The following is a 55,410-nucleotide window of genomic DNA, read 5'->3' on the forward strand; positions in this document are numbered from 1 at the left end:
GCCTCGAACCGGTTGACGACCTTCCCGAGCGGGTTCCACACCCGCCCGTCGGGCATCCGCACCCCGACCGACTGCCGGAACAGCTCCCGCTGTTCGTCCCCGAAGTCGACCCAACGCCCGCCCGCCCGGCGGACGATGACCTCACCGGTGTACGCCCCGAGCCCCCGCAGCACCGCGTCGATCTGCGCACGCTCGGGCGCGCTGCGCCGCAGTCCGTCGACGACGAGGTCCACGAGCCGGAGGCTGGCGACGGAATAGTCGAGCGGCAGCCGGTTGCGCACGGTGAGCTGCTCGACGAACTCGGCGGCGTACCCCCGCATGCCGCCCGCACCGGGCAGCTGCGACTCCCCGTCCCCCACGCGCTCAGCCATGTACCCACGCTCCTCGCAGCTCAGCCGGTCAACGCCTTCCACTGACCAAGCGACGGGAGCCTCAGGAACATCACGCGAACCACCCTGTGTTCGTTGTCACGACCCCAGATCCGAAATACCCGCGATCTCCGTACAACCTTCACCAGCGTTCGAGCGTCTGATGGCCCACCGTGCGGGCCCCGCGGGGTCAAAGCCGGGCGGCGGGGCGCTGTCGGGTCAGCCTCCCATTTGAGACTTGAGGTGCCCGATCACCTCGTTGAACTCCCTGGTCGGCGAGAAGTCGATGTACTCGCAGTCCTCGAGGGCCTCCGGCACGTGGCCGGGCGCCCAGTAGAAGGCCTGCCCCGCCTCGTAAATCTCTTCGCCGTCCTTGGTCCGCATCTTCAGCCGACCCTTGAACAGGTATCCCCAGTGCGGGCACTGACACAGGTCGTCGGGCAGGCCCTTGGCCAGCGGCCCCATGTCCGTACCCTTGGGAAACTTCGCGAAAGCGACGGTCATGTCGCCCCCGACCTCCTGCATACGCAGCTCTACTCCGCCGCCTTCGATCGCGACAGGTGCGTCATTCCGGGTCGTTGCCTGCATGAATCCTCCAGGGCGAGAGGGTTGCGGGGCTCGGACTATCCGCCTCCTCCCAGTCTGTCCCCGACCGCACGGCCGTGCGACACGGAGGAGACGCCGGGCGCCGGGCGGTCACACGCCCACCTCCCACACGACCTCCCCCTCCTGCCGACGCTCGGTGGGCGAGAGCCCGGCCGCCGCGGCGACGGCGGCGGACGCGTGGTGGTCAGGATGGATATGGGCGACGACGGTACGTACGGACGCACCCCGCGCAAGCCACGCCACCAGCGCGGACGCGGCCTCGGACGCGATGCCGCGCCCCTGCCACGGAGTCCCGACGACCCACGCGATCTCGGCGCTGGACGCACTGACGGTGGCCTGAACCGTGCCCACCAGACACCCCTCGCCCCGGAGCCGGACGACCCAGTTGCACCAGGAGACAGCAGCATCGGGCGCCCCGGCCACCCACCGCACGTACCTCTCCCGCAACTCCTGCGGCGACGCCGGAGCGCCGCCGGTGAAGGCGTGCAGTCCGGGGTCGGACAGTACGACGGCCATCTCCTCGGCGTACGCGACCCGCAGCGGCAGGAGGTCCAGCCGCGCAGTAGTGAAGCCCTCGGCCCTAATCGGTTTCATGCCACCCCCCTCCCACAGTCATGAACGGTCAATCGCAAGGCAGGTGCAGGGACCGGTCCGGCACAATGCCCGGATGATCGGCAATCGGATCACCCATCGCACGGCGGACGGCGTCCGCATACCCGGCACTTGGCGTCACGCCTTCATCCGCAACGGCGATCACTACTACCTCACCGACCTTTTCATCTACGCGGACGAACTCATCGACTGCTGGGGCCTGGTCACCCTCGATGAGTTCGAGCAGAAGCTGCGCAGCGGATGGGTGGCGACCGCCTTCCCGGACGGCGCCAAGGCGTCCGCCCACGACCTGGCCGCATGGAAGTTCAACGAGCCGCGAACCTGGCTCACGCCGGAGTTGCTGCTCGCGGAGGTGCGGGACACCATCGACCAGCTGAACGGCCGCCCCGACTCAACGGGCAGGTGTCTGGCCGCCGTAGACCGCTTCATGGCCGACCGGACCGAGGAGAACCGGGACGCCGCCCGCGCCTCTTATCTCGCCATCCCCAAGACCCAGCGCCGCTATGCGCTCAGCGACATGGACAGAAAGGACTGGCCGCTCCAGGTGCTGGTGGCCGGGCCGGCCGGCGAGAGGGAGAGCCGGCCCGAGGAGCCCGTCACGCAGGAGGAGTACGACTCGGCGGTCACCTACTTCGAGGAGCGGGCCCAGTGGATCGCCGAGCGGCCCTCGCGGGTCCCGGCGGACGGACCGACGAGCCCGCACGCGCCGGCGGTCAAGCTGCACCACTCGTATTCGACCAAGCGACTGGACGACCCGGGCACGACGGGCCTGCGCAACCACTACCTCGCGCCCATCGACGTCGACGGCGTCACCTACCCCTCCGTCGCGCACGCCTACTGGGCCCTGTCGGTCGCCGATCCCCAGGCACGGGCCGCGATCACGGCGGCCGACACCGACTACGCCGCCCGCGCGCTCGCCGCCGATGCCACCCGCCGCGAGGGTTGGGAACAAGCCCGCACCGCCGTCATGACCAGCCTCCTGCGTGCCAAGTACATCCAGCACCCCTCCCTGGCCGAGATCCTGCTGGCAACCGACGACGCAACCCTCATCTACGACGACGCCGACTCCGCCTTCTGGGGCGACAACGCCGGCCGCGGCCGCAACTGGACTGGCCGCCTCCTCGAACTCGTCCGCTCCGAGCTGCACGCACGGCGCGCCGGGATCGGGTAACCGGCCCAGCTTTGGTCAGCGTGGGACGCGGTAAGTGAAGACCTAGTTCCTTCTCACTGCCGCCTCCCCTCGTGATATCTTCTTTGGGAAACGTATATACACATCCTGGGGGCCACCATGTCCCGCACCGTGATCGATCTGGACGACGAAGCCCTGCAAGAGGCCGCACGGCACTTGGGCACCACCACCAAAAGGGACACCGTGAACGCGGCCCTGCGTGAAATCGCCGACCGGCGGCGTCGCGCAGCAGCAGTGGAGCGGATGCGTCAGATGGTCGCCGATGGCGAGATCGATTTCTCGGTCATCGAGCCTGTCGGCGAGCACATCGACGACGGAGGCGGTCGGTCCGCCGCGTGAGCGAGCTGTTCTTGATCGACACCAGTGCCCTCGTACGATTCTACCGGCGCCAGACCAGCGCGGCCTGGGATCAAATCGTCACCGCGGGGCTCGTAGGGCTCTGCGAGCCGGTTCGCCAGGAATATCTGCGGGCAGTCGGCGGCCGCGCGGCGTACTACGAAGCCGATGGGCTGCTCCGAGAGACGTTCCCCCACTACGCGGTGCGCGACACCGCCTGGGACGACTGCGCCGAGCTACAGCAGAGGCTTGCTGACAAGGGGTGGCATCAGTGCGCCAGCCCTGTCGACCTTCTGGTCGCCGTCACCGCTCAGCACCACAAGTTGACACTCCTCCACCAGGACGCCGACTTCGAGACGATTGCGCGCCTGACGGGGCAACCGGTGCGCCGCATCAGCGACTGACAGTTGTTGCCGGTCCAGCAGGGAGCGCAGGTCGCGACAACCAGCCGCCGCCCGCACCGCCGATGACGGACTACTACCTCGACTTGGGCGCCTTCTACGAGCGCGCGGCTTCAGCAGGCCACGCGGTGGTCAAGGTGGTCTGGTCCTGAAAGCCGGGCCCTCTGTCGGTCTGTGGACTCACCCATCAGCCCATGAGTACTCCCAGAACAACGAGTCAAAGTCTTCAACCTTGCCCAGAACCTCCAACCCCATGTCTCGCGGCAACACGCAGCCACGCGCCCAGGTGAAGTCGTCGGCCCCCATCCTGATCTCGACCTCCTCCGTGTCGTCGGAAATCTTGAGATTCCAGAATGACGCGGCACGCCCCATGGTCACGACGGAGAATGCGGGTTCGACTGCGACGATCAGGCACTCCTCTTCGCAGTCGTTCCATGTGAAGACGGCTGACACGCCGCCCGGGAGACTGCGATACGCCTCCCGCACCTCGTCGAGTCCTACGGATCTCGCGCTCCGTGCCGGATCCCAGATTTCGAGCTGAACTGTCACGGGCTTCACTGTCCGCGGCCTCCGCGTGCCGTTGAACAGCGTTCAGCGTGGCGGCCGACCGCAGCGGGAGCGCCGACCTCACCATGGGTCCGGATCACCCGAAACATCACCCTCACCAGAGCCAGCGTGCGAGGAACTCGGCCCAGATGAAACCCTGGTAGCCCTCGAAGGCGGGTGGGTCGATGTCCTTGAGTTCCGCCGCCAGCTCGCTCAGTTCGGCCAGGGCTTCGTCCTCCTGCTCGTCCGGGTCGTTGAGGATCGCAGACTGGCTCACGTGTCGGCCGTAGTGGTGCAGTGTCTGCAGCCAGAGGCCGATGGAGGAGTTTGCAAACCAAGCTTCCCCACCTGGCAGGACGTAATAGACCCGGCCGGTGTCCGGCTCGACGCCGAAGGTCCACTCCAAACCTGGTACGAGGTGGCCGTGGTGGTTCCGGGACAACCGATAGAGGACGGTTCCTGATGCGGTCTGGAGGGCGGGGTCCGGATCTGCCTGGAACGCGACGTACTCGATCAGTTGATCGACGACAGGGACGCCGATGTTCACGAGCAGGGCCTTTTGGCGCTGGGGTATGCGCCATCCGGCCAAGCTGGCGGGGTCAGCCCGGGTGACGTGTTCGGCTCCGGCCCATGCGGTCAGGTCTTCGTAGGTCAGCACTGGAGGTCTCCCCGAGCGTTTGATGCAGCGCGCCGGCCGCGGAGGAGGCGGGACCAGGATGAGGTACTCACTGGGGAGTTGAGTCCCACATCGCTAGAGACAGACCCAGCAGTACAGTCGCTGACCACGAACGGACGCCTTCTCCGCGAGGGCGGCGAGATCTTTCAAGAAGCCCGTGAGCCCATTCGGGTCCGCCTGCTTGCTGAAGACACCAGACGCAGACCAACTGCGGGCCACTTCGCTCAGCCGCTTCCGGTCGAGCCGTGCAAGCGAGTCACAGAATGAATCAGTCAGCGACACGCTGACGACCTCGCCGTCACCGGCCATCCCGACCAAATGGCCATGCCTAGGGTCAGCTTCGATCACGTCCGCGGTTCTCCCGGTAACGAGCGCTTCGGCCGGCAGCAGGTCGACCACCGGATCGATGCCCTTCACGACGAACGAGTCATAGCCCGTCCCCATCGGCCGTCCGTCCTCACGGAAGACAGCCCGAATGGCGTCTTCGTCATCAGCAGCGGCGTAGTAACCGAAGAGAGCTCCCATACACCGATCATGGCACTCCCCACTGACACCCAGCCGGGCAGACGGCGGCGCCAATCCGCAAATCACCAAACAGCGTCATCGACCACAGAAGTTGAGGAAGACCCCGCTACGGCCGCGTCGGCCTCCTGCCTCAACGAACTCGGCTACACAGCCGGCTGACGCATGGGCGTCTCAAAGCGCGATCGGCCGGTACTTCAGGGCCTCATCGACGATCGCCTCCGCAGACGCATCCTGGAGGTTGTCCGAGGGGCGAAAGATCAGACCCATGACCCGGGGATGCAACACATTTGCCTCCAGGAGCTGCAGGTAGTAGTCGCTCTCAGGGTCGGCCACAAGCAGTCTGCGGACGATCTCAACGAGCTCTTCCCTTGTGATGTCGGCAACCCGGGGGTGAGCCGGCCGAGCCGCCTCCCTGGCGAACTCTTCCAAGTCCCTGCTTCCCCAGTACTCGGCGAAGTCGAGAGCCACATAATCGTGGCCAGTCACCGCGTTGAAGACCTGGATTGCCTCGCCAGCTTCCTCAGAACTGTCGGCCACCAGGTCAGCGATCCGTTCGATTTCGCAGCTCATCTCCTCCAGCCGCTGCTGGCTCACGAGCGGGGGCAGCAGCTCCGGTCTCAGGTCCACAGCGCAAATTATGTCCGCTGGCACCGACTTGCCGCAGCAAAGCCCCTGCTTGCTGCCAGCTCTCAGGTTCACCCTGCGGGTGTTGACCACGCCCCACCGGCGGTGCACGCGGGTGAGTTCAGGTCCCGGCCCTTCGGGATGCCCACGGACATCACCGTGCAACGCCGGGCCTCGAAGTTGGGAGCGTCGGTCGAAGACTCGATGCGTACGCCGCTGGAACGATCGCGCTCGCCCAGAGACTGCCGGTGCGCCGAACACCACAAGGGCGGGCACCCGACGTGACAACGATGGCTGGGAACCTCACCGACGGCCGACTTGGAGCCAACGGGGCGTGCCCACTCAACTGCTCTCAGCGGTCACGGTGATAGCGCTTGGCCATCGCGGCGCTGTGACGCAGGAACTGCTCCTTGCCAACCGCCCTCACTCCGAAATCGCGGTACAACCGCTCCACGAGCCCATTCACCAGAAGGTCCGGATGCTCTCGTGTCAGACCGTCCAGCACTTTCTGGCCAAAACGAAGAACGGCCGCAAGAGCGGCTAACACAATGAGGCGGCCCACTACATGCAGGCGATGCAGCGGGTGAGGTCCTCCGAGAGGAAGACGGTGAACCGCCGTTGCGAGCCGGTGATCGTCGCCAAGTAGGTTCGGGCCGTTTCTGCTGCATGGAGTCTGTCGACGGCTTCGGCCAATCCGGACCGAGGGGTGACGCCGGTGTCGAGCATGACCTGGTACCGGTGGGACCAGATGTCCCATAGCTGGCGGGCAGAGGCTGTCTGGCTTCGGAAGAGCTCGAAGTTCGCGCCCGCCTGGAGTTCGGCCCGGGCTGCACGTGCAGAGGTGCTGTCGTCCCGATCGAGTGCGGATTCCAGGTCATCGCGGTTCATGCGGTCAGTCTGCCGGACCCGTCTCTGGGCGTGAGGCGGGTGCTGACAGGTCAGGGACAGCACCTGGCGGTGGGTGATCACGCAGCAGGCGACCTTGAGGAAAGCTGGTTCAAGAGCAGCTACATCGCCGGCGGGAGCGACAACTGCGTCGATGTCGCGATCGCCCCTGAGGCGGTCCTCGTCCGCGACTCCAAGGACACGGACCGCCCGCCGCTCGCGGTCTCCTGCGCGGCCTGGTCGGCTTTCACTCCACCCCAGCGCGCAGTCGCCCGCCGGTCTCTGACGCGCGCGGCGCTCAGCGCAGATCCGCAGGGAGCTCGATCTTCCCGTCGTAGGACCCCTGGTTCTCCTGCCGCACCTTCTGCTCGAACATGATGTCCTGGCCGCCGTACGGGACGAGGAAGCCGAAGTCGAATGAGTGGCTCTTGACGCGGTAGGTATTCGCGTCCAGGAGCAGTGTCTCCTCAAGCCCGGACAAGGTGAGTTGGGCGTCGTTCACCGGGATGCCGGCTTGGCGTAGCTGCTCGGCGGTGGAGCCGAACTCCCGCACCGCTTTCTTCACATAGGCCCGGTCCCGTACCGCGACCAGCTTTTGCGAGCCGCTGCCGACCCGGAGTTGGATCGTGCCGTCCGTCCGGGTCAGCGTGACGCCGTCACCGGCGGCCCGCGCGTATTCCCTGAACTCCTCGATGGCGGCGACGGGATCCTCAATCTTGTTCTTCATCTCAGGGCTGGAGGCAGCAGCCTTCTTCCAACTCTCGTTCCCCTCCTTGAGATGCGCCGTGCCGTCAACGACGTAGAGCTCTTCCGCCCTGGTGGTCCCCTTACTGCTGGTGGTGTCTCCCCGCGAGTGCAGCCCGTCCGGCTTGAGAGATCGCTTGACCGTGGCCTGGTAGGAAGCGGCGCTGCGCTGCCCCTGCAACTTCAGCGCCTCCTCCCCCTTCACCGAAAACGTCCAAGCCCCCTCCTTCGCCATCGCCTCTTCCGCGAGATCGAGGAAGTCCTCCGGGGATTCGGGCGGCTCGGGGGCGGCAGCGGGCTCCGGCGGCTGCTTGGCGCCAGGGCTCTTCGACTCGACCGCCGCAGCCGGTTCCTCCTCGCTGGCGCAGCCGGCCAGCGAGAGCGACAGAGGGAGGAGCAGCGCAGCACACCGGAAACGGACTCTCATATACCTGTTCCTTCGTCACGACCGTCGGGCCATACCGGGGTGCGCGTCAACGCCAACGACGGAAAGGGCCCCAGACGCAAATGAGCGACAAACGGCGAGCGGGCCACCACGGCGGGGCGGACTGTACAACACAGTCCGCCCTGCAATCACGACGACGGACATTCCATCCAAAACTTCTTGAATTACACACCCGTTGCACTGCAGCCCGAGGTCCGGCCTCAGGAACTCTCCAGCACCTGCAGGATTGCGACGGCATCAGCAGTGCGATCTGCCAGCTCTCCGGCTCGCCTGACTTCCCCCGCTCAGCCCGGACCCACCCACGATCTGAGCGCAGCCCGAAGTCACGGAATCATCGACGCCCCCGCAGCTGCTGGGCTGAAATGCTGTGCGAACAAGGCATACCGAGGTGCCGACCGCCACGTGGACAGTTCGGCATCCCACTCCGCTCTCTGCTCAGCCGTCACAACCAGCGTCATGCCCGGTCAACGACACTGCGCGGCCCCGTCACATGATCTCCGGCTGTAGTACGAGCCGTACGCCGAATCCCCGTTCGCCGACCGCCGACCGCGTCGTGCCATCGGGTTCAGCATGCCTCGTCCTGCCATACGACGAACTCTCTGAGAGCCTTCCTGGAGAGGAAGTCCACCATCGGCAGCTCCGCCAAGGAACTCAGCCAGGAGTCGAGCAAACAATCTCCGCCAGGAAACCACCATTCCGTGTGACTTCCCACGTTCTCGAGCTCCTCATCCAATGAATACCTGAGCTCGAACTGCACTTGGAGGTAACACTCGTGCTCCCCGCAGGGGTCCACTACCTCAAGCTGCCTAACCAAGCCGAATGAAAAGGTGGGCTCGGACAGCCAGTTCACCTTTCCGTACTGAAAGAGATACCCATCCGCATCAGGATCGCCTGGAACCTCGAATTCAACCGAAAACCTGCGGACAACTTCAAAGAACGCCGACTTCGGAGAATCAAGCGCCCCTACACCTGAGCACGCCTCACGCGCAATATCCACCGCCGCGCGGGCAAGTTGCCTATGCTTCCGCACTTGGGTGCACCCACCGCCACCCCGATAATCGACCCGTGGGACCATTCTTTTTGGAAAAGCTCCATACACGCGCACCGCCCCCTCAAGCTCCTGCGGCGTCGTCGAAGCTCCACCAATAAAGGCGTGCAGTACGGGTAAGCGCGGCAGGCATTTCGCAAATGCCCGCCGCGCCTCTATTCCCGAGCCGGTAAATCTCGAGAATTACTCCTCGTCGAACTATTCTTGAGCGTGCCGACCAGATAGCGACCTATCCCAATAGGTCAACTGCTCCTCGGAATAGATCGCCACTGTGGAGTTCCCTGAATCGTTGACCTTCTCCGAGAACCAGAGACGGTCATCGACCCGCTCAACCCGAATCTCGTCACCTAGGCTTACGCCGGTGGCCAGAAATGGGTCGCAGGGGCCGGAAGAGCCCGACCGAGGCAACGTCTTGCAGTGCTCGTGTGTCGGCGGCGGCTGCACGAACCCATTTTCCATTCACCCCGATCAGGCCCGCTCGGCGTTCATGTCAGTCAGCTTCTGGAAGGTGGGATTATTCCGGAAGGCGGGGTATTTAACGGCAAGGAATTCCAGACCGTCGGTCACGAAGCGGGAGACAGCAGCCAGGAATTCCCCTTTCCCGCAGCGCCCCGGGGCGGGAGCCCAGGACCGCAGGATCTTGAGCTCCGGACCGTCGGGGACAATGTTGATAAGAACGTCGGATTCGGTGAAACTGATCCGTCCGGAATCTCCTTCCCGGACAGCGCACGCCGAGAGTACGAGACAGTACATGAAATCGACCAGTGGCACCTGGAAGAATTCCGCTTCGAATCCCTCGGGATCGAGGGTTACTTTCGTCTCGAAGAGGGAATAGCGCAGGTTCATCTCGCTGGTGGAGTCCAGCTTTTCGATCTGCTTCTCAGTAGGCTCATGCATGGAGTCACGGTCGAACGCGAGGAGAGGCATCGGCTCCCAATCTTTCTGCATTACTCAAGGAACGCACCGCCTGCGCCGAAGGATAATATCGATCGGCACAGGCGGCGCAACCGTATCACGAAGAGGTGATTACGGAATGGGGTGTGCGGTCCGCAGGCTGCCGTCCGGGTTAAGGATTACCTTGATCCCGTACGCGGTATTGCCCGAAAGGCCGGCGGCCTGCATGTCGCTCAGAATGCCGACACCGTCGGATCCGGCATTGATCCGGCCTTCGTAGACCCAACCGTCACGGCCGTCCGTGTTTTTCTTTGCCGGGTTGTTCTTCACAACCTCCTGAATCCAGGACTTCACCTTCTTCCCCTTTCCGTAGAATGCACCCTTATCCTCGGCGTTGTATAGCTTGCCGTCAGTGCGGTGACGGTCGAGCACGTGCTGCCAGCCGTCGTAGTCGTCCGTCTTCCAGGTGACGTCCGGGTTGTTGGCCCCGACGTCCGCGGACTTGCCGGCCGAGGAACCCCCGCCACCACCCCCGCCGGTGCTCTCCATGCGGGCGATGCTGTCGCCCAGGCCCGTGGCTCCGTGAACGGCGAACACCGCGCCAGCCGTGATGAGCCCGGCACCCGTGGCCAGGCCACCCGCGCTGAGGATGCAGACGGTGCCGACGGAGGGAATGGCTCCCACCGCGCACAGACCGATGGAGCCAGCCGCCAACGTGACGCCGCCGGCCATGCTGCCGACTCCGCCAGCCATTTCGAGCGTACTGAGTGCGGCGTCCTGCAGAGCATCGGAGTTGTGGTCCGCCCACTCCGCGGTCGCGTCGAGCGCGTCCCCACCTGCGTCGAGCACGTCTGAGCACACATCGCACCAGTCGTGACCGTCCAGCTCGATGCGGCTGGTCGGGTTTCCGCTGGTGAAAGCGTAGCGGTTGCCGGTGTACGGGTCGCTGGCGAGGTTCATGTCGGCGAGGGCGCCGTTGTACATGTCCCGGGTGGTGAAGCGGTTAAGACCCGGGTCGTACTCGCGGAAGCCCATGTCGTACGTGCCGGAGGCCGAGTCCCAACGCTTGGCGTTGAAGCGGTACGGGTTGTATGCCTCCTTCGCCGGATCAGCCGCATCGGGCTTGTCGATGCCGGTGAATTCCTCCGTGTCGTCCTTTCCGTAGGCGGTGTAGCCATAGGTTGCCTTGGTGTCACCGGTCTCGGAAGTCAGGGTCTCGACGTCGGTGTGACCGTTGTAGCCGTAGTAGCTGTACTCCGTCGTCCCGTCACTGTTGTGCTTGATCTGCGAGAGCCGCTCGCCCCACGGGCTGTACTGGTACGACTTGGTCAGCTGGCCCGCGACTTCCTCGCCCAGGACCTCACTGGTGAGGCCGAGGTAGTTGAAGTCGGTGGTCTTGCCGTCCGCAGTCTTCGACGTGGTGCGGTCCAGCGGGTCGAAGACGTACTTCGTGGTCTTCGTGGCGCCGGTGTCGTCAAGTCTGGTGTTCTCGACCACGTGGTCGAAGCCGTCATAGACGTTGCGATCGATGACCTCGCCCGCGGATGTGACCGACTCCTGACGGCCGAAGGGGTCGTAGTTGTACTTGGCCGTGACCCCAGAGGCGGCGGCGGACAGCAGACGGTTGCGGTCGTAGTTGAAGGTGGTCGAGCTGCCCTTGACCGTCTGGGAGACGACATTGGCGTTGTCGTCGTGGACGTACGTCTCGGTGCCCGCGCCGTTGCCGGTCTTGACCGACTTGGCCAGACGGTCCGCCGGGTCGTAGGTGTAGGCCGTGGTGGAGTCGAGGTACGCCGAGTGGTTGTCGGCATTCATCTTCCTCGCCACGTCCTGCGCCTTGTTGCCGTTGGCGTCGTACGTGTAGGCGTGCTCGGAGACGAGGGTGGCGTTCGCCTTCTTCTCCACCTGGGTCTTGAGCGCACCATCGAGGAAGTACGTGTAGTCGACGGTGTTCTTGTTGGGCTTCGTCTCTCGGAGCTTGAACCCTCGGTCGGTGTAGGTGTAGGAGCTGAGCTTGGGTGCAGCGTCGGTGGCCGACTTGCCTACCGAGACGGACTTGACCATGTCCCGCACGTCGTAGGCGTACTTGCTGAACTGGTCAGGATGGGTGAGCGTCTCCGGCTTGCCGTTGGCGTCGTAGACGTAGGAGGTTGCCTTCTTCTCCTGGCCGGCGAGCGCCTCCGTAACCTTCTGGACCTGGTTGAGCCCGGTGTAGGCGATCGTGTAGGCGTCGACCTTGGCGCCCGACGAGGTGTCGTCGATCGAAGTGAGGTTGCCGTTGACGTCGTAGACGTACGAGAAAGTGCGCTTCTCGGTATCCGTCTCCCCCGCCGTGTCACGGACCAGCTTGACACCGTCCGCGACCACCGCGCCCGCACCGTTCTGCTCCAGCTTCAGTTTGGCTGCGTTGCCCTGCTTGAAGCTGTACGTGCCGAGGCTCACCCAGGTGCCGGTGGCAGCGTTCTGGTCGATCGTCTTGTCGGCCGTGCCTGTGGCGTGCGTGACGGTGTACTTGGCCGTGGTCGCTGCCCCGCTCACCTTCGGGAACTTGGCGTACGCCGTGTAGCTGCCTTCCTTGGGGATGTTGAGTGTCCAGGTAAAGGCATCCGTACCGGTACCGGCGGCATGGACCTGATGGTCATAGCCCTGCTGACCGGTCAGGTTGTCCTTCGACCAGGTCCCTGTCCAGGTGGTGTGCTGGGTGTCGGAGTTGTCGACCAGTGCGACGCTCTTGCCCACCGGAACGCCGTCATCTGTCTTGGACTTGAGTTTTCCGTCCGGGTAGAACGACCAGCCCATGGTCCGGTCGGACGATCCGCCTGCCGATGTGATCGTGCGGGCAGTCTGCTTGCCCAGGTCGTCGTAGTTGTACGAGGTGACGATGTCCCACGGGTCGGTGGACGCCTTGGCCCAGCCGTTGTCGAAGTAGGAGTACGTCGTGTCGTTGCGGACCGTCTGGCCCTCCGAGGGCGGCAGCGAGGTCTTGGAAACGCGTCCGACAGCGTCGTACGCCGTCTCCGACCAGACCTTCTTGTTGTAACGGGCGTCCGCAGGGTCATACGGCTGGAACTGCTTTGACGGACGGTTCAGCACATCGAACGTCGTCTCCGAGACGAAGTCGTCGGCACTGGCCGTGTCCACACCGCGAGGAGAGACGACCTTGGTGGCATTACCGACCTGGTCGTACTCGTACTTCGTCGTCCGGTATGTGATCGGACTGGTGCCCGAGTGCGGGACCTTGACTTCCCTCTTGAGGCCGCGCTCGTCGTAGTTGATCAATGTCTCGTTGTTCTCGGCGTCCTTGGCGCCGACGACGAGCGAGTCCTTGTCGTAGGTACGTGAGGTCGACTTCCCGGCCGCATCCGTCTCCGACGTGACCCGGTGGTTCAGGTCGTAGGCGGTCTTGGTGGTGAAGTCGGCGGTGTCAGCGGTCGCGTTCTTCTTCGGGTCGACGACCATGGTGACGTTGCCGACGTTGTCGTACGTGTACGAGATTTTATCGTTGGCGGCGTTGACGATGTCGGTGAGCTGGTAGATCGCGTCGTACGAGTGGCTTGTCCGGTAGTCGCTCGCGTCCACCGTGGTCAGGGTGCCCTTCGGCTCCGTGACCGTCTTGACGTTACCGACCTTGTCGTACTCGTAGGCGGTCTTCCGCTCCGCCGAGGTGGCGGTGTCCTTTGGGTCCGTTGCGGAAGTGACCTGATCGGCCGCGTCGTACACCGCACTGTAGGAAGCGCCGTTGGTGGCCGTCGACTTGGTGATGTTGTCGTTGGCGTCGTACTCCGGAGCAGGCTTGGTGATCACGTCACCGGCGTCCTGGTCCTTGGGCACAGTGCTGATGAGCGGACGGCCGAACGTGTCGTAGGTCTGCGTGGTCTTCTTACCCAGCGCATCCGTGACCTGGGTTACCTGACCGCGCTCGTCGTATACGTACGAGGACGTCTTCTGCAGCGCGTCGGTCATCTTCGCGGGATAGCCGGTGGGACCGAACTCGCTGTTGACCGACGAGTTGCCATTGGCGTCGGTCGCCTTGGTCTGCTGCCCGTAGGAGTCGTACTCGTACTTGGTGGTGTAGTCGTCGACTGCGGTGGTGGAGACCCCCTTGGGATCGGTGACCGCCGTCAGATTGCCGAAGGTGTCGTAAGCAAACTGGTGGGTGCGGCCTTGGGGGGACGTCTTCCTGAAGATGTCGGCCGAGTAGCCGTCCAGACGGGTCTGGTACTCGTACTTGGCCGCGTTGGCCGGGTAGACGCCCGGTGCGCAGTCCGTGGCCGGCGGCACGCCTGCCTTATTGTTCTCGGCGTCGCGTTGCCAGAGCGGGTAGCCGGTCTTCTGGTCGTAGCAGTAGGCGGTCTTGGCGCCGTTGTCCTCTTCGAGGTAGGTGACGTTGTTGTCCGCGTCCCACGCCAGCTTGGTGTTCTGAGACTTTGCGTTGATGGTCTGTACCGGGCGGCCGAAGTCGTCCGTTGTGTACGCCGTGGTGCGCTGTTCGGCGTCGGTGACCTTGGTGTCAGTGAACTTGGTGTTGGTGGCGTTCGGGGCGTAGGTGAAGCCCGTGGTGCCCTTCAGACGATCGGTGATCGTCTGGGTCCACCAGTGGTACTTCGGGTCGTCGCCTTCCTTCGGGAAGTAGTACGCCAGGTCGGTCGAGTTGCCCCGGGGGTCGGTGGCCTTGACCAGCTTGACGTTCTTGTTCCCCTGGACGGCGTCGTAGGTGAACTTGAAGACCTTGGGCTGCGAGGACGACTCACCGTCGGTGAACTGTCCGAGCAGGCCCTCCTCGGTGTAGTAGAACGAGATCTTGCGGCCCGAGATGTCCGTCATGGACTTCACGTGGTCGTAGATCTTGTGGTTGGTCAGCTGCTTGGTGCCCGAGACCTTGGCGCCGGTGGCGTCGATGTACTCGTAGGTCGCGTCACCCTTGTTGTAGTAGTCGAGCGTCAGCGACTGGCGGCCGGACGGGTCGGTGATGTACGCGAGGAACTTGACCGGCTTGCCGTGGGCCTTGCGCTCTTCGTAGGTGTACGTCTGCGTGTTGCCGTCGTTGTCGACAGCCGACGTCATGTAGCCGTCGCAGCCGAACAGGAACCGGGTGCCGTCCGGACGAGTCATCGTCCAGGCGTCCGGGATCGGGTCCTTCGCCGGTGTGCAGTCCAGGTTCGCCTTCGGGGCGATCTTGTAGTGAACCCCCGCCGGGGCCTTCCACGTGCCGTCCGCCTGCTTGCGGAAGGTGTGCGTCGTGCCGTCGCCATCCGGAAGCTTGATCTCGGTCGGGTTCGACTTCGGGTGGAAGTCGAGCGGCGCGCCGAGCCGGGTCGGCCCGGAGACCTGCGCGGACCAGCCGTGGCCGAGGAGGCTGTCGGAGGTGTCCAGCGTGTTGTACGCGAGACGGGCGAAGGTGTTGACGCCGCGGCCCGGGTTGTTGATGGCGTTGTACTGCCAGACGGTGTTACCGGACGCGGTGTTGTTCATCAGCGACGAACCCGCGCCGGTGTTCTTGCCCGCGTACGAGTAGAACTTCTCCAGGCCCAGCTGGTTGGAGGTCGGGTCCTCCACCGTGACGTTCTGCTTGAGCGACGGGATGCCGCCGGTGCCGGACGACAGCCAGGTGCCGTCCGAGATCTTGCGTACGTCCCAGCCCAGCACGTAGTCGTTGCGTTTGTTGCCCGAGTCGGAGTTGATCGGGGTCTTGACCTGCGCCTTGATCGTCGCGGACTGGCCGGGCGCGAGGGTCGGGATCGCTGTCGATACCTGGTTGCCGCCGTTGGTGACGTCCGTGCCGTCGGGCAGCTTCCAGGTGTACGACATCTGCCGCTCACCGGTGGCCCAGGTGGAGGCCGTGGTGTTGGTGACCGTCATGTCCACCGTGTAGGTGGAGTTCGGGGTCATGCGGGCCGGCGTCTGCGGCGCGTAGTACGTGTCCTCGGTCGTCGAGTCGACGTAGATGACCTGCATGTACGGGCGCAGCTGCGGGTCGGAGGCCTCCGAGGACAGGAACAGGGTGCGTTCCTGGGGGCCGGTGGTCGACTCGTCCTTGAGCTTGACCAGAACGCCCTTGTTGTTGGCGGGCGTCTTGACCCAGGACTGCATAAGGCTGGTGGCGCCCCACCAGTGGCGGCCGACCTCGTCGGTGATCTGCGGGACGGTGTCCGCGACCGTGGCCGAGTAGTCGCCGCCTGCCGTGGTCCACGGGGTCGTGGCGTGGGCGTTGTTCCAGGTGGCGGCGGTTTCGGTGAAGTCGCGTGTGAGGGCGTGGAGTTCGTAGATCGCACCGTTGCTGGTGCTGGTGGTCTCCGCTCCCCACATGTACATCTTGTTCTCCAGCACCGTCGCGGTGGTGGGGATGTCGCTGGTGGGGAACTTGACGACGGCGCGGGTCTTTCCGTACGTCGAGGAGTTGTTGCCGACACTCAGCCAGGTCTGGCCGATGTCGAAGGATTTGATCTTGTCCTGGTTGGTGGTCGGCTGGGCGGAGGACAGCGTGGTGTCGTACTGCCCGCCGGCCGCCGGGGCCTGGATGATCTTCATCGTCCGGCCGGCCTTGGGGATGCCCACCACCCGGGTCGGGGACCCGAGTACCTCACCGGTCTTGGTCTTGACCGCGAGCTGGTAGAAGTACGACTTGCCGATCTCCGCAGAGCTGGAGTCGGGGGTCGGCACCGCCGTGGTGTCCGTGTACGTCGTCGCCGTGGACGCGATCGGGGCGATCAGCGTGGCGGCGGACGGCGTGAAGACCTGCTGCGTGGAGCGGTGCAGCTGGTACTCGGCGATGTCGTTGCTCGTGCTGCCGGTGTTGTTGGTGTACTTCGGCCAGGACAGCTCCGGGCCCGTTGAGTGCACCACGGTCGGCGAGTTCAGCGACGTGCCGACCTTGCCGTAGGTGACGGTCAGCCGCGGAATGGTCGACGTCTCGCCGCCGTAGTCGCCGTCACCGGCCTCGTAGCGCGGACCACCGGTCAGCGCGGTCGCCTCATCGGCGGCCTTGACGACGAAGCCGTGGTTGGTGGCGGTGCCGGACACCCACTTCTGGACCGTGTCGGCGACCCGGAAGTTGTGCCACTGGTTGTACTCGCCCTTGTCCTTCTTGATCACAGCGGCGTTGACCAGGCGGACCGCATCCGCGACGTTCTTCTTAGTCCACTCGCCGGTGTCACCGAGCACGATCTTGCCGGCGTTGCCCTTGGCGAAGTCGAGCTGGCTGGTGCCCAGTTGCTTCCACGCCGCAGTACCGGTCTGGTCGATCGTGTGCGTCGACGTGCCCTCACCGGAGGTGACCGTGTAAGGGGCGACCGTCGTCGCGTCGATCAGGCCCTGCGTACGGACCTCGACCTTGTAGTCGGCCGTGTCCGCGATACGCGGCTGCCAGGTGTAGGACTCACCGGTGGCGCTGTTCTTGTTGTACGCGTAGTCGTCGTTGACGGCGGCGCCGCCGGTCGTCGAGCCCTTGGGCCACTCACCGACCGCGGCCGTGCCGGTGCTGCCGTCGTCGAGCAGGACCGTACTGGCGGACTGCTCGCCCACGAGCGCGTTGGTGTTGGACCACGTCGCCGTCGCCTCGTCCCAGGCGCCCGTGGCCCGGTGAACCGCCATGTCCACGTTGTTGGCGTTCGTGGTGTGGGCCTGGTCGAAGTACAGGCCCAGCTGGGCGGCGTCGACCTTCACACCCGACGGGATCTCGTCCAGCGGAAACTTGATCAGCGACCGGGAGGTGCCCGTGTCGGTCAGGCCCGCGGACAGCTTCCAGGTCGAGTTGAAGTTCACCGACGGCTGATCCGACAGGACCATCACGTCCTGCGACGCCGACGGTGACGGCGGGATGGTGATCGTCGGGTCGATCACGACCGGGTACTGGCGCTCCTTGGCCGCGAGCCACTTGGCGTCCGGCGTGACCTTGAGCTTCCAGCTCTTGCCGTCACCCGAGCGGGTCAGCTTCTGGGTGACCTTGGTGGAATACGTACCACCGGTCGGCGACAGCTTGTCCTTCTTGGCGTCCGTCATGTACGGAGCCGGAATCACCAGGACAGGAGTGTTCGGCGCCTCGCCGAACAGAGCGATCGAGCCGTCCTTGCGCGCCTTCGGCGTCAGGCCCTCGGTGTTCAAGGTGAAGGTGAAAGACACCGGCTTGGACGGCGCCGCGTCCAGGATGATGTTTTCCTTGACCTTGCCGCGGCCCACCTTGTATTCGATGTCGGCACCGGCGACCGCGTCCTTGTAGGAGACGGTGTCGCCCTTTGAGGTGGGGGCGAGATCCTTCTTGCCGCCCTCCAGGCCCAGGCTGACCGAGCGGCCGTCCGGTGCCTCGAAGCGCATCAGCTTCTTCGGATCCGAACCGAACCAGCTCCGGCCCGAGTTGGCGGTGTTGGCGAAGTCGAAGTCCTTCGCGTCCGTCGCCCGGACGGAGGTATCGATCGGCTTCCAGGACTTGCCGGCCTTGTACGAAACCGGAACGGCCGACAGCTCCGCCTCCACCCGCCCGTCCGACATCTCCCAGAACCGGGCCTGCGCGGTGCGCTGCCCCGTCAGCTCCCTGACACGCTCTGCCTTCGGAAGGTTCTTGCCCTTCGGCAGCTTCTCCCGGCTCGGTATCTCGTACTTCCCGCCGACGGGCGGTTCGGCGAGTCTTCTTTCCGAATCGCCGTCGTCCGAAAACCAGCCCTTTACGGTGTCGACAACACCCTTGCCGTCGTCGTCCCCGGATGCCGGCGCGGCATAAGCCACTTGCGGTAGCGCAGTTCCTGCGACCGCCGACACCACAAGGCAGGAGATGAATCTCCCCAACCTTATATTCACAATTACCTTCCTGGGGCGGCCCGAAAAACGGGGACGCCAATTACGCCGGTCCCGTATTGCAGGACCGGCTTCGGGGGTGAACTCTCATCACCCCTGGCCAGGAGCACGGTGATGTCTAGTCATGTTGACTGCGTCACGTCAACCCGACGAACAATTCGGACACGTCCGCTTCTTCCGCATGCTCGCGCGCGCCGGATCGTCTGGTGTATAACCGGCCGGTTCCGAATTTTCCCCGCCGATCGAAAGATGGACTTCCCATGTCGCCAGCGACGGAAATTGTCGAAAAATCAGAGGTTTCGACGGATGAGCCAAAGGGAATGGACTGGCGCGCAATTTCCGTCGCCCTGACGCTTCTTGTCGCCTGCGGCGGACTCGTCGGTTACGGCATTCTCGACACGCCGGACAAGCCGAAGCCCCGCGCCGTCCCCACCACCGAGGTGACCTACGAGGTCACCGGCCAGGGCACCGCCGACATCTCCTACCTCGCCCGCAACGAGGCCGGGGACGCCACCGTTGTGTCCGGTGTGAAGCTGCCGTGGAAGAAGTCCGTACAGGTGCCGGTCGGCAAGGCGCCCAGCGTCTACATCACCCTCGACGAGAAGGGCGGCGAGGCCAGCTGCACCCTCGCCATTCGTGGCAAGCATGTCCAACGCGCGATGGCCATGGGTAAATTCGGCCGCGCCACCTGCACCGGCGCGCTGCCCAAGGGCGACGGGAGCCTCGGCTGATGCGCGCCACCGTCTCCCGCACCGCCGTGCTGCTCGCCGCGACCTCCCTCGTCGCCGGCTCACTCGGCCTCGTCGGCCCCGCCGCGTTCGCGGACGCGCCGGCCACCACCCCCGCGAAGTCCGGCACCCTGCACACCCTCGCCGTCCCGGTCGGCAGCGACCCGGCGGTCCGCGCGCTCGCGCCGCGCACCACCCCCCCGTTCAGCCTCCTCGGCCTCACCTGGGACGACCCGTACGCCCAGCTCGGCGGTACGGCCGAGGTCCGCACCCGGGACAGCCGCACCGGCACCTGGTCCGGCTGGCGCGCGCTGGACACGGATGTACGTACGCCGGAGAGCGGGCCGGAGCACGCCAAGCCCGGCCTGCGCGCCGGGACTCAGCCCCTGTGGACCGGCCCCTCGGACGGCGTACAGCTGCGCGCGTCCGGGAAGCGCGAGCTGCCGGACGGGCTGCGCGTCGAACTGGTCGACCCCGAGGGCGCCGCCACAGCGACCACCCGTACCGCTACCGCCTCTGCCACCCCCACCGCCGCCGCGCAGCCGCCCGTCACCTCGCGGGCCGGCTGGGGCGCCGACGAGTCGATCGTCGGCGGCCCGCCGACGTACACGACCGACACCAAGGCCCTCTTCGTTCACCACACCACGGGGACGAACAACTACACCTGCGCCGAGTCCGCTTCGCTCATCCGGGGCATCTTCACGTACCACGTGAAGAGCCAGGGCTGGAACGACATCGGCTACCACTTCCTCGTCGACAAGTGCGGCACCGTCTTCGAGGGCCGCGCGGGCGGCATCGACAAGCCCGTCCAGGGCGCGCACACCTACGGCTTCAACACCGACACCAGCAGCATCTCGGTCCTCGGTGACTACAACACCGCCACCGCCACACCCGCCGTCCGCGAGTCCGTCGCGAAGGTCGCCGCCTGGAAGCTCGGCCTGTACGGGCACAACCCCACCAGCACCGTGACCCTGACCGCCGGCGCCGACAACGGCAAGTACACCGCGGGGCAGAAGGTCGTCATGGACCGGATCTCCGGTCACCGCGACGGCTACCCGACCGAGTGCCCCGGCAGCAACCTCTACGCCGACCTTCCCGCCATCCGCACGGCCGCCTCCGCCGCGAACACGCCCGCCGCGCAGGGCGACTTCAACCGCGAAGGGCACGCCGACCTCGCCGTCGGCCTCCCCCGCGCGAGCGCCGGGACGCTGAGCGGCGCGGGCCAGGTGACCGTCGTCCCCGGCGGGGGCAGCGGCCCCCAGACGGCGTACAAGATCGTGGTCAACCAGGAGACGACCGGCGTGCCCGGCGGCTCGGAGACCGGTGACGCGTTCGGCGGGGCCACGGCGTACGGGGACGTGGACCGCGACGGTTTCGCGGACCTCGTCGTCGCCGCGCCGGGCGAGGAGATCACGGCCGGGGCCACCGACGAAGGCGTACTGACCGTGCTGCGCGGCACCGCGAACGGGTTCGTCTCCCAGCCGTCGATGCTGAGCGTCGCGCCCGGCGCGCGGCAGAGCGGCGACCGCTTCGGCGAGGCGCTCGCCACCGGCGACTTCGACCACGACGGCGGCTCCGACATCCTCGCCGTCGCACCCGGCAGCGGCCGGGCCTGGGCCGTCGACGGCGCCGACCGCACCTTCTCCGCGCCTCTCGCGCTCGCCTCCGGCTCCGTCCTGGACGCCGACGTCGCCACCGGCGACTTCAACCACGACGGTTACGACGACGCCGCCCTCACCTTCCGTACGCCCGAAGGGGCGACGCCCCTGGTCGTGGTGTCCGGGTCCGCGACCGGCCTGCGCACCGACGCGCCCGCCGTCCTGCACGGCGCCGGCGGCCGGTCGCTGGCCTCCGGCGACCTCAACGGTGACGGTTACGCCGACCTGGCCGTCGGCCGCCCCGGCGCACCGAACGGCGGCCAGATCGCCACCTTCCACGGCTCCGCCACCGGCCTCACCAGCACCGGGGCGGCCGTTCTCGACCAGGCCACCGAAGGCGTCCCCGGTGATCCGGCCGACGGCGACGCGCTCGGCACCTCGGTCGCGGCCGCGGACACCGACGCGGACGGGTACGCCGACGTACTGGCCGGCATCCCCGGCAAGGACGTCACCGCGGCGGCCACCGACGCGGGCGCGGTACTGCGCGTACCCGGCTCCGCGGGCGGGCTGAACGCAGCAGGCTCGGCAGCGTACGACACGGACCAGCCCGGCATGCCGGGCGCCGCCGAGGCGGGCGACCGCCTGGGCTCGACGGTGGCCCTCGCCGACCTCACCGGCGACGGCTACACCGACCTCGGCATCGGAGCCGACGGCGAGAACACCGGCGACGGCACCGTGCTCGCGCTCAGCACCGGCGCGGCCGGCCCAGTACCGACGAGCGGCCTCTACGCCGGCCCCGTGACGCTCGGCGCGTCCGCGGGCTCCCGCGTCGGCGAGGTAGTGGCCCCGTAGCGGAGCCGACACGGCGGGGGCGGGGCGGGCGGCAGGTCATCGCTGTCGTCCCGCCCCGCCCCGCCGCAGTGATCTGCGCCACAACCCCCTCGACCAGCGTGACGTTTGCGCGGCACGGCTCGCTGGGTAAAACAGGCGCCCTCCGCGCGAGGCGCGCCGCAAATGAACTCTCATGAGGGGTAAGGGATTTGAGCCCGCGCAAGTCGCATGCCTACAGACCGCTGAGTATGAAACGCCGAGCATGGCTGACCGTCGGCGCGGTCGTACTCGGCGGTGCAGGGGCGGTAACCGTCGCCATCGCCAATCCCGACGCAGACCCGGCGCAGGACGGACTGAAGCCGCGCAAGGCCGAGGTGCACTCCCTCACCTTCAAGGGGACCGGCGCCGAGAAGCGCGAGCTGCCGCGCACCGGTACCGACCCCTTCTCGCTGGTCGGCGTCACGTGGGCCGACCCGGACGCGGAGATCGACGGCGAAGCGGAGGTGCGTACGCGCAACCGCGAGACCGGCGAGTGGGGCAAGTGGCTGGAGGTGCACCTCGACCAGCACCTGGCCGAGAAGCGCGACGCCAAGGCCAAGCTGCCGGGCATGTCGGAGCCGCTGTGGGTCGGGCCCTCCGACGCCGTCGAGGCACGCATCGTGCGCGCCGACGGCACCGCGACCGCCGGTCTGCCCAAGGGTCTCGAACTGACCCTGGTTGACCCGGGCGTAACGGCCAAGGAGGCCAAGGCACCGGGCGCGGACGCGCAGAGCGCGGCATTCAGCGCGGCATTCGCTGCCGAGGAGACCGCGACCCCGACGCCGACCGAAACGGCAACGGAGACGGCGACGGCGACGGCGACGGCCACCACGGTCCCGACGACGGAGCCGGAGCCCACCGACACCGCGACCGAGTCAGCCACGCCGACCGACACCGCGACGGCCACGCCGACGGACACGGGTACCCCCACGGGCACGCCGACCGACACCGCCACGCCGACGCCGACCCCGACCGTCCCGACCGCGCCGCCGTCCACCGTGACCCGGCCGCCGATGACCCTGCGCGCAGGGTGGGGCCCGGACAAGTCGCTCGCCACGAACTACAGCGACCCCGAGTACATCGACAAGGTCCAGGCCGTCTTCATTCACCACACGGTCGACTCGAACAACTACAGCTGCGCCGAGTCCCCCGCCATGATCCGGGCGATCTACGCGTACCACGTGACCCCCCGCTCCGGCTACGACGGCTGGAAGGACATCGGCTACAACTTCCTCGTCGACAAGTGCGGCCAGATCTTCGAGGGCCGTGAGGGCGGCGCCGACCTGCCCGTCCTCGGCGCCCACACGTACGGCTTCAACTCCTACTCCACCGGCATCGCGCTGCTCGGCAACTTCGAGACGGGCAAGCCCACCCAGGCCGCCCTCGACTCGGCCGCGCGCGTCGCCGCCTGGAAGCTCGGCCAGTACGGCGTCAGCCCGACCGGCACGGTCACGCTGGAAGCGGCCGCCGACACCGGCAAGTACAACAAGGGCCAGATGGCCACGCTGAACACCATCTCCGGTCACCGCGACGGCTTCGCCACCGCGTGCCCCGGCGCCAACCTGTACAGCAAGCTGCCGGCGATCCGTAAGTTCGCGTCCGGCGCGGGCCGCAACTCCGCGCTCCCGACGACCGACTTCAACCGGGACGGCATCACCGACCTCGCCGTCGGTACGCCGAAGGTCGCGAGCGGCGACGGCACCATCACCGTGCTGCCCGGCTCCACGGACGGCCCGGTCGCCGACGCCGAGTCCCGCCGCACCCTGAACCAGAACAGCCCCGGCGTCCCCGGCAGCTCCGAGGGCGACGACCGCTTCGGTTCCTCGTCAGCGTACGGCGACGTGAACGGCGACGGCTTCGCCGACCTGGTTGTCGGCGCGCCCGGCGAGAACGGCACGTCCACACAGACCAACATCGGTTCGGTCACCGTCATGTACGGCCCCGGGCTCACCTCCGGCACGTCGTACTGGACGGCCGAGGCCACCCGTACCGCGGGCGAAGCCCTCGGCGCCACCGTCGCCACCGGCGACTTCAACGCCGACGGCAAGTCCGACGTCTTCTCCGTCGCACCGGGCAAGCCGGGCCGCTGGTGGGCCTGGGACTCCAAGACCGGGGCCGCGAAGAACGGTTACCTCAACACGGCGGCGTACACCGGCTCCGTCTCCTACGCCTCCGCCGCGAGCGGCGACTTCAACCGCGACGGCTACGCCGACGTGGCGGTCTCCTACCGCGACCCGGCGGGCGCCGGACGCCTGCTGTGGCTCAAGGGCTCGTCGTCCGGTCTCCAGCGTGTCGGCATCCTGACCGCCAAGGGCGGCCGTTCGCTGGCCTCCGGCGACATCAACGGTGACGGCTACACCGACCTCGCGGTCGGCCAGCCGTCCGCCACCGAGTCGGGTCACACCGCCAAGGGCGGTGCGGTCAGCGCCGTGTTCGGTTCGTCGACCGGCCTCACCTCCACCGGCGTCAAGACCGTCCACCAGGACACGACGAGCGTCCCGGGCGGCGGCGAGACCGGTGACGACCTCGGTGCGTCGGTCTCCATCGGCGACGTCAACCTCGACGGGTACGGCGACATCCTCGCCGGTCTGCCGGGCGAGGACCTGACCCGCAGCGGCGTCTCGTACGCCAACGCCGGCCAGACCCTCCTGCTGCTCGGTACGTCCACCGGGCCAACCGGCACCGGCTCCGTCGCCTACTCCCAGGACACCTCGGGTGTCCCGGGCGCGGCCGAGGCCAACGACCGCTTCGGCTCGGCGGTCTCGCTGACCGACCTGTCCGGGTACACCCGGGCGGACCTGGCGATCGGTGCGGACGGCGAGGACACGAACAACGGCACCGTCCTCCAGCTCGACAACAGCAGCACGTCGGGCGTCGTCACCTCTTCCGGCATCTACTACGGCCGCACGTCGCTCGGCGCCCCGGCGGGCGTCAACATCGGCAAGGTTCTCAACCCGTAACACCGGCCCCACACGCACACCCCCGGGGCCCCTCCGACCAGGAGGGGCCCCGGTCCTTTTGTCCCCCTCCTTACCTTCTACCGAAGGCAGTCATGAAGACCCTCGCTTCACGCCGTCTCGCACCGGCCGTCACCGCCGCCGCCCTGCTGGCCGCTCTCGCGACCGGCTGTGCGGGCTCGGACCCGGCGTCGCCCGCCAAGGACGCCAAGGACTCCAACCCGACAGCGGAGCAGCCCGCCGACCAGCCCGCCGGCGCGGTCCTGACGGCGGCCCAGCTGAAGGCAGCGCTCGTCACCCCGGCTGACGCCAAGGGCTTCGAGGGCGTGGACAACACCCCCACCCCCGTCCGCCCCAAGTCCGACAAGCCGGAGTGCAGCCCCCTCGCCGACGCGACGGCCTCCGGAACGGCCCGTACCCCCGAGGCCAAGGCCTGGTCCAGCCGCAACTACAGCTCCGGCGCCACGCCCGGCCTGTCCACCACCACCAGCCTCTTCTCGTACGAGGGCGAGGGCGCCCAGCAGACGCTCGACAGCCTGCGCAAGGCGGTCACCGACTGCGCGGGCGGCTTCTCCACCAGCGGCAACAACGGCGGCGCCACGGTCAAGTACGTCTCGGTGAAGCCGGGAGAGAGCGCGAAGGCCGCCGACGACTCGGTGTCCTGGGTGATGACGGGCGAGGCCGGTGGCACGCAGGTCCCGATGCACCTCACGGCGGTGCGCGAGGACAACACGGTGGCGCTCTTCTTCACGATCCACCTCACCGACCCGTCGAAGTCGAAGCTCCCGCAGGACCTCTTCACCAGCCAGACCGCCAAGCTGACGGAGCACGCGGGCAAGGGCGCGAGTTGAGCTTCTACTTCCACCTGCGTTCGGTGCCTCCGGCAGATCTGACCAACGATAGGGACCGGCTGCAGGCACTGTTCGAGGACGACTGGGACGTCATCCGCGCGCGCTGCCGGGCCGGGACCGAGGCCGTACTGGACAAGGACTATCTCGACTTCGAGCGCCTGTACGTGGGTACGTCACCGCCGGACCGTCCGGGCCCGCCCGGCCCCGAGGCGCTCCCCGTACTCGGCGGGCGGCCGGTCTACTACCCCGGCCACAAGCTGCCGCCGTTCCTCGTCATGACCCCGCCGCAGGTGGCGGAGGCGGCCGCGTACTTGGCCACGGTGTCGTTCGACGCGCTGTGGCAGGCCGGACACGAGGAACTGACGGCGCGGTACGGGCAGCCCTATGACCCCTCGGAGGTCCGGGACCACTTCGCCGGCCATCACGCCGAGCTGCGCGCCTTCTACGCGCGCGCCGCCGCCGCCGAGGGCCACGCGGTCGTGAAGTGGCTCGTTGTGTGAGGTGTCAGCCGCTGCTGCGGGCCCGGCGCGAAGCCGCGGCCCGCAGCACGCGCTTGCCCTCGTTGGAGAGCTGGAGGGCGTGGTTCAGGCCGCCGCCCGAGTCCTCGGACAGCATTTCGAGGAGCTGGCACTGGCGGCGCAGTTCGCCGGCCGTGAGCGGGCTGATGCCGTCGGTCTCGCCGTTGCGGTACGCCTTCACCCGCGCCTCGTCGCCGCCCGGCGCCACCCCGTCCAGCCGCAGATGGACCTCCAGCACCGCCGCCGAGCAGTCCTCGGCCCACTCACGCAGCGCGGCCTTGTCGTAAGCGGTGGGGACGGCGGCGGCCATGCGGATGGCGAAGCCGGCCAGTTCGCCGGGGGCCGCCCCGGCGACCCGCTCCACCACGGCGGCGACCCTGCGCAGCCGGCCGAGCCACGCCTCGCCTTCCTCGACCGCGGCCCACAGCGGTCTGAGGGCCTCGTCCGTGTCGAGGCCGATACGCCCGGCACCGTCGACGTACTCCAGCAGGGGCAGGCAGCGGTCCAGGCAGGCCACCGCGCTCGCCGCCAGGGCCCGTTCGTCGGCGCGGCCGATCAGTTCCACCAGGGTCACGGTGCCTCCCTCGGCACTGCAGGGCCCGCTCGGTGCGGACCTTCTCCTTCCGTCTGCGTACCGCGCCGCGTTTACGTCACAGTGCGCTCACCACCCGGTCACCGACGATCACAGCCCGAGCCGGTCCAGGAAGCGCGCGAAGAGCTCCTCGGCCACCGGATCCGCCTCTTCGCGCAGTACGTCGAGCAGTGCGCCCGGGGCCACCGTCCGCCCGGTCGCGGCCGCCCACTCCGCCGCTTTCGCCGCGGCTTTCTCCGGCGACAGGAACAGGTCCTCCAGGACCAGCCCGTCGACGCTCAGGTAGCCCGCCATCGCCTCGCGCCCCAGGCAGCCGAACCAGGACCCGGCCGCCGTCGCGGTGGTGGCGGCCTCCAGGACCACGCAGTCGCTGTCCATGACGAACGCGAACAGCGCGGGCATCCCCGTCTCTCCGCACACGCCGCGGGCGAGCGCCCCCATGTCACCGACCTGCGGCTCACTGGGCCGCACCCACACCTGCCACCCGTCCCCACGCGTCTCGTGGAGCGTCAGCCCTTCCCGTACGTCCGCGAGCGCGGCCAGCTCAACGAGCGGCCGCCCGCTCCTGCCGACCACGAAGTATCCCCAGAACCCCATGCCCCGCTCCCCCCACGGCTCCCAACAGTGCTGTCACATTCTGCCCACGACAGGGCGCTCTGTGGCCGGGTCGGTCGAATCGGCCGGCCCGGTCGTGGCCTTCAGGTGCTGCATGCGCGTCAGCGCGCGCACGAAGAAGACGGCCAGCACGGCAGCCGCGATGTCGAGCAGATCGCCGGCGACCATCAGGTCGAGGGCGTCGCGGATCTCGTCCGGCGCTTCGGCCTTCTTGTAACTGTTGGCGGCGAACCTGTCGAACAGCGCCGACACCACCCATGCCGTCCACCACGCGTTCAGGACGGTGTGGGGCTCCTCCTTGGCCGCCTCCAGGCTGTACGGGTCTCGCCTGCTCGCCGACCACACGTCCACGGCGATCCCTCGCGGAATCCAGAGATTGGCGAACGGGATGAACCAGGCCCCGATCGCCCAGCCGCTCCCCCTGCGCGGGACATCCGGCGCGAAGACACCGGCATTCCTGCGCACCCGGAAGAACCAGACGATGAACACCGTGGCCGTCGCGAGCAGTGCGAAGACGTACAAGAATGTCGAGGCGGCCATCAGAGCGTCGGAGAGCTCGGCTTCCTCGGTAGTCAGGCCGGAGAGGTCTCCCGACGTCAGGGCGCTCATCTGACCACGGAGACGGAACGAGGCGAAGAGCGAGAAGCAGTCGGCCGCGATGACGGCGCCCAGCAGCGCCATCACGGCGTACGAGAGTCCGACCGGCGAGCGGAGCACCGCGGTCGGCCCGGACAGCGGCACCACGGGCGCGCGCGGCGGCGGCGCCGAGTTGGCGGCGGCGATCACGCAGCCGTCGCAGAGCCCTTCACCGGTAGTGGCCTTTTCCGTACCGCAGTTCGCGCACAGCATGACTGGGCAGCCCCCCAAGAGCGCCGGTACGCCCCTCCCCAGAGGCGTGAAGAATGTGCGGACGCCGGGCGGCGGCTGCATGCGGAAGATACGCCGCCGCCGACCGGGCCGTCCATCACGAATCCACAGCTCAGGCCGTACGTACTCAGCCCGTGCGCTCCGCCAGCGCCTTGAAGCCCTCCCAGCTCAACTTGGGCGTGCTCGGGTCCCAGACCTTCTGGGCGAGGGCGCGCAGCGGGAGGTGGATGCCGCGCGCGACTTGCTCCTGGGTCTGGGCGTTCGGGAGGTCGCCCCAGATGGCGAGGCGGCCGCCCTGGATCTGGTCCGCGTAGCGCGACGGCACCGGGTCGGTGCCGCGCACGACCAACGGCGTCCAGGACTCGTAGATCCGGCGGCCCGTCGGATAGGTGAAGGTGTTGGGCTCGCCGAGTACGTAGTAGAGGTACTCGTCGTTGGCGTTGACCATCGTGCGGCCCTCGCTCAGATACTCCGCCGGCTGCCGCGCGCCCAGTTCCTTGCCGGTCCAGTACTCGACCTCGCGGTCCTGGTCGGCCTTGACGACGCCGCCCGCGTGCAGCCCGTCGTTCCACGACTTGAGGTGCTTGCCGTACGGGCGAAGGGTCGCGGCGCGGTCGTTCAGCCAGCCGGTGGCCAGGTCCTGGATCTTGGCGTTCGGGCCGTACTTGCGGACGGCCTCGCGGGCGAGCCCCGGGTACGACGCCTCCGGGTTCCGCTTCATGAGCGCCTGGTACTCGTCGCCGCCCAGGTGCCAGTACCGGCCGGGGAAGACATCGGCGTACTCGCGGAGCAGATCGTCGACGATCCGGGCCGAGTCGGGGTTGGCGATGTCGATGGCGCCGGGTGTCGGCACACCGTTGACGTCACGCAGCTGGAGGTCCGGGTGCGCGCGCATCACCGAGCCGAGGTGGCCCGGCGAGTCGATCTCCGGGATCACGGCGATGTGGCGGCTCGCGGCCAGCTTCACGATCCGCCGGACCTCGGCCTTGGTGAGGTGCTGCTCGGACACGATCTCGGGGTGGCTGTCGGACGAGATCCGGAAGCCCTGGTCGTCGGAGAAGTGCAGGACGAGCTGGTTGAGCTTGAGGTCGCCCATCTCGCGGACGGTGTCCTCGATCCACCGCGCGCTGTAGTGCTTGCGCGCGGTGTCGAGCATCAGGCCGCGTTGCGGCTTGGCGGGCTTGTCGCGAACGACGCCCTCGGACAGGCGGCCGTCGGCGCGCAGGGCCTGCTTGACGGTGCGGGTCCCGTAGAAGACGCCGGCCTCGTCGGCTCCGGTGACCCGCACACGTCCGTCACGGACCGTGACGGTGTACGACTCGGGCGCACCGCCCGGCGCCAGCGCCAGCTCGATGTCGCCCGCGCGGCCGGACCCGGCGGCCGAGTAGCCGCGCTTCAGTTCCTGGGCCAGGAGCTTGCCCTCGTCGCCGAGCGCCTTGCTGTTGTCCGGCGCCACGACGACACGCGTGGACGGCTGGGGCTTCCAGCCGGGGCCGGTCGCGGCCTCGTACTTCTGCACGGACGGGACGGCGCTGGGCGCCTTGGTCGGTCCTGCCTTCACCGCCGGCTCCACCGGTGGCTTGGACGGCGCTGCGGGCTTCGACGGTGCTGCTGATGCTGCCGGCGCTGCTGGTGCCGCCGACTTCTTCGGCTGTGCTGCCGGTTCTGCGGGTGCCGACGACGCCGACGGTCCAGAGGTTGCGGCGGTGGCGATGAGCGGGACGATCAGGGAGACGGCGGCTACGGCCAGCGGCCCCCGGAATTGCGACATCATTGGGCGAACGATGCCCAATCAGCCCCCCAATCGTCCAGTAATCCTCCAGTATGTGTGTCCGAACTCTCCCGTTCGAGTGAGATTCGCGCATCCGTCGGACAGCGTCCTCCTGGCGTCGATAGCGTTGCTACTCATCCACCCCACCCTTCTCGCCGGCCCCATTCCGAGGAGCTCACGCTGTCCAGCGAATCGCCGGGACGTACGGCCCTGCCCCAGCAGAGCCGCAGGCCGGCGCCCCCTTTCGGCCTCGACCGCTTCAACGCCGCGCCGGCCGACGCCGCCGAGTCCGCCCTGCTCGCCTGCTGCCGCAGCCTGCGCTGGGCGCGGCGCATCGCCGAGACCCGCCCGTACCCCGACCTCGACGCGCTGCTCGCCGCGGCCGACGAGGCGGCGTACGACCTGAGCCGCGACGAGATCGCCGACGCGCTGAGCGGCGAAACCCCAGCGGGCCCGGGCGAGGGCGCCCCGGCCGCCGCGTACACGGCGCTGCGCGCGGCCCACGCGGCGTACGAGAGCAGCTTCGGCCACGCCTTCGTGATCTGCCTGGACGGCTTTGGCCCCGAGGAGCGTCTCGACCAGGTCCTGGCGGGCATCCGGTCACGACTGGGCAACGAACCGGACGAGGAGCGGGTGGTCGCCGCCGACGAGCTGCGCAGGCTGGCCAGGGGACGGCTCGCCCATCTCATTTCTGATCCGCAGATTGCGGGCGCTTTTACGACAAACACCGATCTAGCAGGCCACACCGGCTGCCCGGACCGGCCCGATAGCCCGTCCGTGCCCGTTTGAGTGCCACTTTGATCACACGTGTGGACCCCGCGCGAACGAACCGACAAGTCGTCGCTACGATGGCCGGGGCCGGTGGACCGTACCCGGCCGGGCCAGACCGACACTGAAGCCGGCATGGCCCCTATCCCCGCTCCCGGAGGGTTTTTCCGTGCCGGCTGGAACGCTGTATCGCGGCCGGGAAGGTATGTGGTCCTGGGTGGCTCATCGAGTCACCGGCGTCCTCATTTTCTTCTTCCTGTTCGTACACGTCCTCGACACCGCTCTCGTCCGCGTCTCTCCCGAGGCGTATGACGATGTCGTGGCCACCTACAAGACCCCTCTCGTAGCGCTGCTCGAGTACGGCCTTGTCGCCGCCATCCTGTTCCACGCGCTGAACGGCCTTCGGGTCGTCGCCGTGGACTTCTGGTCCAAGGGCCCCCGGTACCAGAAGCAGATGCTCTGGACCGTCATGGGCATCTGGATCGTGCTGATGGCAGGCGCCCTCTACCCCGTGCTCGGCCATGCCGTACGCGAAGTCTTCGGGAGCTGACGCAGAGATGTCTGAGACCACCACTCCCGCAGTCGGTCCCGTCGAGGGCGAAAGCCTCTACGACGTGGACAACCCGGCTCCCGTCATCGAAGCGCCCCGCGTTCGTACCAAGAAGACGCCCAAGGCCACCCGTACGAACTTCGAGCTGTACGGCTGGCTGTTCATGCGGCTGTCCGGCATCGTGCTCGTCGTCCTGGTCCTCGGCCACCTGCTGATCCAGCTCGTGCTGGACGGCGGCGTGTCCAAGATCGGCTTCGCCTTCGTGGCCGGCCGCTGGGCCTCGCCGTTCTGGCAGACCTGGGACCTGCTCATGCTGTGGCTGGCGATGCTGCACGGCGCCAACGGCCTGCGTACCGTCATCAACGACTACGCGGAGCGGCCGAACACCCGCTTCTGGCTGAAGAACCTGCTGTACACCGCCACGGTGTTCACCGTCCTTCTGGGCACGCTGGTGATCTTCACCTTCGACCCGAACATCCGCTAGGCGCGGGGCTGAGGCAACCACCATGAAGATTCACAAGTACGACACCGTCATCGTCGGCGCCGGTGGCGCGGGCATGCGCGCGGCCATCGAGTCGACGAAGCGCAGCCGCACCGCCGTGCTGACGAAGCTCTACCCCACCCGGTCCCACACGGGCGCGGCGCAGGGCGGCATGGCCGCCGCGCTGGCGAACGTGGAGGAGGACAACTGGGAGTGGCACACCTTCGACACGATCAAGGGCGGCGACTACCTGGTCGACCAGGACGCCGCCGAGATCCTGGCGAAGGAGGCCATCGACTCCGTTCTCGACCTGGAGAAGATGGGCCTGCCGTTCAACCGCACCCCGGACGGCACCATCGACCAGCGCCGCTTCGGCGGTCACAGCCGTAACCACGGTGAGGCCCCGGTCCGCCGGTCCTGCTACGCCTCGGACCGCACCGGCCACATGATCCTCCAGACGCTGTACCAGAACTGCGTCAAGGAGGGTGTGGAGTTCTTCAACGAGTTCTACGTCCTGGACCTGCTGATGCAGGAGGTCGACGGGGTCCGCAAGTCCGCGGGCGTCGTCGCCTACGAACTGGCCACCGGCGAGATCCACGTCTTCCAGGCGAAGGCCGTCATCTTCGCCTCCGGCGGCACCGGCAAGTTCTTCAAGGTGACGTCGAACGCGCACACCCTGACCGGTGACGGCCAGGCCGCGGCGTACCGCCGTGGGCTGCCGCTGGAGGACATGGAGTTCTTCCAGTTCCACCCGACGGGCATCTGGCGCATGGGCATCCTGCTGACGGAGGGCGCCCGTGGTGAGGGCGGCATCCTCCGCAACAAGGACGGCGAGCGCTTCATGGAGAAGTACGCGCCGGTCATGAAGGACCTCGCGTCCCGTGACGTCGTCTCGCGCTCCATCTACACCGAGATCCGCGAAGGCCGTGGCTGCGGTCCCGAGGGCGACCACGTCTTCCTCGACCTGACACACCTGCCGCCGGAGCAGCTCGACGCGAAGCTCCCGGACATCACGGAGTTCGCGCGTACGTACCTGGGCATCGAGCCGTACACGGACCCGATCCCGATCCAGCCGACCGCGCACTACGCCATGGGCGGCATCCCCACGAACGTCAGGGGTGAGGTCCTCGCGGACAACACCACGGTCGTTCCGGGTCTGTACGCCGCCGGTGAGGTCGCCTGCGTGTCCGTGCACGGCGCGAACCGTCTGGGTACGAACTCGCTGCTCGACATCAACGTCTTCGGCAAGCGCGCCGGTATCGCGGCGGCGGAGTACTCGGCGGCGCACGACTACGTCGAGCTCCCCGAGGACCCGGCGTCGCTCGTCGTCTCGCAGGTCGAGCGCCTGCGCAGCAACACCGGCACCGAGCGGGTCCACGACATCCGCCGGGAGCTCCAGGAGACGATGGACGCCAACGTGATGGTGTTCCGTACCGAGCAGACGATCAAGACGGCGGTCGAGAAGATCGGCGAGCTGCGCGAGCGTTACCTCAACGTCTCGATCCAGGACAAGGGCAAGCGGTTCAACACCGACCTGCTGGAGGCCATCGAGCTGGGCAACCTCCTTGATCTGGCCGAGGTCATGGCCGTGTCCGCCCTGGCGCGCAAGGAGTCCCGCGGCGGTCACTACCGCGAGGACTTCCCGAACCGCGACGACGTCAACTTCATGCGCCACACCATGGCGTACCGCGAGGTCGGCGACGACGGCACCGAGTCGATCCGTCTCGACTACAAGCCGGTCGTCCAGACCCGCTACCAGCCGATGGAGCGTAAGTACTGATGGCTACCCCGACTCTGGACAAGGTCGAGGACGCGAAGCCCGCGTCCGTCCCGTCCCCGTACATCACGGTCACGTTCCGGATCCGCCGCTTCAACCCGGAGATCTCCGCCGAGGCCGAGTGGCAGGACTTCCCGATCGAGATCGACCCGAAGGAGCGTGTGCTCGACGGTCTCCACAAGATCAAGTGGGAGACCGACGGCACGCTGACCTTCCGTCGCTCGTGCGCGCACGGCATCTGCGGCTCCGACGCGATGCGGATCAACGGCAAGAACAGGCTCGCCTGCAAGACGCTGATCAAGGACATCAACCCGGAGAAGCCGATCACGATCGAGGCCATAAAGGGCCTCACGGTCCTCAAGGACCTCGTGGTCGACATGGACCCGTTCTTCCAGGCGTACCGCGACGTCATGCCCTTCCTCATCACGAAGGGCAACGAGCCGACGCGTGAGCGTCTGCAGTCCGCCGAGGACCGCGAGCGCTTCGACGACACCACCAAGTGCATCCTGTGCGCCGCGTGCACGTCCTCGTGCCCGGTGTTCTGGAACGACGGCCAGTACTTCGGCCCGGCGGCGATCGTCAACGCGCACCGCTTCATCTTCGACTCGCGTGACGAGGGCGGCGAGCAGCGGCTGGAGATCCTGAACGACAAGGACGGCGTGTGGCGTTGCCGCACGACGTTCAACTGCACGGACGCCTGCCCGCGCGGTATCGAGGTCACGAAGGCCATCCAGGAAGTGAAGCGCGCGCTGATCACGCGTCGCTTCTAATCCTTTCGGGTGAAGCTGTACGAAGGCCCCGGCCTCCGGTGAGAACCGGAGGCCGGGGCCTTCGGCGTGCTCGCCGTGCTCGCCGTGCTCAGGCCGACTGAAAGCGCCCCCTCACCCCAGTCCGTTATGCCAGGATCAGGGGCATTGCAGGCGGGCGGCCGACGGGAGTACCGGGAATCATGAGCGATCAGAATCCGAACCCGTACGCGGCGGACGGCGATCCGAACGGGGCCTACCAGTGGGGGCCGGTCCCCGGCTACGGCTACCCGCAGCAGCCGATGCCCTACGTCGGCCCGCCGGCGGGTTTCGCGCCCGCGCCCCTCCTGTCGATCGGCGACATCACCGTCATGACCGACTGCATCGTGACCCCGTCCGGCACGATGCCGCTCAAGGGCGCGGTGTGGACGGTCACCGACATGTCCCGGACGGAGGAGAGGATGCCGACGGCCGCGGTCGTGCTGGCCATCGTCTTCTTCGTCTTCTGTCTGCTCGGTCTGCTGTTCCTCCTGATGAAGGAGAAGGTGACGACCGGCTACATCCAGGTCACGGTGACCAGCGGCGGCCGGCACCACTCCACGGTCGTCCCGGCCCTCGGCCCCCACACCTTCCACATGGTCATGGGCCAGGTCAACTACGCCCGGTCGCTGAGCGCCTGAGACGGATCCTGCGGGGTCACCGGCCGCTCAAAGAATGTCTCCAGCGAGACCGTCGCCCGGGTGCCGCTGACGCCCTCGATCTCGTACAAGCGCCGTAGTACGTCCTGAAGTTGCTCAGTCGTCGACGTACGCACCTTGACGAGTACGGACGCGCTGCCGGCGATGACGTGCGCCTCCTGGATCTCCGGGATCGCGGCGAAGGCGGCGGCCGAATCCCCCATCCAGGCCGACGACTCGACGTGGACGAAGGCCAGTACGCCGCGCCCGAGCGCCGCCGGGTCGACGTCCACCGTCGTACGGCGGATCACGCCGCGCTCGCGGAGTTTGCGTACGCGCTCATGGGCGGCGCCCGCCGAGAGGCCGACGGCCTTGCCGAGGGCCGCGTACGACTGGGTGGCGTCCTGCTGGAGCAGGGCGACGAGTTCACGGTCTATGGAATCCACACTTGCCACCGTATCCCATCCTGCGATAATCATTCAGGGCCGAATGATGTTCAGCCATGCAGCAGAAGGGCTTGATCTTGTCCTCCACCGGCCGTACCTCCATTTACGAGATCCTGGACGAGCGCTTCCGCACCGGACGGTGTGCCAACGGAGACGAGCGGCTGGAAAAGCTGTACGACGACTGCCGCTGGGCCGAGGGGCCGCTCTATCTGCCCGCCTGGCGGCAGACCATCTGGAGCGACATCCCCAACGACCGCATGCTGCGGTGGGACGAGACGACCGGCGCCGTCAGCGTCTTCCGCTCCCCCGCCGGACACAGCAACGGCAACACCCTCGACCGCGAGGGCCGGCTGATCAGCTGCGAGCAGGGCAACCGCCGCGTCAGCCGTACCGAGCACGACGGCCGGATCACCGTCATCGCCGACCGCTTCGAGGGCAAGCGGCTCAACAGCCCGAACGACGCGGCGGTGCACTCCGACGGCTCGATCTATTTCTCCGACCCGGACTTCGGGATCACCAGCGACTACGAGGGCTTCCGCGCGGAGAGCGAGATCGGCTCCCGCAACGTCTACCGGGTCGACCCGTCCTCCGGTGAGGTCCGGCTCGTCACCGACAGCACCGAGGCGCCGAACGGCCTCGTCTTCTCCCCCGACGAGCGGCAGTTGTACGTCTCCGACACGCGGGGCGGCTGTATCCGTGTTTTCGATGTATTCGACGTCCGGGAGGACGGCACCCTTTCCGACGGCAAGGTCTTCGCCGAGGCACGGAACGGGGCGCGCTTCGACAACATCCGATTCGACGACGAGGGCCGGCTGTGGGTGGCGGCGATGGACGACGGCATCCACTGCTACGACCCGGACGGCACGCTCATCGGCCGCATCCTCGTCCCCGAGACCGTCTCGAACATCTCCTTCGGCGGCCCGAAGAACAACCGGGCTTTCATCACGGCCACGACGACGCTGTACTCGGTCGTGATGTCCGTGACGGGTGCGCCCCGGATCCGCCGTACGCCCTGACGGCCTCAGCCCTGGGCGGGGATGTCCAGGGCCGTCCCGTACAGGCGGGAGACCTTGATCTGGATCACGACGCGACGGTCGGGCGCCTTCTCGCCCGGCGGGTCGACTATCTCCGCCTCCCCCTCGGCCACGGCGAACGACCAGACGTCCGGGCCGCTGACGTGCAGTGAGGTGTGCGGGTCGCGGCGCAGCTGGCGGACCTTGAGGCGGTCGGCGGTGGAGGAGACGCGCAGTACGCGCTCTTCGGGATTCCAGTCGTAGAGCACGGTCGACAGGTGCGGGTGACCGGTGCTTCTGACGCTCGCGAGTACGCCGAACTGCTGCCGCCGCATGAGCTGGGAGAGTTCTTCGTCGGTGAGCACTCGGGGCGCCGGGCCGTCGTTCTTCGTGGTGGAGTTCGCGTTCATGGGGAGCTGCCTTTCGAATGGCGGTGGTCGGTCAGACCGTGACGGGGTGGGTGGCGGTGGGGGTGTTGTCGGCCTGCTCGGGGGCCGGCCGCTGCTCGGGGCGGCGGCGCAGCATCGTGAAGGCGACGACGAAAGCGGTGACAAGGAGCCCGGCGCCCACCGCGAAGGCGAGGTGGTAGCCGCCGGTCAGGGCCTCGGCCTGGGTCTTGCCGTCCGCCGCGAGGCTTTCGGTGCGGGAGGCCGCCAGGGTGGAGAGGACCGCGACGCCCACGGCCATGCCGATCTGCTGGGTGGTGTTGAACAATCCGGAGGCGAGCCCGGCGTCCTCGTCGCTCGCGCCGGACATGCCGAGCGTGGTCAGCGCCGGGAGGGCGAGGCCGAAGCCGGCGGCGAGCAGCATCACCGGGAGCAGGTCGACGGCGTAGTTGGCGTGTACGGGGACGCGGGCGAGGAGGCCCAGTACGCCGATGAGGAGTACGAGGCCCGCCAGCAGGACGTTGCGCTCGCCGAAGCGTGCGTTGAGGCGAGCGGAGACGCCGAGCGAGACCGCACCGATAACGGCGGCCGCCGGGAGCATCGCGAGGCCGGTCTCGGCGGCGCCGTAACCGAGCACCTTCTGGAGGTAGAGGGCGACCAGGATCTGGAAGGAGAAGAGCGCGGCGACCATCAGGATCTGGACCAGGTTGGCGCCGGAGACGCTGCGCGAACGGAAGACGCCCAGCGGTATGAGCGGGTTCTTCGCGGTGGCCTGACGAACGAGGAACGCGGCGACAAGGACGACGGTGAGGGCGCCGAAGCCGAGGGTGCGGGCCGAGGTCCAGCCGTACTCCTCGACCTTGACGACGGTGTAGATGCCCAGCATCAGACCCGCTGTGACGAGTACGGCGCCGAGGATGTCCGCGCCCGCCTTGAGGCCGAGGCCTCGGTCGCCGGGGAGGACGGGGACGGCGATCGCGAGGGCGGCGAGGCCGATCGGCAGGTTGATGAAGAAGATCCAGTGCCAGTTGAGCGCGTCGGTGAGTACGCCGCCGAGCACCTGGCCGATCGACGCGCCTGCCGCGCCGGTGAAGCTGAAGACGGCGATCGCCTTGGCGCGCTCCTTGGGCTCGGTGAACAGCGTCACGAGGATGCCGAGGCTTACGGCTGAGGCCATCGCGCTGCCGATGCCCTGGAGGAAGCGGGCGGCGATGAGTACGGCGGGGGAAGTGGCCACGCCGGCCAGGAGTGAGGCGGCGGTGAAGACCGCGGTGCCTGCCAGGAACATGCGCTTGCGGCCGATCAGGTCGCCGAGCCGTCCGGCGAGCAGGAGCAGGCTGCCGAACGCGATCAGGTAGGCGTTGACGACCCAACTGAGTCCGGCGGGGGTGAAGTCCAGGTCCTGCTGGATGGCGGGCATCGCCACGGTCACGATGGAGCCGTCGAGGATGATCATCAGCATCCCGGTGGCGATGACGCCGAGGGCGAGCCGGCGTGAGCGAGGGGTGGCGGCGGATGCGTCAAACATGCGGTCTCTCCTGTCAGTTGGGGCGACAGGAGAGACGTTAGCAGATAGTTTTGTTGCAGACGATTTTTTTCGGACCTACTTTTGGGTCCTACTTTTTCGGCTGACGCGCCCGGCGTGCGGGACGCGGGTTCTCGGCGGGGGCCGACAGGCCGTCGCCGACCAGGAAGTTCAGGGCGCGCAGGAGGGTCTCCCGGTCCTCGTCGGGGAGCGGAGCGAGGGCTTCCCTGTGCACCCGGTCGACGATCTTCTTGCTCTGCGCGGCCATGCGAGCCCCCTCCTCGGTGACCGCGATGATCCGGGCGCGCCGGTCCGTAGCGGAGGGACGGCGCTCGGCGAGGCCGGCCTTCTCCAGGGCGTCCACCGTCACGACCATCGTGGTCTTGTCCATGTCGCCGATCTCGGCGAGCTGGATCTGGGTGCGCTCCTCCTCCAGGGCGTGGACGAGTACGCAGTGCATCCGCGCCGTCAGGCCGATCTCGGCGAGTGCGGCCGACATCTGGGTGCGCAGGACGTGGCTGGTGTGGTCGAGGAGGAAGGACAGGTCCGGTTCGGTGCGGGCGGGCGTCATGGCAGTCATGCCACCAGCGTAGCAATTCGATCCGTGACGGATTATCCAGAAGCAGAGCTTCCCGGACTGCCGCTTGAACATGTTCAAAAAGAGGTCTAAGTTCATTCCTGCCAGCCTTTTGAACACGTTCAAGAAGGGGTGGGGAATGGACCTCACTGTTGTCGCCTACGCCATCTACCTGCTGATCAGCGTCGCGCTCACCATCTGGGTCGCGCGGACGCTGAGCCGCAACGGACGCATCTTCATCGCGAGCGTCCTGCACGGGGACGAGAAGCTCGCCGACGCGGTCAACCACCTCCTGGTGGTCGGCTTCTACCTCGTCAACCTCGGCTTCGTAGCCCTCTACCTCAAGGCGGCGGACGCCGTCGAGGACGCCCGCGGGCTCTTCGAGGCGCTCTCGGTGAAGCTCGGTGTCGTCCTGCTGGTCCTCGGCATCATGCACCTCGGCAACGTCTGGGTCCTCAACAAGATCCGGCGGCGCTCGATCATGGAGCGCGAGCAGCTCCCGCCGGTTCCGCCGCAGGGCTGGACCGCCGCTCCCACCGGAGCGTGAACGCGATGAGCGGACTCCCGGTCAAGCGCCTGACGGTCCTGTACGACGCCCAGTGCTCCCTCTGTGTCCACCTGCGGAGCTGGCTGCTGCGCCAACGGCAGCTCGTACCGCTGGACCTGGTCCCGGCCGGCTCGGTCGAGGCGCAGCGCAGGTACCCACGCCTCGACCACGCCCGCACCATGCGGGAGATCACCGTCATCGGAGACCAGGGCCAGGTCTACGCCGGCCCCGCCGCCTGGGTGGTCTGCCTCTGGGCCCTGGCCGAGTACCGGCCCAAGGCCCACTGGCTCGCCACCCCGGCGGGCTCCCCCTTCGTACGGGTGACGATGCTCGCGGCAGCCAAGTACCGGGACGTAACGGCGACCGGAGCGGCAGCCGTCGCAGCGCCCTGCGACGACCGGTGTTCCGTACCCGGTTAGGCTCGGACACCGTGACAGAAGACAAGGCCCCCAAGAGCGAGCAGACCCGCACGCTCATCCTCGAAACCGCCCTCCAGCTCTTCCAGGACCGTGGTTACGACAAGACGACCATGCGGGCCATCGCGAAGGAGGCGGGCGTCTCCGTAGGGAACGCGTACTACTACTTCGGCTCCAAGGAACACCTGGTCCAGGGCTTCTACGACCGGATCGCCGCCGAACACCAGGCGGCGGTCCGGCCCGTACTGGACAAGGAGACCGACCTGGAGGCGCGGATGGCCGGGGTGCTGAAGGCCTGGCTGGACATCGCCGCGCCGTACCACGAGTTCGCCGCCCAGTTCTTCAAGAACGCGGCGGATCCCGAGAGCCCGCTGAGCCCCTTCTCGCCCGAGTCGGAGCACGCCCGCGAGGCGGCCATCGCCGTCCACCGGGAGGTCCTGGCCGGCTCGAAGGCCAAGGTCGCCGAGGAACTGCGGGACGTCCTCCCCGAGTTGATGTGGCTTTCCCAGATGGGACTCGTCCTGTACTGGGTCTTCGACCGTTCCGAGGACCGGGAGCGCAGCCGCCGCCTCGCCGAACGCGGCGCCCGCCTCACCGCGCGCGGGGTCGCGCTCGCCCGCTTCCGGGTGCTGCGTCCGCTCGTACGCGAAGTGCACGAACTGTTTACGGACTTCCTGCCCGGGATGGCCCAGGCGACGGCAGGCCGCAAGGCGGACTGAGGCCGCCGCCGTCTGCCCTCCCCTACAGCCAGTCCAGTGCCCAGAGGCGCCACACGCCCGTGCCGTCCGACAGGTACTGCCCGCCGGAGATGTCCTTGCCGCTCAGTACGTAGTCCTTCTTCTGCCACAGCGGCACCAGCGGCACGTCGTCCGCCACGATCAGCTGGAGCTTCTGGAAATCCTCCGCCGTACGGCCGCGGTCGCTGAACTGCTGGGTGTCCAGGATCAGTCTGTCGATCTCGGGGTTCGCGTAGCCGTTGCCGAGGCTGTTCCCGCTGCCGACGAGCGGCTGGCTGAAGTTGTCGGGGTCGGGGAAGTCCATGACCCAGCCGACGGTGTACGCGTCGAACTTGCCTGCCGTGTAGTCGGCCTGGAAGTCCGCCCAGTCGGTCTTCTCCACGACCCGTACCTCGAACAGGTCCTCAGCTTCGAGCTGCCGCTTCAGCTCGGCCGCCTCCTGCCTGGCCGCACCGCCCAGCGCGTACCCCAGCGTGATCCTGACCGGGGTCCGCACTCCGGCGTTCAGCAGAAGCTGCTCGGCGCGCGCCGCGTCGTGGGTGGAGTTCTTGTCGAAGAAGGGGGTGCTGTGGCCGGTGACGCCCTGCGGGATCAGGGAGTACAGCGGCTCGACGGTGCCGTGGTAGATCGACGAGGCGATGCCGGAGCGGTCGACGAGCGTGGCGGCGGCCTGCCGCACGGCGCGCCCGGCCATCGGCGAGCCCTTGCGCACGTTGAAGACGAGGTTGCGTATATCGGAACTGCCGGTCTCGTTGATCCGCACCTCCGGATCACCCGGCGCCAGCCCGGCGACCACGGCCGGTGGCATCTGCCGGTGGGTGACGTCGACCTGCTTGGCCTTCCAGGCGCGGTGGAGGTCCTCGGACTTCTTGAAGTACCGGACGCTGATCGCGTTGCCGACGTTCCCGATGGCGCCCCGGTACTTCGGGTTGGGTTCGAGGGCGGCGCTGACACCGCTCTCGTACGCCTTGAGCACGTACGGTCCCGAGCCGTCCACCGCGTCGCCCTCGCGCAGGCCGTCGGCCGGGTACTTCGTCCGGTCGACGATGGCGCCCGCGCCCGTGGCGACCTTGTAGGGGAAGGTGGCGTCGCGGGTCGAAAGCTGAAAAGTGACCGTCAGACCCTGGGCCCGGACGGACTTCAGCGACGCGAAGAGGGATTTGGGGCCGACGTCGGCCTTGATGTTCATGACTCGGTCGAAGGAGTACTTGACGTCCTCGGCGGTGATCGGGCGGCCGCTGGAGAAGGTCAGGTCGTCCCGTAACTCGCACTGGTACGTCCGGAGCATCTGCCCGACGAAGCGGCAGCTGCTCGCGGCGTCGGGAACCGGCTCGGCGGAGCCGGGGCTGAAGGTCATCAGCGACTGGTAGAGGTTGCTGTACAGCGCCCACGATCCGGCGTCGTACGCCCCGGCGGGATCGAGCCCGGTGACGGCGTCCGTCGTACCCACCTTGATCGGGGCGCTGTTTCCCTCTCCCGCAGCCAGCAGTTGCCAGCCACCGACAGCGGCGGCAAGCACGACCGCACAGGCCACCAGAATCCGTAATCGGATCGACCGCATTGCCGAGCTCTCCTCATCGCCCCACCCACCGGCATGCGAAGAATTCGCACTTCCCCCCGGAGATCCGCCCTACCCAATCACACCAACTTCGCCCGGGGAAGGCCTAGTTGCACGGCGCCGGGCCGCTGGGAGCCACGATCGCGTCAGGGTGGTGCATCCAGACATGCTGCCCGTCGGCTGTGACCGTGAGGCCGAAACTCTGAGCGTCAGGACTGCCGACGCTCACGTACGCGCGGTGCACGGCCTCGATCTCCGTCCACAGGTCGCGAGGCCCGTACTGCCACACGTCCTCGCCCGTGGCGGTGGACGTCGCAGACCCGTCCCCGCCTCCCGCCCACACGTGGACGGCGCCGCCGCTCCGGGAGTGCCGCATCCAGACGCCCGGCAGGCGGGCCCCCGCATACAGGGCGAAGCCCAGGGACAGCAGCTCTTCGGGGTCCAGGCCGGCTGCCCGCGAGCGGGCCGTGGAGGAGTCGACCTCCACGGCTGGCGCCGCCGCCCGTTGGGAGCGCATGGGCATGTACGAGGCCCCGCCGTGGAAGTGCCCCCATGCCCGTCCGTCGGCCTGGACGGTGAGCTGGACCAGTGCGCCGCTCCAGAAGTCGCGGTACAGCGGCGCCACGATGATGCCGCCGGGCCGCACCTGCTCCACGAACGCGTACGGCACCTGCCGGAGGGAGCAGGTGGAGACGATTCGGTCGAAGGGTGCCTCCTCCGGCCACCCCTGCTCTCCGTCGCCGAGGCGGAGGTTGGGCGTGTACCCCAGGGGGCGCAGGTGGTGGGCCGCCATGGCGGCCAGGAGCGGGTCGATCTCAACGCTGTAGACGTTGCGGTCTCCGAGACGCTCGGCCAGGAGAGCCGCCACGTGCCCGGATGCGGTGCCGATCTCCAGGACCCGGTCGTGATTCCCGACCCGCAGAAGACTGAGCATCTTGGCGACCATGGACGGCATCGAGTTCGAGGACGTGGCCACTCCGGGCCCGTCCTCCCTCCCGTCGTCCACCTGGATGATCACCGGCTCGTCGCTGCTGACGAGGTCACACCAGTCGTCATACGCAGTGACGGGCTCGCACCGTTCCGGGCCCTGACGCCAGATCTCCTGCGGGATGAAGTGGGGACGGGGCAGCTTCGCCCACACCTGCCGCCAGGGCGGGGGCAGAAGGCCGCGCTCGTCCAGCAACTGCACCAACGCGGCGTGACCTTCCTGCGCTCGCTGAGGCATCACTTCTTCGGCCCCGACCCGTCAGGACTCGGCTCCGAGGGACTCGGAGGAGTCCAGGGCTTGTCGGACGGCTGGCCGCCGTGCTTTCCGCTGTCGGTCATGGGGGTCTCCTGGTCCGATGTGATTGATGAGTTCTTGCTTCGGCCGTCTATCTGTCCCGGCAGGACTCGTGGGCGTCCGAGCCTGTGACACGCGCAGTCGCAGCGCAGGGTCTCGATCGGAACATTCGTGGGCGCTTGACTCGACAGCCTGATCGGCGCTGGTCCCGAGCACTCGGCGTGCTCCCCAATTCGACAGGCGGGCGCCGTGTAGGTGTCACTGTGGGCGACGGGCGGGGCTCTCATCGATCAGACTTGCAGCGTGGACAGGTGCAGGGCGGGAATGCCAGAGGCTCCGGAAGGCGCTCACGGTCCCCGTCCGGGATGGTGAGTTGCACGCGCGGGGGACACCGTCTGCCGGTCCGGGAGTCCGCTTCGTACACCTTGATCGTCATCATGGGTCGTGCCCCCGTCGAGTCAAGTCAGCCAGCAGGGATGACCTGACCGTAGGGAGCCCGTGCGCAGGAACTCCAGCGATGTGCACCAATGTTCACGACAATGCGTTGACACTGTTCCAGGCAGGGTGCGCTCTTGACGAACTCGCATCTGGTGGCTGACCGTTATGCACATCCATGCACGCGTACGGCGATGGAGGCGACCATGGCATTACGGTTCATCGGCATTGACCCCAACACAGGCGACGGCGAAAGTCCGACGGTGTGGGTCGACGAGACGCGGGAGGAACTCGGGTTCCAGGGATGGAAGCCGAGTGCGGAACTCGAAGCCGAGTGCGCGGCCACAGAGGTCCCTGGCCATGCCAAGGAAATCCCCGATCATGAAGCGGTGGTCCGTATCCCGGCCAGGATGGTGCCGATCATCAGGGAGGCGTGCGATGCCGTCGAGCGTGCCCACGTTCACTGAACTGCTGCGCTGTGCTCGCCAGTCCGCCGTACACCTTGAGATGCGTGACGCATACGCAGTCGACAACGAGAAGGGCCCATTCGCCGAAGGGCGGGCAGGCCTCCGGCTAGCCTCCGCCGACCGCGCCTTCTGGTGGAGGCCGTGGCTGGACCTCATCTCCGAGGCCGTCGCGCACGGCGTCGTTGTCCGTCGGGCCCGCATCATCTCCGAGCCGGTCAGCGAGTACATCCGCTTCGAGCACTCCGGCACTTTCACGAACGTCGCGGCCGGTGAACAGGTGAGATGGCTGCCACGCCGCCAGGCTTCGGGCACCGCACTGCCGGGCAACGACTTCTGGCTGATCGACGACCGACTGATCCGATGGAACCACTTCACCGGTGACGGCGCCTCAGCAGGCGGAGAGATGAGCGACAACCCAGCCGAAACAAAGCTGTGCGTCGAGGCCTTCGAAGCGGTGTGGGCGCGAGGAATCCCACACGACGAATACGAGATCGACTAGCGCGAAGAGGTCCCGGTCAGCTCATGCCTGTCTCCCCGTCGTCTGCCGCGAAGGCCGCCCGCGCCGACGTTGCGCAACGCCTGCACGAACTCCGTGCCGACGCCGGAATCACCGGGTCTGAGCTGGCCGCCCTGTGCGGATGGACGCACTCGAAGTCTTCCCGCATCGAGAACGCGCGCACTGCCCCCTCCGCAGAGGACATCCGCCTGTGGTGCCGGGCCTGCGGGGCCGAGGACCAGGCGCCGGACATCATCGCCCAATCCCGCAATGCCGAATCCATGTACGTGGAGTGGCGGCGCAAGGTCCGCGCCGGGCTGAAGCAGCTTCAAGACAGTTATGTGCCCCTGTTCAAGGCGACGAAGGTCTTCCGCGTCTACTCAGGCACCCTCGTCCCCGGCCTCCTCCAGACGGAGGGATACGCCACCGGCCTCATGTCACTGATCACCACATTCCGGGAGATCCCGAACGATGTGGCGGAGGCCGTCACGGCGCGTCTTGAGCGCTCCCGGATTTTGCACGAACCTGGACACCACTTCGTGCTCCTGGTCGAGGAGACGGCACTGCACCACCACGTTGGCGACGCCGACGCCATGGCCGCCCAGCTGGGCTACCTGCTGACCGCCGGAGCACTGCCTGCGGTGTCGCTCGGGGTGATCCCGGCGGACTCGCAGCGAACCATCTGGCCCATGGAGACGTTCCACGTGTACGACGACACGCTCGTTTCGATGGAGCTGCTCTCAGCGCGAGTCACGGTCACCCAGCCGTCCGAGATCGCCATGTACTTGAAGGCGTTCGAGGAACTGCGTGGCATGGCCGTGTACGGAGCGTCCGCCCGCGCGCTGATCGTGAAGGCCATCGAGAGTCTGCACTGACCCCCGACGCAAGGGAACAAGCCCGTGGCAGGCTTTACGCCTGGCGGGAGGCCAGTTCCACGACCGTGATGTCGGATTCCGCGCCCACGCGGACCGGGGGGCCCCACGCGCCCGCGCCCCGCGACACGTACAGCTGGGTGTCGCCGTAGCGCTCAAGGCCGGCGACTGTCGGATTCGCCTGGGCCGCGATGTAGTTGCCGGGCCAGAGCTGGCCGCCGTGGGTGTGGCCGGACAGCTGCAGGTCCACCCCGTGGCGTACCGCGTCGTGGATGACCACCGGCTGGTGGGCGAGCAGGACGGACGCGCGGGTACGGTCCCGGTCCCCCAGCGCCCGTACGAAGTCGGGGCCCTGGCCTTCCTCCTCGCCCGCGATGTCGTTGACGCCGGCGAGGTCGAAGCCCGCGATCTCCACGCGGTCGTTCTCCAGCGGCCGCAGTCCGAGCTCGCGCACATGCTCGACCCACTGCTCGGCGCCGGAGAAGTACTCGTGATTGCCCGTGACGAAGAAGGCCCCGTGCTTGGCCTTGAGCTGCGCCAGCGGCTCGGCGGCGTGACCCAGGTCCGCGACGCTCCCGTCGACGAGGTCACCGACGACGGCCACCAGATCGGGCTGGGCGGAGTTGATGGTGTCGACGATCCGTTGAGTGTGCGCGCGTCCGAGGACCGGCCCCAGGTGTACGTCGCTGACGACGGCGATCCGGAAGCCGTGCGCCCCACGCGGCAGCTTGGCCAGCGGCACCCTGACCCGCTTCAGCCGCGGCCCGCGCATCACCCCGTACGTCCCGTACCCCACGGTCCCCAGCGCGGCCACGGCGGCACCCGCCCCCACCACCCGCGAGACGAACAGCCGCCGCGAGAACTCGCCCGTGGGGGTGGAACCACCGCCAGGCGGTGCGGGACGCACGGGAGGGGCAGGAGGGGCGGGAGGCGCGGGTGCCGTCACCGTGTCCGTGTCGCCGGGCGCGGGCGCGGCGGCGCCGAGCGGCGACGCGGCTCGCGCCCCGCCGCCGGCGGAGCCGCCCGCCGATGCCGGGGCAAGGGGCTCCGCGGGAGAAATCCCGTCGCCGGCACCCGCCGCACCGCCCCGGCTCCGCCGGCCCAACGCCCACCGCAGCAACGGCCGCACCGCCTCGCCGATCAGCAGCGCCATCACCAGGTACAACAGCACCGCCAGCCACATGTACCCCGGCCACGCCACCACCTGCTGCACCCAGAACGGCGCACCGGCCCGCCCCGAGACCAACGCCCCGACCGCCAGCAGCGGCAGCAGCACCGCCGCCACCGTCCCCGCCCGCCGGGCGACGCCGCCCGGTGCGGTCGTATCGCGGACCAGGCGGCGCCAGACGTACCAGTGCGCCCCGGCCAGCAGGGCAACGACCGAAAGCGCGATGAGAACGAAGACGACGACCACAGTTATCCCTGGCTCCGCTCACGTCGCAGGGCCCGCACACCACGGAACCCGATCACCCCAACCGCCGTCCCCAAGAGAAAGGACGTGACGGCGAGCAGCAGATGCACCCAGAAGTACGTGGTCGGGTCACCCGCGTCGTCGAAGGCGAGCCCGCTGCCGTCCTTCAGCAGATTCTTGGCGAAAGTGATCCAGATGAACCAGCTCCACACCCCGAAGGCGAGCAGGAACCAGGAGACGGAGCGGCTGAGCTTCATGACCTCAGTATCGCCACCGGCACCTGACCCCCGCCGCCGGGGTGCGAACGCGAGCGCGGACACCGGTGCTGGGCCGACCTGGCGCACCTCACGGCGGGTCACTACCGCCATGTCCACATCCACATCAGCGCCCTGTACGTTCTCGATCGTGTCTGCCGTTAAAAAGACCGCACTGACGGTCCTCTCCGCATCGCTGCTGCCCGCACTCACCGCATTGCCCGCGCACGCGGCAGCCGCGGCCGACAAGCAGCCAAAGCCCCCGGTTTCGATGTCGACGGTGGGCGGCACACAACTGGGGCAGCCCGGTACGCAGGTGCAGCTCGGCCCGGGCTCACCCATTCTCCCGAAGGAGCTCAGCGCCCGGTCGTGGATCGTCGCCGATGCCGAATCCGGCGACGTACTCGCGGCGCACAACTCCCACTGGCGGCTGCCCCCGGCGTCCACCATGAAGATGCTCTTCGCGGACACGGTCCTGCCCAAGCTGCCCAAGACGCAGGTCTACAAGGTGAAGGACACCGACCTGGCGGGCATCGGTGAGGGCAGCAGCCTCGTCGGCATCAAGGAGCGGCACACGTACACCGTCCACGACATGTGGCTCGGCGTGTTCCTGAAGTCCGGCAACGACGCCGTGCACGTCCTGGCCGAGATGAACGGCGGGATGGCGAAGACCGTCCGTGACATGCAGGCGCACGCCGAGGAACTCCAGGCGCTCGACACCACCGTCGTCTCACCCGACGGTTACGACGCGAAGGGCCAGGTCAGCAGCGCGTACGACCTGACGCTCATCGCCCGCAGCGGCATGCAGAAGAAGGACTTCCGCGAGTACTGCTCGACAGCGAGCGCCATCTTCCCCGGCGAGAAGAGGGGGAAGAAGCGCGAGAGCTTCGAGATCCAGAACACCAACCGGCTGCTGACGGGCGCCCCGGACATCGAGCCGTACAAGGGCATGGCGGGCGTCAAGAACGGCAACACCACGCACGCGGGAGCGACGTTCACGGGTGTCGCGCAGCGCGGCGACAAGGTGCTGCTGGTGACCGTCATGAACCCGTCCGCCGAAGAGGGCCACGCCGTCTACAAGGAGGCCGCCCGCCTGCTCGACTGGGGCTTCGAGGCGTCGGGGAAGGTCGTCCCGGTGGGTGAGCTCGTGCCGCCGAAGTCCGCCGAGACCGGCCGGGACACCCCCTCCGCCAAGGGCAAGGGCGGCAAGGGCAAGGAGGTCGGCACAGGCGGCGACAAGGCGGCCGCCAAGGACCCGGCCACCCAGCTCGCGGTGACCGACAACGGCAGCAGCGGCGTCGCCACCGCGCTCGCGATCACGGGCGGCGCGCTGGTGGTGCTGGCCGCCGGCGTGTTCCTGGTCAACCGGCGCTGGCCGCTGCCCGCCCTGGTGCGCCGCCGCCCGCGCCGCTAGTGGGCGCGCCGCCGGGCGGGGGGCTGCTGGGCGGGGGGCTGCCGGTTCCAGTGGGCGGGGTCCCGGTCGGCGGGTCGCCGGCCGGCGGACCGGCGGCCGGTGCGGCGTCCTCGGCGTCCTTGGCGTCCTTGGCATCCTCAGGCTTCTCCGCGTCGGACCCGTCACCCTCGTCGGCCCGTTCGTCGGCGTGCCGCGTCGCCGTCCAGGCCGCGCAGCACAGCAGCAGCTTCGCCGTGAGGTTGATCCACAGCAGCAGTGCCACGGGAACACCGAACGCCCCGTACATGCTCTTCGCCGCGACGCCCTTCATGTAGCTGCCCAGCAGCACCTTGAGCAGCTCGAAACCGACCGCGCCGATGAGCGACGCGGTGATCAGCCGGTGCCTGGCCGGCTGTACCCCCGGCAGCAGGGTCAGGACGTACAGCAGGATCAGGAAGTCCGCGCCGACCGCGAGGACGAGCGCGGCGATCTGCAGCATCACGCCGCCCGCGCCGCTTTCCGGGACGCCGATCTGCTCGGCGGTCCAGTCGACGGCCGTCGAGCCGATCGAGGAGGCGGCCCAGGACGACAGCCCGATCACGCCGAGGCCGCCCAGCACCACGCCGTCCTTGAGTTTGCGCACGACGGGGTTGCCCTCGTCCACGTCGTCCAGCTCCCAGACGGCCCGCAGGCATTCCCTCATCGAGCCGACCCACCCGATGCCGGTGAAGAGCAGCAGGGCGCCGGCGACGAGGCCGACCGTGCCCGCGTTCTCCACGAGGGAGGCGAGGTCGAGCTGGCCGGAGATACCGGGCACCTGCTCGGCGATCTTGTTCTCCATGCGGTGCAGCTGATCGTCGGAGAGCAGAGCCGCGCCGATCGCGGCGGAGAGGGTGATCAGCGGGAAGAGCGAGAGGAAGCTGATGAAGGTGATCGCGGCGGCCAGCCGGGTCCAGTGGGCGCGGTCGAGCGTTTCGTACGTACGCCAGGCGTGAGTGACCGTCAGCCGGGTCACGAACGGGCCGACGACGGGCAGTCTTTTTAGCCAGTCCATGAAGTGCGCCTACCCTCCGCGGCGAAAACCAGCGTCCGGGTTCCCCAAAAACGCAGGCAGGTCGCGAGCGCCATGCCGACGACCGATCCCGAGACGGTGTCGGCGCGGGGGGAGGTCAGCCCGAGGCCGTGGTGGGAGGCGGTGAGGCAGAGGAGTTGTACGAGGGCTCCCGCGAGGTTGACGGCGAAGAAGACCGCGTACTGCCGCGCCCGTGCCCGGACGCGGACCGCCGTCCGCTGCTGCCGCCGCCGGTAGGTGCCGAGTGCGTTTCCGGCGTACGCGACCGAGCATCCGGCGGCGAAGGACAGCGCCTTCGCGGTGAACGGGTCCCAGCCGAGCGGGCCGCGCAGCCACATGAAGAGCGCGAGGTCGACGGCGTACGCACAGCCGCCCGCCAGCGCGAAGCCGCGCAGCTCGGCCCAGGTCACGCTGGTCACGCCCCTTACGGCCGCCACTGTCACAGATCGGCCACCGCGAGCCCGTACATCGCCACCCACACGAGGCCGATGACGGCGAGCCCCCGGTCGCGCAGGACGACGTCCTCGGGGGCTCCGGCCGTGCCCCGGTCGGCGAACACGGCGTACCGCAGCACGGAGAGGATGAACGCGACCATCGACAGCTGACGCCACGGCAGCAGGCTGCCGTTGGCCGTGCCGCCGCTCTCCAGCGCCCACAGGCAGTACCCCAGTACGGCGACTCCGGCCGCGAGCTGCCAGACGAAGCGCAGGTAGCCGGTGGTGTACTCGCCGAGGAGGGCGCGGGTGGCGCCGCGCTTCTCCGGGCGGCCGGCCATCTGCACGGCCTCGGAGTAGCGCTTCGCGGCGACCATGAAGAGCGCGCCGAAGCCCGCGGTGATCAGGAACCAGCGGGAGAGGGGGATGTGGAGCGCCACGCCGCCGATCATCGCGCGCATCAGGAAACCGGTGGTGACGACGACGAGATCGACGACGAGGACGTGCTTGAGCCGCACGCAGTACGCGAGCTGCATGAGGACGTACGCCGTGAGGAGAGCGGCCGTCATCGGGTTGCAGAGCAGGGCGGCGGCGACCGGGGCGAGGACGGCGAGCAGCCCCCCGGCGGCGTACGCGACGGGTACGGGGACCTGGCCGGCGGCGACGGGGCGGCGGCACTTGACGGGGTGCGCGCGGTCGGCTTCGGCGTCGCGCGCGTCGTTGATCAGGTAGACGGCGGACGCGGCGGCGGTGAACAGCACGAAGACGACGGCCAGTTGGGCCAGGGAACGGTAGGAGCCCAGTTCGCCGGCGGCGGCGGGCGCGGCCAGGACCAGCACGTTCTTGACCCACTGCCGGGGGCGCGCGGTGCGCAGCAGCCCGGCGGGCAGGCTCAGCGGCCGCCGCCTCGGCGCTCGGGGCGGCGCGGCACGGCGGGGCTGCCCGATGACGGCGGAGGGGACGACGGTGGTGGTGGTGCCCGCACTGCGCTCAGGCATTGCCGGTACCTCCCTCGGCCACCGCCACGGCCACGGCTGCGGCGGCGGCTGCCGGCCCGGTCATCCAGGCCACGCCGAGTCCGGCGGTGATCCCGCCGAGCAGGACACCGGCCACGACATCGGTCGGGTAGTGGACGCCGACCACCAGCCGGGACACGCACATCGCGGCGGCCAGCGGCGGCACAAGGCGGTGGCCGACGGGGCGCAGCACGCCGAAGGCCACCGTCGCGGCGGCCGCCGATGCCGCGTGGGAGCTGGGGAAGGAGTGCCGGCCCGCGGTGCTCACCAGGGGCTCCAGGGCGGCGAGCTGGGGGCGGGCGCGGCGTACCGCCAGCTTGATTCCCATGCTCGCCAGGTGCGCCGCGCCGATCAGCGCCGTACCGCGCAGCCAGGCGTGGCGGCGCTCGTGGTCGGCCCCGGCGCCCAGGAGGCCGGCGGCGATCCAGACGGCGCCGTGCTCACCGCACCAGGAGAGCCCCCGGGCGGCGGCGGCCACGCGTGGATCCGTGCCGCAGTCCCGCATTGCCGACAGCAGACGGCGATCAACCTCTCGCATCTGTCACCCCTCTTCCGTAGCGGCGGCCCGGCCAGTCGGTCGGGCGCAGGCAAGGGGCGACTCTGCTCGGATTAAGCAGACTAGTCATGTTAATTGCTGACGACACACCACCAACCACCCATTTGCCCAGCACACCAGGCGATTTACTGAACTGCGATGTTTAGGGACGATACGGTCACTGTCATGCCTGTCGCCGCCGCGTCCGCCTCCACCTCCACCTCCACCTCCACCTCAGTGGAAGTCACCGGTTGGGGCCGCACCACCCCGACCGTCGCCGCCCGCCTGGTCCGGCCCCGTTCGTACGAGGAGGCGGCGGCCGCGGTCCTCGACTGCGCGGCGCACGGCGCACGCGGCGGCATCGCGCGCGGGCTCGGCCGGGCGTACGGCGACGCGGCGCAGAACGCGGGCGGCTCCGTACTCGACATGACCGGTCTTGACCGCATCCGCACGATCGACGCCGGGGCGGGGGTCGTGGTGTGCGACGCGGGCGTGAGCCTGCACCGGCTGATGGAAGTGCTGCTGCCGCTCGGCTGGTTCGTGCCGGTGACGCCCGGGACCCGGTACGTGACCGTGGGCGGCGCGATCGGCGCCGACATCCACGGCAAGAACCACCACGGCTCGGGCTCCTTCTCGCGCCACGTCGTGTCGCTCGAACTGCTCACCGCCGACGGAGAGGTGCGTACGGTCCCCTCCGGCACCGCACTCTTCGACGCCACGGCGGGCGGCATGGGCCTGACCGGCGTCATCCTCTCGGCGAGCATCCAACTCCTCCCGGTGGAGACCTCCTTCATGCGGGTCGACACCGAACGCGCCACTGACCTGGACGACCTGATGGCCCGCCTCACCGCGACCGACCACCGCTACCGCTACTCGGTCGCCTGGATCGACCTCCTCGCGCGCGGCGCGGCCCTGGGGCGCTCGGTCCTCACCCGGGGGGAGCACGCCCCGCTGGACGCGCTCCCGGCGCGCGCCCGCCGGGCGCCGCTCGCGTTCCGGCCGGGACGGCTCCCGGCCGCGCCCGGCTTCGTACCGGAAGGGCTGCTCGGCCGGGCATCGGTGGGTCTGTTCAACGAGCTCTGGTACCGCAGGGCGCCGCGAGCGCGCCGCACCGGCGAAATCCAGAAGCTGTCGACGTTCTTCCACCCGCTGGACGGTGTCCCGCACTGGAACCGGATCTACGGGCGCGGCGGGTTCGTCCAGTACCAGTTCGTCGTCGGGTACGGGCAGGAGGAGTCCCTGCGCCGGATCGTCGGCCGCATCTCGGGGCGCGGCTGCCCGTCGTTCCTCGCCGTAATGAAACGGTTCGGGGACGGCGATCCGGGCTGGCTCTCCTTCCCGGTGCCCGGCTGGACGCTCGCGCTGGACATCCCGGCGGGCCTGCCGGGGCTGGGCGCGTTCCTCGACGAGCTCGACGAGGAGGTGGTGGCGGCCGGCGGCCGCGTCTACCTGGCGAAGGACTCCCGGCTGCGGCCGGAGCTGCTGGGGGCGATGTATCCGCGGCTGAGGGAATTCCGGGCGCTGCGCGCCGAGCTCGACCCGCGCGGCGTCTTCACGTCGGACCTGTCCCGCCGCCTTTCCCTGTGACTGCCGCCTTCCCTGTGACTGCCGCCTTTCCCTCCGACTGACGTTTTTCCGTCCACGTCCCCCTCCAGGAGCGCATCATGAAGGACGCCTTCGGCATCCCCCAGTCCCTGCTCGTCCTCGGCGGCACGTCCGAGATCGGCCTCGCCACGGCCCGCCGCCTGATCGCCCGCCGCACGCGTACGGTCTGGCTGGCCGGCCGCCCGTCCCCCGCCCTCGAAGAGGCGGCGGCCGGGCTGCGGGCGCTGGGCGCGGAGGTCCGTACGGTGGCATTCGACGCGCTCGACGCCGTGGCGCACGAGGAGAAGCTCGGCAAGGTCTTCGCCGAGGGCGACATCGACATGGTGCTGCTGGCCTTCGGCGTCCTCGGCGACCAGGCCCACGACGAGGAACAGCCGCTGTCGGCGGTCAGGGTCGCGCAGACCAACTACACGGGCGCCGTCTCGGCCGCCCTGGTGTGCGCGAACGCGCTCCAGGGACAGGGCCACGGCTCACTGGTCGTGCTGTCGTCGGTGGCGGGCGAGCGCGCCCGCCGGGCGAATTTCATCTACGGGTCGAGCAAGGCGGGCCTGGACGCCTTCGCGCAGGGCCTCGGCGACGCGCTGTACGGGACGGGCGTGCACGTGATGGTCGTACGCCCCGGATTCGTCCGGTCGAAGATGACGGCGGGCCTGCCGGAGGCGCCCCTGGCGACCACCCCGGCTGTGGTCGCTGCCGCCATCGAGCTGGGGCTGCGGCGGCGCTCGGAGACGGTGTGGGTGCCGGGGGCGATGCGGTTCGTGATGTCGGCGCTGCGGCATGTACCGCGAGCGCTGTTCCGGCGGCTGCCGGTCTGAGGAGCGGGGTCCGGGGCAGCGGCCCCAGAAGACGCGGCCGGCGCCCCGCAGGGCCCATCCGCGCAGGTCAGGAGCGAAGCGAGGGCGTCGCCGGCTGGTCCACCGGTGAGTTCTGGGCCGGCACGATGCCCGCCGCGCCGCCCCCGAACGCGTACTCCCGGAGCTTGCGCCACACCCCGTCCGCCCCCTGCTCGTACAGCGCGAACCCGGCGCAGGCCCACTGCGCCTCGTACTCCGAGAGCTCTTCGTACGCCCGGTCCATCCCCTCCTCGGAGATGCCGTGGGCGACCGTGACATGCGGGTGATACGGGAACTGCAGCTCACGCACCAGCGGCCCCGACGCGTCCCTGACCCGCTTCTGGAGCCACGCGCAGGCCGCCGCACCCTCGACGACCTGCACGAAGACGACCGGGGAGAGCGGGCGGAACGTGCCCGTGCCCGACAGCCGCATCGGGAAGGAGCGCCCGGACGCGGCGACGGCGGCGAGGTGCGCCTCGGCGGCGGGCAGGAGCGCCGCGTCGACCTCGGTGGGCGGGAGGAGGGTGACATGCGTGGGGATGCCGTGCGCGGCCGGATCCCCGAAGCTCACGCGCCGCTCCTGGAGCAGGCTGCCGTACGGCTCCGGGACCGCGATCGAAACGCCGAGCGTTACGGTCCCCACGTCGTTCTCCTCCGTCGTCGTCCGGTACGTCCTGTGTGGTGCTGCCAGTGTGCAGTGTGGCGGTCGGGCGGCCCTTGTGGCCAGAGTCCTTGGTCCGAACGTTGGTCACGGTCCGGGCCGACACCGGCGCTAGTGCTTGGCGGGCAGCAGACCGACCTTCTCGTAGGCCTGGGCGAGTGTCTCAGCGGCGACCGCACGGGCCTTCTCGGCGCCCTTGGCCAGGACCGAGTCCAGCGTCTCCGGGTCGTCCAGATATTCCTGGGTCCGGCGCCGGAACGGCGTGACGAACTCCACCATCACCTCGGCGAGGTCCGTCTTGAGCGCGCCGTACATCTTGCCCTCGTACTTCTTCTCCAGCTCGGCGACGGTCTCGCCGGTGAGCGTGGAGTAGATGGAGAGGAGGTT

At 68.3% G+C, this 55,410-nt stretch carries 56 protein-coding genes and 2 pseudogenes (2 of these 58 running past the window's edge); 26 read left to right on the top strand and 32 right to left on the bottom strand.

Going from position 1 to position 55,410, the window contains the following annotated elements; all coding sequences use genetic code 11:
- From ABZX79_RS12510 to ABZX79_RS12520, 3 genes are all read right to left on the bottom strand, one after another.
- On the bottom strand, window positions 1-371 hold the 5' portion of the coding sequence (locus ABZX79_RS12510) for a hypothetical protein (RefSeq protein ID WP_355255074.1). 76 nt of this gene lie to the left of the window's left edge; 371 of the gene's 447 nt are visible here — the first part of the coding sequence; its start codon is at window positions 369-371; its stop codon lies beyond the left edge, outside the window.
- A 216-nt stretch (window positions 372-587) separates the two neighbouring features.
- Window positions 588-956 carry a hypothetical protein gene (locus tag ABZX79_RS12515; RefSeq protein WP_355255077.1) on the bottom strand — a complete coding sequence of 123 codons (369 nt, stop codon included), beginning with the start codon at window positions 954-956 and terminating at the stop codon, window positions 588-590.
- A gap of 108 nt (window positions 957-1,064) precedes the next feature.
- Complete coding sequence (locus ABZX79_RS12520; RefSeq protein ID WP_355255080.1) at window positions 1,065-1,568, bottom strand: GNAT family N-acetyltransferase; 504 nt, start codon at window positions 1,566-1,568, stop codon at window positions 1,065-1,067.
- A 73-nt stretch (window positions 1,569-1,641) separates the two neighbouring features.
- On the opposite strand from ABZX79_RS12520, the gene ABZX79_RS12525 reads away from it, so the two are divergent.
- The 3 genes from ABZX79_RS12525 to ABZX79_RS12535 all read left to right on the top strand — a co-directional run bounded on the left by ABZX79_RS12525 (window position 1,642) and on the right by ABZX79_RS12535 (window position 3,515).
- Window positions 1,642-2,757, top strand: coding sequence for an NADAR family protein (locus ABZX79_RS12525; protein ID WP_355255083.1), 1,116 nt, complete (start codon window positions 1,642-1,644; stop codon window positions 2,755-2,757).
- A gap of 117 nt (window positions 2,758-2,874) precedes the next feature.
- Entirely contained in the window at window positions 2,875-3,114 is a 240-nt protein-coding gene (locus ABZX79_RS12530; RefSeq protein ID WP_355255086.1) for a type II toxin-antitoxin system VapB family antitoxin, read from the top strand.
- Entirely contained in the window at window positions 3,111-3,515 is a 405-nt protein-coding gene (locus tag ABZX79_RS12535; RefSeq protein WP_355255089.1) for a PIN domain nuclease, read from the top strand. The genes ABZX79_RS12530 and ABZX79_RS12535 overlap by 4 nt, the downstream gene beginning before the upstream one ends.
- A gap of 177 nt (window positions 3,516-3,692) precedes the next feature.
- Here the strand turns inward: ABZX79_RS12535 and ABZX79_RS12540 are convergent, their stop codons facing one another.
- The 6 genes from ABZX79_RS12540 to ABZX79_RS12565 all read right to left on the bottom strand — a co-directional run bounded on the left by ABZX79_RS12540 (window position 3,693) and on the right by ABZX79_RS12565 (window position 6,771).
- Entirely contained in the window at window positions 3,693-4,061 is a 369-nt protein-coding gene (locus tag ABZX79_RS12540; RefSeq protein WP_355255092.1) for a hypothetical protein, read from the bottom strand.
- 112 nt (window positions 4,062-4,173) lie between these two features.
- Window positions 4,174-4,716, bottom strand: coding sequence for an SUKH-4 family immunity protein (locus ABZX79_RS12545; RefSeq protein ID WP_355255095.1), 543 nt, complete (start codon window positions 4,714-4,716; stop codon window positions 4,174-4,176).
- A gap of 93 nt (window positions 4,717-4,809) precedes the next feature.
- The gene (locus ABZX79_RS12550) at window positions 4,810-5,259 is read right to left on the bottom strand and encodes a hypothetical protein (protein ID WP_355255098.1); all 450 of its coding nucleotides are present in this window, start codon (window positions 5,257-5,259) and stop codon (window positions 4,810-4,812) included.
- A 171-nt stretch (window positions 5,260-5,430) separates the two neighbouring features.
- Complete coding sequence (locus tag ABZX79_RS12555; protein WP_355255101.1) at window positions 5,431-5,886, bottom strand: bacteriocin immunity protein; 456 nt, start codon at window positions 5,884-5,886, stop codon at window positions 5,431-5,433.
- Between the two features lie 349 nt (window positions 5,887-6,235).
- Entirely contained in the window at window positions 6,236-6,445 is a 210-nt protein-coding gene (locus ABZX79_RS12560; protein WP_355255104.1) for a hypothetical protein, read from the bottom strand.
- Window positions 6,445-6,771, bottom strand: coding sequence for a hypothetical protein (locus tag ABZX79_RS12565; protein ID WP_355255107.1), 327 nt, complete (start codon window positions 6,769-6,771; stop codon window positions 6,445-6,447). Before ABZX79_RS12565 ends, ABZX79_RS12560 begins: the two co-directional genes overlap by 1 nt.
- Before the next feature lie 69 nt (window positions 6,772-6,840).
- Here ABZX79_RS12565 and ABZX79_RS12570 point away from each other — a divergent pair.
- Window positions 6,841-7,020: pseudogene (locus tag ABZX79_RS12570) on the top strand (DUF397 domain-containing protein); the annotation flags it as partial.
- A 46-nt stretch (window positions 7,021-7,066) separates the two neighbouring features.
- On the opposite strand, the gene ABZX79_RS12575 reads toward ABZX79_RS12570, so the two are convergent.
- Complete coding sequence (locus ABZX79_RS12575) at window positions 7,067-7,939, bottom strand: hypothetical protein (RefSeq protein ID WP_355255110.1); 873 nt, start codon at window positions 7,937-7,939, stop codon at window positions 7,067-7,069.
- A 294-nt stretch (window positions 7,940-8,233) separates the two neighbouring features.
- Here ABZX79_RS12575 and ABZX79_RS12580 point away from each other — a divergent pair.
- Window positions 8,234-8,350, top strand: a pseudogene (locus ABZX79_RS12580) (IS5/IS1182 family transposase); the annotation flags it as partial.
- A gap of 172 nt (window positions 8,351-8,522) precedes the next feature.
- On the opposite strand, the gene ABZX79_RS12585 reads toward ABZX79_RS12580, so the two are convergent.
- The 4 genes from ABZX79_RS12585 to ABZX79_RS12600 all read right to left on the bottom strand — a co-directional run bounded on the left by ABZX79_RS12585 (window position 8,523) and on the right by ABZX79_RS12600 (window position 18,617).
- Window positions 8,523-8,987: a hypothetical protein gene (locus tag ABZX79_RS12585; protein WP_355255112.1), complete on the bottom strand. Its 465-nt coding sequence runs from the start codon at window positions 8,985-8,987 to the stop codon at window positions 8,523-8,525.
- 216 nt (window positions 8,988-9,203) lie between these two features.
- The gene (locus ABZX79_RS12590; protein ID WP_355255115.1) at window positions 9,204-9,464 is read right to left on the bottom strand and encodes a DUF4265 domain-containing protein; all 261 of its coding nucleotides are present in this window, start codon (window positions 9,462-9,464) and stop codon (window positions 9,204-9,206) included.
- Window positions 9,465-9,473: 9 nt separating this feature from the next.
- Window positions 9,474-9,902: a hypothetical protein gene (locus ABZX79_RS12595; RefSeq protein WP_355255118.1), complete on the bottom strand. Its 429-nt coding sequence runs from the start codon at window positions 9,900-9,902 to the stop codon at window positions 9,474-9,476.
- Window positions 9,903-10,031: 129 nt separating this feature from the next.
- A complete protein-coding gene (locus ABZX79_RS12600) occupies window positions 10,032-18,617 on the bottom strand; it encodes a DNRLRE domain-containing protein (protein WP_355255121.1) in 8,586 nt (2,861 codons plus the stop codon).
- Between the two features lie 389 nt (window positions 18,618-19,006).
- Between ABZX79_RS12600 and ABZX79_RS12605 the strand changes: the two genes are divergently transcribed.
- The 5 genes from ABZX79_RS12605 to ABZX79_RS12625 all read left to right on the top strand — a co-directional run bounded on the left by ABZX79_RS12605 (window position 19,007) and on the right by ABZX79_RS12625 (window position 26,190).
- Window positions 19,007-19,417 carry an MmpS family transport accessory protein gene (locus tag ABZX79_RS12605; RefSeq protein ID WP_355255123.1) on the top strand — a complete coding sequence of 137 codons (411 nt, stop codon included), beginning with the start codon at window positions 19,007-19,009 and terminating at the stop codon, window positions 19,415-19,417.
- Window positions 19,417-21,864 carry an N-acetylmuramoyl-L-alanine amidase gene (locus ABZX79_RS12610; protein ID WP_355255126.1) on the top strand — a complete coding sequence of 816 codons (2,448 nt, stop codon included), beginning with the start codon at window positions 19,417-19,419 and terminating at the stop codon, window positions 21,862-21,864. The genes ABZX79_RS12605 and ABZX79_RS12610 overlap by 1 nt, the downstream gene beginning before the upstream one ends.
- A 227-nt stretch (window positions 21,865-22,091) precedes the next feature.
- Window positions 22,092-24,842 (top strand): FG-GAP-like repeat-containing protein, encoded by a 2,751-nt coding sequence (locus ABZX79_RS12615; protein WP_355255129.1) that lies wholly within the window; start codon window positions 22,092-22,094, stop codon window positions 24,840-24,842.
- A gap of 92 nt (window positions 24,843-24,934) precedes the next feature.
- Window positions 24,935-25,690: a hypothetical protein gene (locus ABZX79_RS12620; RefSeq protein ID WP_355255131.1), complete on the top strand. Its 756-nt coding sequence runs from the start codon at window positions 24,935-24,937 to the stop codon at window positions 25,688-25,690.
- Entirely contained in the window at window positions 25,687-26,190 is a 504-nt protein-coding gene (locus ABZX79_RS12625) for a DUF1877 family protein (protein WP_355255134.1), read from the top strand. The genes ABZX79_RS12620 and ABZX79_RS12625 overlap by 4 nt, the downstream gene beginning before the upstream one ends.
- Before the next feature lie 4 nt (window positions 26,191-26,194).
- On the opposite strand, the gene ABZX79_RS12630 is transcribed toward ABZX79_RS12625, so the two are convergent.
- The 4 genes from ABZX79_RS12630 to ABZX79_RS12645 form a co-directional block, all read right to left on the bottom strand.
- The gene (locus ABZX79_RS12630) at window positions 26,195-26,782 is read right to left on the bottom strand and encodes a hypothetical protein (RefSeq protein ID WP_355255137.1); all 588 of its coding nucleotides are present in this window, start codon (window positions 26,780-26,782) and stop codon (window positions 26,195-26,197) included.
- 108 nt (window positions 26,783-26,890) lie between these two features.
- Complete coding sequence (locus ABZX79_RS12635; protein ID WP_355255140.1) at window positions 26,891-27,397, bottom strand: hypothetical protein; 507 nt, start codon at window positions 27,395-27,397, stop codon at window positions 26,891-26,893.
- Window positions 27,398-27,430: 33 nt separating this feature from the next.
- Window positions 27,431-28,264 (bottom strand): DUF4328 domain-containing protein, encoded by an 834-nt coding sequence (locus tag ABZX79_RS12640; RefSeq protein ID WP_355255143.1) that lies wholly within the window; start codon window positions 28,262-28,264, stop codon window positions 27,431-27,433.
- A gap of 145 nt (window positions 28,265-28,409) precedes the next feature.
- Window positions 28,410-30,053: a glycoside hydrolase family 20 protein gene (locus tag ABZX79_RS12645; RefSeq protein WP_355255688.1), complete on the bottom strand. Its 1,644-nt coding sequence runs from the start codon at window positions 30,051-30,053 to the stop codon at window positions 28,410-28,412.
- A gap of 210 nt (window positions 30,054-30,263) precedes the next feature.
- On the opposite strand from ABZX79_RS12645, the gene ABZX79_RS12650 reads away from it, so the two are divergent.
- The 6 genes from ABZX79_RS12650 (at window position 30,264) to ABZX79_RS12675 (ending at window position 35,055) form a co-directional block, all read left to right on the top strand.
- Window positions 30,264-30,842: a 2-oxo-4-hydroxy-4-carboxy-5-ureidoimidazoline decarboxylase gene (locus tag ABZX79_RS12650; protein WP_355255691.1), complete on the top strand. Its 579-nt coding sequence runs from the start codon at window positions 30,264-30,266 to the stop codon at window positions 30,840-30,842.
- A 148-nt stretch (window positions 30,843-30,990) separates the two neighbouring features.
- Entirely contained in the window at window positions 30,991-31,371 is a 381-nt protein-coding gene (gene sdhC / locus ABZX79_RS12655) for a succinate dehydrogenase, cytochrome b556 subunit (RefSeq protein ID WP_214921237.1), read from the top strand.
- A gap of 7 nt (window positions 31,372-31,378) precedes the next feature.
- Window positions 31,379-31,855, top strand: coding sequence for a succinate dehydrogenase hydrophobic membrane anchor subunit (locus tag ABZX79_RS12660; protein ID WP_215131955.1), 477 nt, complete (start codon window positions 31,379-31,381; stop codon window positions 31,853-31,855).
- A 22-nt stretch (window positions 31,856-31,877) separates the two neighbouring features.
- Window positions 31,878-33,632, top strand: a complete 1,755-nt coding sequence (gene sdhA, locus ABZX79_RS12665) for a succinate dehydrogenase flavoprotein subunit (protein WP_355255147.1) — start codon at window positions 31,878-31,880, stop codon at window positions 33,630-33,632.
- Window positions 33,632-34,399, top strand: coding sequence for a succinate dehydrogenase iron-sulfur subunit (locus ABZX79_RS12670; protein WP_355255150.1), 768 nt, complete (start codon window positions 33,632-33,634; stop codon window positions 34,397-34,399). Before sdhA ends, ABZX79_RS12670 begins: the two co-directional genes overlap by 1 nt.
- A 179-nt stretch (window positions 34,400-34,578) precedes the next feature.
- Window positions 34,579-35,055 (top strand): hypothetical protein, encoded by a 477-nt coding sequence (locus tag ABZX79_RS12675; RefSeq protein WP_355255153.1) that lies wholly within the window; start codon window positions 34,579-34,581, stop codon window positions 35,053-35,055.
- Here ABZX79_RS12675 and ABZX79_RS12680 read toward each other — a convergent pair.
- Window positions 35,031-35,498 carry an Lrp/AsnC family transcriptional regulator gene (locus tag ABZX79_RS12680; RefSeq protein WP_355255156.1) on the bottom strand — a complete coding sequence of 156 codons (468 nt, stop codon included), beginning with the start codon at window positions 35,496-35,498 and terminating at the stop codon, window positions 35,031-35,033. The genes ABZX79_RS12675 and ABZX79_RS12680 overlap by 25 nt on opposite strands.
- A gap of 56 nt (window positions 35,499-35,554) precedes the next feature.
- Here ABZX79_RS12680 and ABZX79_RS12685 point away from each other — a divergent pair, with 56 nt between their 5' ends.
- Complete coding sequence (locus tag ABZX79_RS12685; RefSeq protein ID WP_355255159.1) at window positions 35,555-36,514, top strand: SMP-30/gluconolactonase/LRE family protein; 960 nt, start codon at window positions 35,555-35,557, stop codon at window positions 36,512-36,514.
- 5 nt (window positions 36,515-36,519) lie between these two features.
- Here ABZX79_RS12685 and ABZX79_RS12690 read toward each other — a convergent pair whose 3' ends face one another.
- The 3 genes from ABZX79_RS12690 to ABZX79_RS12700 all read right to left on the bottom strand — a co-directional run bounded on the left by ABZX79_RS12690 (window position 36,520) and on the right by ABZX79_RS12700 (window position 39,002).
- Entirely contained in the window at window positions 36,520-36,921 is a 402-nt protein-coding gene (locus ABZX79_RS12690; RefSeq protein ID WP_355255161.1) for a pyridoxamine 5'-phosphate oxidase family protein, read from the bottom strand.
- 31 nt (window positions 36,922-36,952) lie between these two features.
- Window positions 36,953-38,425, bottom strand: a complete 1,473-nt coding sequence (locus ABZX79_RS12695; RefSeq protein WP_355255164.1) for an MFS transporter — start codon at window positions 38,423-38,425, stop codon at window positions 36,953-36,955.
- A gap of 88 nt (window positions 38,426-38,513) precedes the next feature.
- Window positions 38,514-39,002: a MarR family winged helix-turn-helix transcriptional regulator gene (locus ABZX79_RS12700; RefSeq protein ID WP_355255167.1), complete on the bottom strand. Its 489-nt coding sequence runs from the start codon at window positions 39,000-39,002 to the stop codon at window positions 38,514-38,516.
- 136 nt (window positions 39,003-39,138) lie between these two features.
- Between ABZX79_RS12700 and ABZX79_RS12705 the strand changes: the two genes are divergently transcribed.
- Genes ABZX79_RS12705 through ABZX79_RS12715 form a run of 3 tightly spaced genes read left to right on the top strand, consistent with a single transcriptional unit; the run spans window position 39,139 to window position 40,681 of the window.
- Entirely contained in the window at window positions 39,139-39,546 is a 408-nt protein-coding gene (locus ABZX79_RS12705) for a hypothetical protein (protein ID WP_355255170.1), read from the top strand.
- A 5-nt stretch (window positions 39,547-39,551) separates the two neighbouring features.
- Window positions 39,552-39,965, top strand: coding sequence for a DCC1-like thiol-disulfide oxidoreductase family protein (locus tag ABZX79_RS12710; protein WP_355255173.1), 414 nt, complete (start codon window positions 39,552-39,554; stop codon window positions 39,963-39,965).
- Between the two features lie 11 nt (window positions 39,966-39,976).
- A complete protein-coding gene (locus ABZX79_RS12715) occupies window positions 39,977-40,681 on the top strand; it encodes a TetR family transcriptional regulator (RefSeq protein ID WP_355255176.1) in 705 nt (234 codons plus the stop codon).
- A gap of 22 nt (window positions 40,682-40,703) precedes the next feature.
- Here ABZX79_RS12715 and ABZX79_RS12720 read toward each other — a convergent pair whose 3' ends face one another.
- Entirely contained in the window at window positions 40,704-42,260 is a 1,557-nt protein-coding gene (locus ABZX79_RS12720) for an ABC transporter substrate-binding protein (protein WP_355255179.1), read from the bottom strand.
- 103 nt (window positions 42,261-42,363) lie between these two features.
- Window positions 42,364-43,482, bottom strand: coding sequence for a methyltransferase domain-containing protein (locus ABZX79_RS12725; RefSeq protein ID WP_355255182.1), 1,119 nt, complete (start codon window positions 43,480-43,482; stop codon window positions 42,364-42,366).
- Window positions 43,483-44,180: 698 nt separating this feature from the next.
- On the opposite strand from ABZX79_RS12725, the gene ABZX79_RS12730 reads away from it, so the two are divergent.
- Genes ABZX79_RS12730 through ABZX79_RS12740 form a run of 3 tightly spaced genes read left to right on the top strand, consistent with a single transcriptional unit; the run spans window position 44,181 to window position 45,812 of the window.
- Window positions 44,181-44,441, top strand: coding sequence for a hypothetical protein (locus ABZX79_RS12730; RefSeq protein WP_355255184.1), 261 nt, complete (start codon window positions 44,181-44,183; stop codon window positions 44,439-44,441).
- Complete coding sequence (locus ABZX79_RS12735; protein WP_355255187.1) at window positions 44,413-44,940, top strand: DUF6879 family protein; 528 nt, start codon at window positions 44,413-44,415, stop codon at window positions 44,938-44,940. The genes ABZX79_RS12730 and ABZX79_RS12735 overlap by 29 nt, the downstream gene beginning before the upstream one ends.
- A 23-nt stretch (window positions 44,941-44,963) precedes the next feature.
- Window positions 44,964-45,812, top strand: a complete 849-nt coding sequence (locus ABZX79_RS12740) for a helix-turn-helix transcriptional regulator (RefSeq protein WP_355255190.1) — start codon at window positions 44,964-44,966, stop codon at window positions 45,810-45,812.
- 34 nt (window positions 45,813-45,846) lie between these two features.
- Here ABZX79_RS12740 and ABZX79_RS12745 read toward each other — a convergent pair whose 3' ends face one another.
- Window positions 45,847-47,223: a metallophosphoesterase gene (locus ABZX79_RS12745; RefSeq protein ID WP_355255193.1), complete on the bottom strand. Its 1,377-nt coding sequence runs from the start codon at window positions 47,221-47,223 to the stop codon at window positions 45,847-45,849.
- 2 nt (window positions 47,224-47,225) lie between these two features.
- Window positions 47,226-47,477, bottom strand: coding sequence for an SCO4848 family membrane protein (locus ABZX79_RS12750; RefSeq protein WP_214972217.1), 252 nt, complete (start codon window positions 47,475-47,477; stop codon window positions 47,226-47,228).
- Window positions 47,478-47,625: 148 nt separating this feature from the next.
- On the opposite strand from ABZX79_RS12750, the gene ABZX79_RS12755 reads away from it, so the two are divergent.
- Window positions 47,626-48,888, top strand: a complete 1,263-nt coding sequence (locus tag ABZX79_RS12755; RefSeq protein WP_355255197.1) for a D-alanyl-D-alanine carboxypeptidase — start codon at window positions 47,626-47,628, stop codon at window positions 48,886-48,888.
- On the opposite strand, the gene ABZX79_RS12760 is transcribed toward ABZX79_RS12755, so the two are convergent.
- The 4 genes from ABZX79_RS12760 to ABZX79_RS12775 are packed head-to-tail and all read right to left on the bottom strand — an operon-like array spanning window position 48,836 to window position 51,927.
- Window positions 48,836-49,921, bottom strand: a complete 1,086-nt coding sequence (locus tag ABZX79_RS12760) for a YihY/virulence factor BrkB family protein (RefSeq protein WP_355255200.1) — start codon at window positions 49,919-49,921, stop codon at window positions 48,836-48,838. The genes ABZX79_RS12755 and ABZX79_RS12760 overlap by 53 nt on opposite strands.
- On the bottom strand, window positions 49,909-50,358 hold the full coding sequence (locus tag ABZX79_RS12765) for a GtrA family protein (protein WP_355255203.1): 450 nt from the start codon (window positions 50,356-50,358) through the stop codon (window positions 49,909-49,911). Before ABZX79_RS12765 ends, ABZX79_RS12760 begins: the two co-directional genes overlap by 13 nt.
- 20 nt (window positions 50,359-50,378) lie before the next feature.
- Entirely contained in the window at window positions 50,379-51,371 is a 993-nt protein-coding gene (locus tag ABZX79_RS12770; RefSeq protein WP_355255206.1) for a decaprenyl-phosphate phosphoribosyltransferase, read from the bottom strand.
- Window positions 51,364-51,927 carry a phosphatase PAP2 family protein gene (locus ABZX79_RS12775; RefSeq protein ID WP_355255209.1) on the bottom strand — a complete coding sequence of 188 codons (564 nt, stop codon included), beginning with the start codon at window positions 51,925-51,927 and terminating at the stop codon, window positions 51,364-51,366. The genes ABZX79_RS12770 and ABZX79_RS12775 overlap by 8 nt, the downstream gene beginning before the upstream one ends.
- Window positions 51,928-52,110: 183 nt before the next feature.
- On the opposite strand from ABZX79_RS12775, the gene ABZX79_RS12780 reads away from it, so the two are divergent.
- Together ABZX79_RS12780 and ABZX79_RS12785 are read left to right on the top strand one after the other, a co-directional pair.
- Window positions 52,111-53,511 carry an FAD-binding oxidoreductase gene (locus ABZX79_RS12780; protein ID WP_355255212.1) on the top strand — a complete coding sequence of 467 codons (1,401 nt, stop codon included), beginning with the start codon at window positions 52,111-52,113 and terminating at the stop codon, window positions 53,509-53,511.
- 77 nt (window positions 53,512-53,588) lie between these two features.
- A complete protein-coding gene (locus ABZX79_RS12785) occupies window positions 53,589-54,344 on the top strand; it encodes a decaprenylphospho-beta-D-erythro-pentofuranosid-2-ulose 2-reductase (RefSeq protein ID WP_355255214.1) in 756 nt (251 codons plus the stop codon).
- A gap of 67 nt (window positions 54,345-54,411) precedes the next feature.
- On the opposite strand, the gene ABZX79_RS12790 is transcribed toward ABZX79_RS12785, so the two are convergent.
- Window positions 54,412-55,005, bottom strand: coding sequence for a 2'-5' RNA ligase family protein (locus ABZX79_RS12790; RefSeq protein ID WP_355255217.1), 594 nt, complete (start codon window positions 55,003-55,005; stop codon window positions 54,412-54,414).
- Window positions 55,006-55,134: 129 nt separating this feature from the next.
- Window positions 55,135-55,410 carry the end of a tryptophan--tRNA ligase gene (gene trpS / locus ABZX79_RS12795; RefSeq protein WP_355255219.1) on the bottom strand. It continues 738 nt past the right edge of the window, so only the last 276 of its 1,014 coding nucleotides appear in the window; its start codon lies off the right edge, out of view — the gene reads right to left on this strand; it ends in the stop codon at window positions 55,135-55,137.

It is taken from the genome of Streptomyces sp. NPDC002994, assembly GCF_040611155.1.
GTDB lineage: Bacteria > Actinomycetota > Actinomycetes > Streptomycetales > Streptomycetaceae > Streptomyces.

Bases quoted from the DNA above. Each gene is read 5' to 3' on its own strand.
- ABZX79_RS12515 (WP_355255077.1), bottom strand. From the start codon at position 956: ATGCAGGCAACGACCCGGAATGACGCACCTGTCGCGATCGAAGGCGGC.
- ABZX79_RS12520 (WP_355255080.1), bottom strand. From the start codon at position 1,568: ATGAAACCGATTAGGGCCGAGGGCTTCACTACTGCGCGGCTGGACCTC.
- ABZX79_RS12525 (WP_355255083.1), top strand. From the start codon at position 1,642: ATGATCGGCAATCGGATCACCCATCGCACGGCGGACGGCGTCCGCATA.
- ABZX79_RS12530 (WP_355255086.1), top strand. From the start codon at position 2,875: ATGTCCCGCACCGTGATCGATCTGGACGACGAAGCCCTGCAAGAGGCC.
- ABZX79_RS12550 (WP_355255098.1), bottom strand. From the start codon at position 5,259: ATGGGAGCTCTCTTCGGTTACTACGCCGCTGCTGATGACGAAGACGCC.
- ABZX79_RS12565 (WP_355255107.1), bottom strand. From the start codon at position 6,771: ATGAACCGCGATGACCTGGAATCCGCACTCGATCGGGACGACAGCACC.
- ABZX79_RS12575 (WP_355255110.1), bottom strand. From the start codon at position 7,939: ATGAGAGTCCGTTTCCGGTGTGCTGCGCTGCTCCTCCCTCTGTCGCTC.
- ABZX79_RS12590 (WP_355255115.1), bottom strand. From the start codon at position 9,464: ATGGAAAATGGGTTCGTGCAGCCGCCGCCGACACACGAGCACTGCAAG.
- ABZX79_RS12595 (WP_355255118.1), bottom strand. From the start codon at position 9,902: ATGCATGAGCCTACTGAGAAGCAGATCGAAAAGCTGGACTCCACCAGC.
- ABZX79_RS12605 (WP_355255123.1), top strand. From the start codon at position 19,007: ATGGACTGGCGCGCAATTTCCGTCGCCCTGACGCTTCTTGTCGCCTGC.
- ABZX79_RS12610 (WP_355255126.1), top strand. From the start codon at position 19,417: ATGCGCGCCACCGTCTCCCGCACCGCCGTGCTGCTCGCCGCGACCTCC.
- ABZX79_RS12615 (WP_355255129.1), top strand. From the start codon at position 22,092: ATGAAACGCCGAGCATGGCTGACCGTCGGCGCGGTCGTACTCGGCGGT.
- ABZX79_RS12620 (WP_355255131.1), top strand. From the start codon at position 24,935: ATGAAGACCCTCGCTTCACGCCGTCTCGCACCGGCCGTCACCGCCGCC.
- ABZX79_RS12635 (WP_355255140.1), bottom strand. From the start codon at position 27,397: ATGGGGTTCTGGGGATACTTCGTGGTCGGCAGGAGCGGGCGGCCGCTC.
- ABZX79_RS12640 (WP_355255143.1), bottom strand. From the start codon at position 28,264: ATGCTGTGCGCGAACTGCGGTACGGAAAAGGCCACTACCGGTGAAGGG.
- ABZX79_RS12645 (WP_355255688.1), bottom strand. From the start codon at position 30,053: ATGTCGCAATTCCGGGGGCCGCTGGCCGTAGCCGCCGTCTCCCTGATC.
- ABZX79_RS12660 (WP_215131955.1), top strand. From the start codon at position 31,379: ATGTCTGAGACCACCACTCCCGCAGTCGGTCCCGTCGAGGGCGAAAGC.
- sdhA (WP_355255147.1), top strand. From the start codon at position 31,878: ATGAAGATTCACAAGTACGACACCGTCATCGTCGGCGCCGGTGGCGCG.
- ABZX79_RS12670 (WP_355255150.1), top strand. From the start codon at position 33,632: ATGGCTACCCCGACTCTGGACAAGGTCGAGGACGCGAAGCCCGCGTCC.
- ABZX79_RS12675 (WP_355255153.1), top strand. From the start codon at position 34,579: ATGAGCGATCAGAATCCGAACCCGTACGCGGCGGACGGCGATCCGAAC.
- ABZX79_RS12685 (WP_355255159.1), top strand. From the start codon at position 35,555: ATGCAGCAGAAGGGCTTGATCTTGTCCTCCACCGGCCGTACCTCCATT.
- ABZX79_RS12690 (WP_355255161.1), bottom strand. From the start codon at position 36,921: ATGAACGCGAACTCCACCACGAAGAACGACGGCCCGGCGCCCCGAGTG.
- ABZX79_RS12695 (WP_355255164.1), bottom strand. From the start codon at position 38,425: ATGTTTGACGCATCCGCCGCCACCCCTCGCTCACGCCGGCTCGCCCTC.
- ABZX79_RS12700 (WP_355255167.1), bottom strand. From the start codon at position 39,002: ATGACTGCCATGACGCCCGCCCGCACCGAACCGGACCTGTCCTTCCTC.
- ABZX79_RS12705 (WP_355255170.1), top strand. From the start codon at position 39,139: ATGGACCTCACTGTTGTCGCCTACGCCATCTACCTGCTGATCAGCGTC.
- ABZX79_RS12710 (WP_355255173.1), top strand. From the start codon at position 39,552: ATGAGCGGACTCCCGGTCAAGCGCCTGACGGTCCTGTACGACGCCCAG.
- ABZX79_RS12720 (WP_355255179.1), bottom strand. From the start codon at position 42,260: ATGCGGTCGATCCGATTACGGATTCTGGTGGCCTGTGCGGTCGTGCTT.
- ABZX79_RS12725 (WP_355255182.1), bottom strand. From the start codon at position 43,482: ATGCCTCAGCGAGCGCAGGAAGGTCACGCCGCGTTGGTGCAGTTGCTG.
- ABZX79_RS12730 (WP_355255184.1), top strand. From the start codon at position 44,181: ATGGCATTACGGTTCATCGGCATTGACCCCAACACAGGCGACGGCGAA.
- ABZX79_RS12735 (WP_355255187.1), top strand. From the start codon at position 44,413: ATGCCGTCGAGCGTGCCCACGTTCACTGAACTGCTGCGCTGTGCTCGC.
- ABZX79_RS12740 (WP_355255190.1), top strand. From the start codon at position 44,964: ATGCCTGTCTCCCCGTCGTCTGCCGCGAAGGCCGCCCGCGCCGACGTT.
- ABZX79_RS12750 (WP_214972217.1), bottom strand. From the start codon at position 47,477: ATGAAGCTCAGCCGCTCCGTCTCCTGGTTCCTGCTCGCCTTCGGGGTG.
- ABZX79_RS12760 (WP_355255200.1), bottom strand. From the start codon at position 49,921: ATGGACTGGCTAAAAAGACTGCCCGTCGTCGGCCCGTTCGTGACCCGG.
- ABZX79_RS12770 (WP_355255206.1), bottom strand. From the start codon at position 51,371: ATGCCTGAGCGCAGTGCGGGCACCACCACCACCGTCGTCCCCTCCGCC.
- ABZX79_RS12775 (WP_355255209.1), bottom strand. From the start codon at position 51,927: ATGCGAGAGGTTGATCGCCGTCTGCTGTCGGCAATGCGGGACTGCGGC.
- ABZX79_RS12780 (WP_355255212.1), top strand. From the start codon at position 52,111: ATGCCTGTCGCCGCCGCGTCCGCCTCCACCTCCACCTCCACCTCCACC.
- ABZX79_RS12785 (WP_355255214.1), top strand. From the start codon at position 53,589: ATGAAGGACGCCTTCGGCATCCCCCAGTCCCTGCTCGTCCTCGGCGGC.